This is a genomic window from Saccharothrix isguenensis (assembly GCF_052936305.1).
In genome coordinates, this window is sequence record NZ_CP193626.1 from 1,940,826 (window position 1) to 1,998,496 (window position 57,671).

Sequence of the window (57,671 nt, forward strand, 5' to 3'; positions counted from 1 at the left end):
CCAGGATGCGCTTGACATCCTGCATCAGCCCACCGTTGGTGCTGTGGTGAGCGCTATCATGGATTTCGGCCACGAAGTAACGCCCGAACTGGTCAAACAACAAGCTGGACCACAGAGCGCGGGCATATCCGATGAGGACATGCGCGAGGCGTTGCGTGCAATGGCCGCGGAGAAGGCGGGTGAAAGTCACGTGGACGGCGCGGATGTCGGCGAGCAGGAGTTCCGGCGTCCAGAATACGAGATGCTGCGTAAGCCAAGCTCGAACGAGTCGCTGCGCATCACCGCCGTCGACCGCGACGCATATGATGACGATCTTGACGAGTGGCTCGATCGGGTCACTCTCGTGGACCGCCTCCGTGAGACCCGTGCGCTTTGGGGATTCTCCCGGGTCTATCCGCAGCCACCTTCGCGGGAAGCTGGCAAGGCCATGCTGCGAGCCACAGCTGTCGACTATTCGGAGCAGTGGCTTCCTGCATACGAGGTGTACGGGGAGGGTATATATCTGGAGTTCGACGCGGAAAGGCTTGCCGAGTGGGAGTCGCGGCTCAGTGTCGCGGACCGGATCGCGCGGCTGGTTCAACTGAGTGAGACCGCTGTGCGTGGTGATACCCGAACCGGACCGCTGACCGCCAGAATGGTCCTGATTCACACATTTGCACACCTGCTTATCAACCAGCTGGTGTTCGAATGCGGGTACAGCTCTGCGGCACTCCGTGAACGGCTGTTCGTCTCGGAGGCACCCGATGCCATGTCGGGCCTGCTCGTCTACACAGCGTCGGGAGACTCCGAAGGGACGATGGGCGGCCTTGTCCGTATGGGCAGACCGGGCCGCCTGGAACCTGTGTTGCGCTCGGCCCGTGAGAACGCGGCCTGGTGCGCCTCTGATCCGGTCTGCATGGACGTTGGTGAGTCAGGGCAGGGTCCGGAGTCGTGCAACCTCGCGGCATGTCATAGTTGTGCCTTGCTGCCTGAGACAGCTTGTGAGGAATTCAACCGGTTCCTGGACAGAGCAATGCTTGTGGGTACGATAAATGATCCAACGGTCGGGTTTTTTAACAGCTAGTCCGTACTGTCGTTAGTGAGGGAATTGTCTCGGTCATAGGGCGGCTACTGGCCCGATAGTAGCCATCGGTGTCGATGGGAAGGCGACCAATTGGTTGATGCTGTAACTGGAACAACGTCGCTGTCCGGTGAGTGAACTCGACTGCGGCGGTGGCCTCACGTCAGGCGGGGCCTCGATGTAGGCCAGCCAGGGCAGTCGGTTCGCCGTTGGACACCTCTGGCCGTTGTTATAACTCAGTGCCGGTCTGATGCCTCCAACCCACCGTGATGGTTCCGACGGTGGTGCGGGGCGTGGTGTCGACGGGCGATGCAGACACCACGCCGGCGAAGTATGCGATCACGCACGCGGCGGCGGCCAGGGCGAGCCAGCGGCCGGGCCGGAACTCGCGGGACGTGTTGATCGTGAGCATCGGTTTCCTCACTGGTGTGCCGACTTCAACTGTGTGCCGATGCGGGTCGGAACGAAGCCCGTTTCTAGGCTTGAGAATCCCTGTGACAGGCAAGCCACGGTGACCTTGAGGGGTGGAACATCGCCTGTCCGTGCAGCTCACGGGCCTCTGGGCGGTCAGATGGAGTGGGAACAGGGGCGTGTCGGGGTCGGAACGGGTGTTCCGACCCCGTGCCGAGCTCTCAGCCGTCGATCGCGGCACGGACGGCGTCCACGTCGACCACGCTGACCGGGTTTGGGCGGCCCTCCACGCGGCGCTTGCCCGCCGAGGGCACTCCGGCTGCGCGCAGTGCCTCGCCGAGCGTCTTCACGTCCCAACCGATGCGCGCGGCCAGCGCGCCTGTGGGCACCAGGCCGTGCTCGTCGTCGCCGATCAAGCCGTCCAGCAGCGCCAGGACCTCAGGCAGTTCGTGCACCAGTTCGGCGTCCACCGGCTTCCGGTCGGTAGCGGTGGCGGTCACCTCGTCGGCCAGACGCGCGGCCACCGTCGGGTCCAGTACCATCAGGTCGCGCTTCCCGATGGCGTCCCCGGTCAGCGTCCCGGCCTGCTCACGCAATACCCGACCGCGCTCACACGCGGCACGAATGGCGGCGATGTGCAGCAGGTGGGTTCGTACGGTCACCGCGTCACCGGCGGACAGTTCGGTCTCCCCGTCCGCGCCCAGTAGTAGGCCGACACCCTTGTGGCTGGTCAGCAGTTTGGAGGCGTCCATGCCGGCCTTGTAGGTACCCGCACCGAGGATGGTCTCCGACGCCTGCCAGGTCATTGTCTTCAGTGCGAAGCGGGTGCCGAGCTGCCCGCGCAGCCCGTCTGGGATGACCTGGGCGTCCGGCTTTTGGGTGGCCAGGATCAGCGAGTAGCCGGCGGCCGGGCCGGTCTTGGCGATGTAGGTCAGCAACTCGCAGATTCGGCCGCCGATCTTCTTGCCCTTCGGGTTGTCCTCGTCCAACGGCACGTCCAGGGCGAGGAAGTTCTGCACCTCGTCGATGCCGATCACGGTCAGCGGCATCCTGTGGGCTGGGTCGCGGGTAATTTCTGGAGTGACCTTGGACTCTGGGCACAGCTCGTCGTCCATGTCTGCGAGCCGGTCGAACCGGTCGGCGACGTCGGCGGCGCACTCCTCCAGCACGTGGATTAGGCGGCGGGCGTCGGCCTCGCGCGAGCCTCGGATGAACCGGTGCGCCACCTGCTCGAACGGCCGGAAGTCCTTACCTCCCTTGCCGTCGGCGATGACCAGCCGCACGTGCGGGTCGAGCGCAGCGGCGGTGAGCGGCAGACGGGCGACGAAGGTCTTGCCCTGGCGTGGGATCGCGCCGATCAGCAGCGACGTCCACACCACGGGCAGGTTCACCGCCGCGCCGCGGGCGGTGGTGCCGAACGGCACCGGCCGCCACAAGTCCCAGGATGTCACCGAGGCGAGCGGGCTGGGGACCGGTTCGGCGGCGTAGGGGTCGGCGTCGCCCACCCACAGCGCCAGCCTGCCCGCGTGGCCGTCGTCGCCGCGCACCCGCTCCACGATCAGCCGCACCTCGTCAACCGCCAGCGCAGAAGCCAGCGCCTCCCGCTTGCCGATCACGTCAGACGCCTTGCGGCTGGGCGGCAGGTCGATGGTCAGCGCCCACCCGGCACCGTCGTGGCGCGGCGGCTTGACCAGCATCAACGATTCATCACGGCCGATCAGCTTGGCGTCGCGGAACGCGATTACCAGGTGGTCGCCATTCATCAGCCACGCCAGCGACCGGGAGCCCAGACGGGTGCTCCGCCCGCCTGCGCCGTCCTTGCGCTGCCCGGTGACCGCCAAGACCACCGACACCGCGCCACCCGCGACCACCAGCGGCAGCGAACCAGCGGTCAATTTGGCGATGAGCCCGCTCAACCCCGTCACGCCGACGGCCATCACAGAGATCGCGCCTCGGCGGCGGCGCACGACGGCGATCTCCTGCCACTTGTCGGCCAACCGGTCGGCGGCCTTGGACGCCTCGTAGAAATCGGCCACCCGCACCCATGCCCACCAGGCCCGTGCCGATACCGCCAAGCCGCGTCCGACGGCCGCCGAGTAGCGCACCGGCATCATCACCGCCCGGCCCGCCAGCTCAGCCCCGGCCTGGCGGGCGGACTCGGCGGTCTGCCACTGGGCGGGCAGCCGCGACGCCGCCGACTCGGCCAGCTGGCGGACACGGGAACGCTGGTACTCGGCATCGATGATCAGCTCGCCGTCCAGCACCGGCGTGGCGGCCTCGACCGTGTCCGCCGCGCCCGGCTTCTCGGCACCCGCCCCGACGGTCGACACCGAGGCCGCCTCGTGCCCAGTGGTGTCCGGGAACGGGATCAGCTCGCCGGCCACGTCGTCCTTCTGCCGCGTCAGGCTCATGCGGCACCTCCGCGCAGGGCGTCGCGGACCTCGCGGGCCGTGTCGGTGCCGCACCCCAGCGCCTCCCGGAGGCGGGTCGCGGACGGGTCGGCGGGCAACCGACCGGTGGCGATCAACCGCCGGGCACGGTCCACCAGTAGGGCTACTCGGTCGTCGGTAGCCCTGTGCTGTGCCGCCGTCGTGTCAGGAGCGTTGTCCCTGTACTCCGGGCCGGTAGTGGCGGCGGTAGGGCCTACTGGGAGGCCGTGGTCCAGGTCCGCGAACGCCGACCAGATCACCGGAAGCACCATTACCGCGCCGACCGCGACCAACGGTCCGATGGCGTGCGCGAGGAGCTGCATCGCGTCGAACCGCGCCCACGGCACCGACACCCACGGCAGGTACGGCCACACGTTCAGCGTGAGCGTCACCGCGAGCGCCCCGTATTCGACTGCGGTCAGGTGCCGGTGCCGCAGCACTCGGCCCCGAGTCGCCAGGAACGCCCGCGCCCCGACGACCACCAACAGCACCGCCGAGATCACCGGCTCCACCGCCCACGCGCCCCACCACGCGGCGGTCCTCTCGACCATGCCGCGCGTGAGCGTGAAGTGGACACCTGTGGTGGACCAGCCCAGCGCACCGACCAGCGCCACCAAAGCCACGACGGTGAGCACCAGGCGCACCCGCGCCGCCTGCCCCGCCCGTGCCGCCGGGTCCTGGGCCAGCGCGTGCAGCCGGGCGGCCTCGGCGGCGCGTTTGCGGCTGCGGCGGACCCGGTCGGTGTCGAGCAGCAGTGGCGCGGCGTCGGCCTGCAACTCCAGCAGCGCGTGCGCCTCGTCCACCTCAGCGCGCAACTCCCGGACCCGCCTGGTGGCTGGCGGTACGACGACCGGGATCGGGTTGGACACGGCCGGAGCCTGTCCGGCCACGTACTTCACGACTTCGGCCACGGCGCGCTGTACGTCCTCGTCGCTCGGTTCGGGAAACGGGATGAGGACGGTCATCGCCGCACCCCGCAGTTGTCGCCGGGGCAGTCGGTGATGCGCCAGGTGCGGCGTGCGGCGGCGTTGCGGCCGGACAGCAGGTTGGTCGCGTCGCGCAGCCGTTCGGCGGCCTCCCGGTTCTCCAAGCAGTGCGCCGGAGAAATCCAGCCGCCGGGGTGCGCAAGGGTGGCGGACTCGATGTAGGCGACGTGCACGCGGTTCATCGGGCACCTCCGCCCCGCTGCGGTGCGCAGCGCGGACACGGCACCGACCGCGTGCGGTCCTCGTCCAGCCACACCACGCGAGCGGAGACCGGGTCGGAATCGCGAGCATCGCAGTGGCCGCACACCGGCCGCACCGCCGAGCGCCCATCGGGCGCGCTCGGCGTAGGACGGTTACCTGGACGGTTAAAGGACGGTTTGGGCGTCGTGCTGACGCCCCCACCGGTCGCTGTTGACGCCCCCAGGCGCTTCTGCTGACGCCCCCGGCTGGTCGGAGGGGCGTCGTCCTGACGCCTCTCGTTCGAGGCTGTGGACAACTCGGGGGCCAGGAGGTCGTAGACGTGGGGTCGTGCGTTGGCCTCCGGGATCTTGGCGTCGCGCACTCGCGTGTTGCCCGCACAGATCAGGCCCAGCTCTACCAGCGACCGCAGGGAACGCTGGATGGTCCGCCGGGACAGACGGGTGTAGCGCACCATCCGCTCGACCGACGGGAACGCGTCCCGACCGTCGGGGCCGGCGTGGTTGGCGAGCGCGATCAGCGTGATCGCCAGCGTCGAGGCGTCCTTGCGGTCGGTGGGGATGGGGGCGCGGTTGAGCGCCCAGTCGATGGCCTCGATGCTCACCGGGCACCGTCCACGGCGCGGGCGCGGTAGAGGAGGCTGGCAACGGTGCCGACGACCGAGGTGTCCTGGTCGGCCAGCCACTCGATGACGTGCCGGTCGTGCTCACCCAGTTCGATGCCGTCCAGTGGCTCCAGGATGGCGGCGGCATGGTCGGCGTGGCGGCGAGCGCGCCACTGGTCGGTGGTCTCGTCCGGCTGCTGGCTGTCGAGGGTTTCGGCGCCGCTCATGTCGAAGGGCGGGCGAACGCGCCGCGGTGGCCGTCGGAGCGGCGTAGTGGGGGTGGGGAAGTGGGTGGTGCTCATCGTGAACAGGACCTCTGGTGCTCGGGTCCCGTCTCACAGGCGTCTCACGAACCTGTTGGACAGGGCCGGAATGGAGGCCCTGACCTGGATTGCCGCCGGACTCGACCAGCCACAACGGACCAGAGAAGACCACTGTGGACACCCCTTGTCCCGCTGGGGGTCAAGGGGTCGCAGGTTCAAATCCTGTCGTCCCGACGGCCGAAAGAGCCCGCTGATTCAGGTAAAAGACCTGGTCAGCGGGCTTTTTTGCTTCCGGCTGTGGACCTTGCTTCCGGCCTTGCGGTCGTCTCACACGGCGGTGAGTGACTAACTGAGTGACTACGGCTTCGCTGCCGAGCTGCACGCACTCGCCGTCCCCGTGTTCAGAGTTGCTTCTCTTCGTCAAGGCGGACCCTGCGGGGCCGCTCGCCGCACTCTGCTAATCCTGTCCGGCAGGGTCTTCACAGCCCCGTCTATGTGTCGCTCGGGCAAGCGGGCGGGGCCCGGCCTTCGGCCACCCACCCGCGTCCGGCGACGGGAGGTAGGGCGTTAACCCGGCCGGACACGACAGCGGCCGAGCGACCCCGCAGGGTCCGCAAACAAGATCAGGGACTGCGCTCGCCGCGCGGCAGGTCTCCGAAATGGTCGAAGAACGTGGGCAGCTCGCGTTCGGCGGTGGGACCGGGTCTCGCGCCATCCCGTCGACCTCCACGAGGGCAACCACACGCGTCAAGGGTGCAGACCCAGTGCAGTGTCCAGTGTGGATGGATGAGCCCCCTTGACACGCGCGGTTGGGGCGGGGGCAGGTCGACGAGATGGCGCGAGGCCCTCTTCATAGGGATGCGCCGTGGTTCTGATCGCGAGGGAACGTCAGGAACGCGGGATGCTGAGGACCCAATCGCGAACCGCTGTCGTCGTGTCTTGGCAAGCCAGTCCTGTGTTGTCGAAGACCGTCAACGTGTGCGGCGGTGCAACCTCCCCCTGCTGGAGGTGCGCGTTGATGGACAGATGCTTTGCGATGTTACGGACAGCGGACTCCGCGCCAACACGGGCGCGAATCCGCCGTTCCAGCTCGTCTGGGGCGCATGTCAGTGCGAAGAAGTGCACACCGGCAAAGCCCTTGCATTCCTCGCTGTTAGTGAGCACCTGATGCGGCAAGCAGACGCCGCAGATCACTGGGACGAGTCCATTGTCCGCGATACCGTTCGAGATACTCATCGCATAACGCCAGAAGGCTGGATAGTCGATGCGGCCGTAGGCGACGGCGGCGGCACCGGCGGCGAGCACATCGCCGTCCAATGCCAGTACGGCCGGTTCCCGTGACAGTGCTCGGCAAGCAGTTGATTTCCCGGCGGCCGCAGCACCTGTGACGATCAGCAGTGGAAGAGACACCATTCCATCTAAGCGGTCGATGTCGATCACGCAAGTATCGGTCTGTGACTTGGGATGTTCATCATGAATGGTCCCGAGCACTACGCGGCAGCCGAGAAGTTCCTCGCAGCGGCCAAGGCCGACGACATTGAGCCGGGCGAGCCCAGCGAAACCTCGAACCTGACCGTCGCACAGGTTCACGCGACGCTTGCGTTGGCGGCAGCCACGGCTATGGCGTGCTCCATCACCACCGCACGTGGCTCGGTGCTGACGGCGCTGCCGTCTGCTGACATGAAGGAGTGAAACGCGGTGGCCAGCGTATCGTCCAAGGTCCCCCGACGAGGCGAAGTGTTCCGTACCGGGTTTGATGGAGACCTCCAAGCCTGGATGATGAGGACTGATGGCCCCACCGAAGAAGTACCCCGATGAGCTGCGTGAGCGGGCGACCCGGATGGTCGTGGAGGACCGGCGGGACCCGGCCGCGGCGACTGGTGCGATCAAGCGGATCGCCGATCAGCTCGGGATCCACCCCGAGGCGCTGCGGACCTGGGTCAAGCGCGCGGAGATCGACGCCGGGGACCGGCCGGGCACCACGAGCGGTGATGCGGAGCTGCTCGCTGAGCTGGAGCGGGAGAACCGTGAGCTGCGGCGGGCGAACCGAACGATCTTGGTCGAAAGCTCTGCTACCAGGGGCTTCGCCATGTCGGGGCACCGACACGCCGACCACCACCGGCTTGTGATCGACATCCTTGCGCACCAACACATCCAGATCAGGGTGAAAAAGGCTCACTGGAGAAAACCCAGCGAGGTATTCACCGAACTCCTCGAAGCGGATGCTTCCACCGCCTGAACTCGCCGGGTGCTGGTGAGGAGGGTGCGGATGACAGTCCTCAAGACTGGTTGCCCATTAGTGGACGCGTCACGGGAAAACCTGCAAGAGTGAAATTATCATTACGTGGTCATGCCTGATCAGTCGGTGCATACCTTCCACGGAAGTGTCTGGGAGGTGGCGCCCGGTGTGGGCCACACAAGTCTTTTCCGAGTGAATACAGTGATTGCGGCGGGCACGTTTGACGTTGCGTCGAGCGGGGCCGTCTCGCGATTCGACAACTACTCGGGTCACTATCGACTGCATCATTCAATTTAGGGCACCGTACGAGCAGCCTTGGGGAGGAATGGATTCGACGTGAGTGGAGCACAGTGGGATCCGTTCGAGTTCCAGTGATGGGCTGAAGTCCGAATTGATCAGCCTCGACGTGGACTGACTGTGGCATGCCCTGCGCATGCGATCGGTTTGCAAGCGCGGGGCGTCTCACAAACCGGAGACGTCCAGCCTTTCCGTGCGCCCATGCGCAACGTGCGAATTGTGGCCGGTAGGCGCTGGGGTCATTAAATCCGTCCGTCAGGGTTCTGCTCTCTTAGGATCTGGGCACGCTCGACCAGTTGCTGTACCTGTTCCGGGCGGAGGAAGCTGGCCGAGGCGATAAGTTGACCGACTTCCTGTCCGGCCGGGTGCCGCTGGCCTCGCGCTGGTTCCGGCTCCTCCGGCAGGCCGGCGATAACGAGTAGATCCGCCACCGGCATCTGCAAGACCGGGGCGATGTCCTTGAGGATCTCGGGATTTGGTGGAAGGTTACCGTTTAGTAGTTGGTTCAATGTGGATTCGGATCGCCCTGCCGTTCGGCTGACAATTCTAGGCGTCAGGTTGCGGTTTTCAATCAGGCCGCGCTAAATTTTAGCGAATGTGGAATTCATCTTTGACATGCTACAGCAGGCGCGTCGGTGGTCCCTCTGCGGCACGGCCGGATCGATCGATCGCCGGTGAAGTCGAGAGGTACCCCGGTATTCGATTCCAGGTCTCGAGTAGGTCATGTTCGAGTCCACAGCCCTGTGCCTGCCGAAAATGCTGTCCATACAGGTCACGCGCGTGTCGATCATCTCGAGGATGCCGTTCAGCCGCCGCCGGTCAACGTCGAGCCGGGTGACGGGCTACTTGATCACAAGTGGTGTCGACAGCGCAGATGTTGAACTACAGCCGTGTTGCTTTCGGTAAGGACGCTGGTTGCTTGATTTGCGCTCAAGCGGCGCAGGGTGTCGGACTGTTCAGCCGGTTTTCCAGCAGTCGATGATCTCTTGCGGTCCCCATACGAGGTCGGCGTCGTCGGTGTCGATGTCCGTGCCGGACAGGGACACGACGGCCAGTCCGGAGCGGCCTGTCTCGTAGCCGGGGATGTGGTTGGCGGAGTGGCGGAGCGTTTGGAGGTCGTGGCGGTCGAATGCGCTGCCGATCCATTTGATCGACCCGGCGAAGTCGATGCGGTCGGCGACGGGGGAGCGGTCGGCTCCGATGAGGTCGAGTTCGGGGTTGTGCTGGCGGTTCCACCAGCCGCCTACCGCGGCGGTGTCGGGCCAGGGCAGTTCGCCGGCCTGGCCGGCGAGTTCCAGTGCTTCGCGAATGAGTGGTTCGACGGCGCGTCCGCGCCAGCTGGTCCATTGGCGTTGCAGGACGCGTGCGCCGATGTGGGGGCGTCCGCGGCGGGCTTGTTCCTGGATGGCGCGTCCGATGGGCAGGTAGAAGCGCAGGTTGCTGTCGGCGATCCGGTAGAGGGCCGGTTTGCCGGGCTTGGTAGAGAGCGGGTGGTCCACTGCCAGGACCCGTTTCACCTCGGTGAGTCGGCGTAGCAGCGGCGACAGCGTTCCGGAGGGGATGTGTCCCTGGTTGCTTCCGGCGGTGGCGGCGATGTTGGCGTGGGTGCGTTTGGTCCCGCCGATCGATTCCACGACGCGGTGGGCCTGATCGGGTGAGGGGAACTCGGCCAGCAGGGAGGACTCGGGCACGCCGAACAGGGGCGCGGCCGGGTCGTCGCATTCCCTGCGCAGGAAGTCGGCGGCCGGCATGGCGTGGGGCCAGCTGCGGATGATGCCGGGCAGACCGCCGGTGACGAGGTGGGCGTCGATGGCATCCGGCGCGTCCAGGCCGAGGGCCTGTCCGGTCTCGGCGGGGTTGAGCGGTCCGAGCACGAGGTTGTCCGCACGTCCGTAGAAGGGGCGGTCGTAGGCGGTGAGGCGTTCCATCATGTGCAGGTCGCTGCCCAGCAGCACCAGCAACACCGGGCGCCGTGACCACAGCCGGTCCCACGCGGTCTGCAACGCGCCGTCGAAGATTTCGTCCTGTTCGGCCAACCACGGCAACTCGTCGAGCACCACGACCGTCGGGGTGTCCGGCAGCGTCGCGCCCAGGACGCGGAACGCGTCGGGCCATCCGCCGGTGACCCCGGTGGGCGGATCGACCTGTCCGGCGGCCAGGGACGAGTCGGCGAGTTCGGCGAGGAAGGCGGTGGTCGACTCGATCGAGGACGCGCCCTTGGTGGCGGCGAAGTAGAAGTAGGGGACGTCGGCCCGGTCACAGAACTCCTGGACCAGCCGGGACTTGCCCACCTGTCGTCGTCCGCGGATGGCGATCGCGGCCCCTTCCCGTGAGGTGATCACCCGGTCAAGGCGCTTGCGCAAGAGGCGCAGCTCGGCCTGTCTGCCCACGAAACCCGACATGGGAATCAGTGTAGACGCGATCTACATAGATTGCATCTACACGTATCGGGAGCGGTGGGGTCCGATACTGCTTCGCTTCGCTTCTCGTGGATTGCCGACTGTCTTCAGGGATCAGGAGTCAACGCCGCGGTCCGGCTCTGCGTGTCGACCGGGTGTGGCCCAGACTTCGCTGGCCAGTCGTCTGCACGGTGTGGACGGCGGGGCGAGTACCTCATTGCTTACAGACAAGCATTTCGGCCACTTGATTTATGCACAGGCGTTCGACGCCCGCTGGGGGTCAAGGGGTCGCAGGTTCAAATCCTGTCGTCCCGATGGCCATTGACCAGCGGGTTTGCCTTTCGAGGCAAGCCCGCTGGTGTCGTTTTCGGCTGTTGTGGTCGCAATGTGGTCGCGCCCTGCGGGTCAGACGACGTCGGCCTCGTCCACAGGGTCATTGCGTTGTGGGGTAACTGCTGGTCATGGCGGTGATCAGGTCGTGTGATCGGCGGTTGGCGCGTCGGAGGGCGCGGGCGATGTTGGTGTCGCCGTTGGTGCGGTGCCAGCCGATCGCGGTGTTGCGCAGGGTCGCGATGACGGCGGGGCCGGTGCCGGTCCGGGCTTGATGTGAGTCTGCACGGAACGTCACGTCCCGGACGTGATGGACCTGGTTCTCGATGAGCCATTCGCGGCGGATCCAGTCCTGCAGGTCGGCCGGCAGGGCGTCGCCGGCGGGCAGGACACGGTGAGGTAGACCGTTTCGCGGCTGGTCTTTGCGCTGGTGGTGCGGCTGCGGGTGACCCGGACGGCCTGCTCGGCGTGCGGGAACGCGATGCCGCCGGGGGTGCGCGGTGTGACGGCTTTGACGGTGCGGGTCTCGCGGCGTCCGTGACCTCGGTCGTGGGTGCGGTCCCCAACCGGAATTTCGGACCAGGCGGGGATTTGAGCTCGGCGAGCAATGTCGGCTGGTTGCCTTTGACGGCGGTCATCAGATGGGCTCCGTGGGCGACCTGCCGGGCGTGGCCGGCTGGATGTGCAGGGCGTCGGCGACGAACACCACGCCCGTCAAGGAGCCCACGACCTTGTGGACGGCGTCGAGAAGCGGTGTGAACGCGGGGATCTCGTTCGATTTCGCGTCCACGGTGACCTGGGCCAGGACGATGCCGGTGTCGGTGTCCAGCGCGGAGAGCAGATGGACCTGGCGGCCGTCGTCGAGGCGGGTGCCACGCAGGGTCTTGCCGTCCACGGCGATGACGTGGCGGTGTCGGCGTGGACGGACCGGTGACGATCGCCGGGTGCGGGTGGTGAGTCAGCCGCCGAGGACGGTGGCCAACAGGTCGGCGTCGAGGCGGGTCAGCAGCCGCCATATCGTTGTGCCGGAAGGGATGCGGTCGAAGCCGAGCCGGTCGCGGGCATGGCCGTCGAGATCCCCGCAGCCAGTCGCCGATCGCCGCGAATGACGACGCCCCGGCCAGGATCGCGCAGACCGCCACCGCGAGCAGCGCGGACAACGGGTAACGGATCCCACGCGGGTCACGCGGATCAGCACCTTCGCCAGGGCGTCCAGCAGACCACCGTGCTCGCCATCGGTGACAGGCGCCGGTGGGCCGTCGACGGAGGGTGTCGTGACGGTCAGTGCGGTGAGAGATGATGCCATCGGCGGGTGGGATCTTCCTCGGAGTCGTGAAGCGTCGCAACTCCATGATCACCGATGCGATCCCCACCCGCCGCCATCGCCTCCACGAAGGCCCTTCACGTTTAAACTCCCAGCTCAGCGCATTGCTGTCTGACTACGCAATCGCCCTGGCCTCGTCCAGGGCTTGGGCGATGACGTCGACGGCGTCGTGGCGTAGCAGGTGTCCATAGACCTCGGTGGTGGTGGACAGGGTCGAGTGGCGCATCGCGCGGGAGATCACGGCGAGTGGCACTCGTGAGTTGAGCATGGTGGTGGCGGCGAAGTGCCGTAGGTGTGCACACGAATCTTGGGCAGTCCGGCGGCGTGGGCGTGTTGGTGGAAGTGCCGGAGCACGTACTCGGGGCGCAGTGGCCTGCCGTCGCGGCGATGGAACACGAGGTCGTCGCCGGGTTGGTGGAGCTGCTGGTGGCGCAAGGCGGTGACAACCCGGTCGGACAGGCCGGTCCAGGTGCGGCTGCTCGTGGTCTTGGGTGCGGTGAGGACCGGTGTGGTGTTGTTGATGTTGGACAGGGTGTAGCGGATGAACGCCACCTGGCCGCCGAGGCTGATGTCGTCCCAGTGCAGGGCCAGAGCCTCGCCTTTGCGCAGTCCGGTGCCGATGATGACCTCGAACAGGTCGGTGAGCGGGTCGTCGTGGTCGTGGCAGTAGCCCAGGAACCGTGCTGCCTCGCTCGGTGACCAGCAGGTGGGTTCGTACTTCGGTGGCCGCGGCACCAGGACGTAGCGGGCGGGGTTGTGGGCCAGCCGTCGTTGTCGGACGGCGTAGGTCAGGGCGCTGGACAGGGTGGCGACGCAGCGCCGCGGGGTGACCGGGCCGGGGCGGGCGGTCAGCTGGTGGTGGATGAACAGTGCGATGTGCTGGTGGCTGAGTGCGTCCAGCCGTACCGCGCCCAGGGCGGGAACGAGGTCCTTGTAGACGTAGTCGTGGTAGCGGGCCGTGGTCGTCGGCTTGATCGCCGATGCCTTGTCGTGCAGCCAGGTGGTGAGGTAGTCGGCGACGGTCTGCTTGTCGTCGGTGATGATGCCGGTACGCTCGTACTCCAGTACCTTGCCCAACGCCGCCTGAGCCTCTGTCCTGGTGGCGAAGCCGCTGCGGCGCATGGTCCGCCGACGCCCGTCCAACGACGGCAGGTCGACCGCGAAGGACCACCGCCCGTGCCTACCGCCCGCGAGTTCGGGGCACCGGGCGCCGAGCTGCCTGCCGGCGGCATCCCGACGGCCGCACCGCCGGTACACGCGCCACGTTGAGGGTTGCTCATCATGACCTTCATTCGTGTTCCACGGTCGAACCCCGTTTCGGGGTGTTGTGGTTCGCCGCGCGGGTGCGTCCTACCGGTGAGGTGGTGTCGGCCGCGTCGTGTGCGCAGGGAGGTGTCCGCTGGTCGATGTCGCCTTGAGATGCGCGTCACGTGGATTGACGGCCGATCGGTGGCTGTGACGTGTGATTGCTGCGAACGGCCTACATCTCGGGGGCGACTTGTGCGTCATAGTTCTCGGCGGTTGGGGATCAGTCGTCGCGGGGGATCGGTGGTGTCACCGGTTCAGGGGGGCACCACAAGATGCGTTTGCGCGCGCCGGCGCGGGGCTTTGCCCTGCGCGGCTTCAGCATGGGGATGGCACTGTCGGTTGTCCTCGCCGGGGTAGTAGTCGCCCCCTCGCCGCCGGCGCTCGCGGCGTCGGTGGTTCCCGATTCCGCGCCGGACGAGGCGACGGCTCTGCGCTACGCCCGTGAAGGCGGTAAGCAGGTGGTGGTCGACAGCGCGACCACGGAGACCGACGAGTTGCGTGCCGACCCGGACGGCACGATGACGTTGATCCAGTACGTCCAACCGGTGCGGATCAGGCGCGGTGACGCGTGGGTGGCTGTGGATCTGACCTTGGAGCGCAAGCCCGATGGCACGCTGGGCCCGAAGGCCGGGCCGGTGGAGATGGCTTTCTCCGGCGGCGGGCCGAACGACGCGCCGATCGCCAAGGTCGCCCGGGACGGCAACGAGGTTGGTTTGAAGTGGTCCGGTGACCTGCCTGAACCGGTGCTCGACGGGCCGCGGGCCACGTACCCGGATGTGCTTCCGGGCGTGGACTTGGAGGTCGAGGCCGGGCTCAAGGGCTTCAGCGAGGTCCTGGTGGTCAAGACGCCGGAGGCGGCGCGCACTCCCGAGGTGCGCATGATCGCCTTCGGCACGCACGTCGCCGACGTCCAGGTCGAGGACGGCCCGAAGATCGACGACGGCTTGATCGTGAGGAACAGCGCCGGGATGCCGGTGTTCTCCGGCCAGGCCTCGCGGATGTGGGACTCCTCCGGAGACTCCGACGACAACCGCACGAACGGACCGAGCCTGGGCGACCGCCGGGCGACGATGGCCGTCGAAGTCACTCCGGGCACCGTGGCGATCAGCCCGGACCAGTCCTTCCTGGACGATCCGTCGACGACCTATCCGGTGCTGCTGGACCCGGACTACTCCTGCACGAACTGCGGCAAGAACCACCATGCCGTGGTGCAGGACCAGTGGCCGGACGCGCGCACCTACGATGTGACCAGCGGTGACCTGGGTGATCTCAAGGCCGGCTACCTGGGGGCCGAGTACCTTGGCACCGCCAACAACGGCCGGGCGCGGTCGTTCCTGGAGATGAACACCTCGGCCGTAGCGGGCAAGTTCATCCACGGTGCGACTCTGCGGACGAAGGTGGTCCACACCTTCTCGTGCTCGCCGTCGGCGACCGAGGTGTGGTGGGTCGGGGCTATCAACGTCGACACGACGTGGCACAGCCAGCCCGGGTGGATCAGGCTGCTGTCCGAGAACGCCCGTGCCAACAACGCGAGGTACTGCCCGACCGATGGTGGCGCGGACTTCGACGTCTTGTCCGCGGTCCGGGAAGCGGCTGGGGTGCGAGCGGCGGGCGTGACGTTCATGTTGAAGGCGAAGAACGAGAACGACCTGAACACCTCGTGGCGGCGATTCGACCTCAACCCGTACCTCGAGGTGAAGTACAACAGCTACCCGAACCCGCCGACGGACCTCGGTATGGAGGGGTGGGGCCCGAACGCCGGGGACGCGCTGCCGTGTGTGACGGGCGTCGGTCGTACGCACGTCGCGACGAAGACGCCGAGGTTGCGTGCACGTGTGTCGGACGCGGACGGCGGAATGCTGGCCGATGTCGGCTTCGCGGTGGACCGCGGTCCGGTGGGCAACAGCACGTTCGTCACCGAGCCGGTCGCGAATTGGGTGCCGTCCGGCTCGTTCGCCGAGGTGGGTGTTCCGGCGGGGGCGTTGGTGGAGAACGGGATCTACAACTGGTCGGCGTACGCGGGTGACGGGGGTTTGCGAGGCGGCCGGTCGCGCCACTGCGAGTTCCTGGTGGACACGGTCGCTCCGAGCACGCCCGCCGTGTCGTCCACCGACTATCCGACGGCCGGAGTGAACGGCAGCGTCGGCCGGACCGGCATTTTCACGTTCAGGGCCAACGGCAACACGGGGTCCGGCGGTGCGATGGACGTCGTCCGCTACGGCTGGTCCCTCAACGACAACACGGCGATCGAGAGTTTCGTCGACGTCACGTCGAACGACGGCACCGTCTCGGTGCCGATCACTCCTCGCACGGCGGGTACGAACGTGTTGCACGTGACCGCGTTCGACAAAGCGAAGAACCGGGCCGCGACGAATGCCGTGTACGCGTTCGACGTCGCAGCCCCGGTGCCGGCTCTCGCGGCGTGGACCTTCAACGCATCGACCGGGACCACCGTGCCCGACGGCCGGGGCAACCACCCGATGACGCTCTCGGGCGGCGCCTCGTTGGCCACGGGTTATGCCGGCAACGCGCTGACGCTGAACGGCAGCACCGCGTACGCCGCCAGCGCCGCCGCCGTGCTCGACACATCGCGAGCGTTCTCGGTGAGCACGTGGGTGAAGCTCGACAGCAAGGCAGACTTCGTGACCGTCGTCTGCCAGGACGGCGCCTGGGTGAGCCCGTTCTACCTCCAGTACGCCAAGAACGTCGACCGGTGGTCGATGACCACCACCTCGTCGGATTCGAGCGCGCCCGCGGCCTATGCGCAAGCACTGTCCACATCCGCGCCGAAGTTGGGTGTGTGGACGCACTTGGTCGGCACCTACGACCCGGATCTGCGGCGCATCTCGCTCTACGTGGACGGCGTGCTTCAGAGCACTGCGACGGCAACCACTTGGAAGAGCTCCGGAAAGCTGGTCGTCGGCGCCAACAACGCGAGCGCGCCAGGCAACTTCTTCCCGGGAGCGATCGACTACACCGAGGTGTGGGACCGGGTGTTGCGCCCAGGGGACGCAGTGGACAGTTCCAACCTCCTGGTCCCGCGTTCGCAGCTGCGCCTGGACGAGCGCACCGGCACGCAGGCGCTCGACGAGGTGACGACGCTCAACGCATCGCTGTCCGGTGGCACGTCGTGGGCGGGAACCCCGGTGGATCCCGACGACCCGAACCAGGCGTTGACCAGTGAGGACAAGTGGCTGAAGTTCGACGGGACCGGTGAGGTCGTTGCCCAGCGGCATCCGTTGTTCCGCACTGACCGGTCGTTCACGGTGTCGGCGTGGGTGCGGCACGACGGGCTCGACGCCGGCAACCGCGTCGCGGTGAGCATGGGCGAGGATGCCAATCAGTCGCCGTTCATGCTGGGCTACTTCACCGAGCAGCGGAGGTGGGGCTGGCGCATGTCGACCGGCCCGACCGGGGCCGATGCGTGGGTGGTCTTCTCCGATGAGCTGGCGCAGGCGAACACGTGGGTGCACCTGGTCGGTCGGTACGACTACGCGCGTGGACGGCTCGACCTGTTCGTCAACGGCGTGCAGCAGGCCCGCGCCGTGGTGAACCCGCCCGCCGGTGCGAAGGTCGTCGGTTGGAGCGCGCCGGGTCCGTTGCGCATCGGCCGCGCCGCGTGGAACGGCGTTCCGGACTTCCGCTGGAAGGGTGACATCGACGACGTGAGGGTCTACGTCGGTGCTGCCGTGCCCGCCACGATCAAACAGGTCCACGACACCACCATCCATCTCTGAGCCGGTCCATTCCCCTCCTTCAGGAAAGGCGTTGTGGTGAGCGCTGTCGCGCGGAGGGTGGCCAGACGGGCCATCGCCTTCGGTCTCGTGTTGGTGTTGGCGACCTCGACCGCGCAAGCGGTGGCGGCACCAGCCGATGAGAACGGGTGGGAGGTGACCGAACTCCAGAAGGAGAAGTCGGTTGCGACGGCGTCCGTGTCCGTCCGCCCACAGCCGCCGGACCCGGCTTCCGCCGCGGTGGTGAAGGAGGCGGCGAAGGCGACGTGGCCGGCCGCGAGGAAGTCCGAGGTGGACTTCGCGGGCAAGGGCGGGACGCCCGCGCAGGCCGCGGCACGTGCGGCGGGAACGCCCATCCGCGCCGAGGGCACGCCGATCGCCGTAGGTCCGAACCGGGCCGCACGTGCGGGAGCTCGTGTGGCTGCCACTGGCAAGGTCCAGGTCGAGGTGCACGACCGGAAGTCCGCGGTGGTGTTCAGCCTCGCCGACGCAGGCGGGGCAGTCGGGACACCGCTGGACGTGACCGTGGACTACCGGTCGTTCGCGTCAGGGTTCGGCGGCGACTACGGGGCACGGCTGAAGCTGGTGTCGTTGCCGGCCTGTGCCCTGTCCACACCGGACAAGCAGGAGTGCCGGGTCGAGACGCCGGTGGAGGGCGCGGCGAACAACATCAAGGCCGGCGCGTTGTCCGGCACCACGACGTTGGCGTCGTCGGAGCCGATGGTGTTCGCCGCGGTGGCGTCGGCTTCCGGCAGCGCCGGTTCGTACGCGGCGACGTCGCTGGCCCCGGCGGGGTCGTGGAGCGCGGGCGGCTCGTCGGGTGACTTCACCTACGGCTACCCGATGCGGGTGCCGCCGTCGATCGGTGGTGGGACGCCGTCGGTGTCGTTGGGGTACTCGGCGCAGAGCCTGGACGGGCGCACGTCGTCGACGAACAACCAGGCCTCCTGGGCGGGTGACGGCTGGGACATCTCGCCCGGTGGGTTCATCGAGCGGCAGTACAAGCCGTGCGGCCTGGACCTGGGTGGCAACAACGGGCAGACCAAGACCGGTGACCAGTGCTGGGCGACCGACAACGCGACGATCAGCCTCGTCGGCGTGTCCGGGAAGCTCGTCAACATCCCGGGCACGAACACCTGGCGCGCGCAGAACGACGACGGCGCACGGGTCGAGCGGATGTACGGCGCCGCCAACGGCGACAACAACGGTGAGCACTGGAAGGTCACCACCACCGACGGCACCGAGTACTTCCTCGGCTTGAACCGCCTGCCGGGCTGGACCACGGGCAACCCCGAGACGCAGTCGACGTGGACCGTGCCGGTGTTCGGCAACAACGCCGGTGAACCGTGCCATCAGGCGACGTTCGACGCGTCGTGGTGCCAGCAGGCGTACCGGTGGAACCTGGACTACTCGGTCGATCCGCACGGCAACGTCATCACGTACTCCTACGGCCGGGAGCTCAACCACTACGGCCGCAACAGCGACCCGGCCAAGGGCACGCCCTACATCCGCGGCGGTTGGCTGCACCAGGTCAAGTACGGCCTGCGCGTCGACATTGCGTTCGCCCACCCCGGGGCGCACGTCACCTTCGAGACCGGTGAGCGGTGTGTCCCCGGTGGTGCGGTGACGTGTGCTCCGTCGCAGCTGAACGCGTCGACGGCGTCGTCCTGGCCGGACGTGCCGTTCGACCAGATCTGCGACGCGGGGCAGCAGTGCACGAACAGGCTGACGCCATCGTTTTTCACCCGCAAGAAGCTGACCAAGGTCGTCACCCGGGTGGCCAACGGCGCATCGACATTCCAGAACGTCGATGTGTGGTCGCTGCAGCACGAGTTCCTGAAGACCGGTGACGGCCTCGCCCCGGCGATGAACCTGAAGTCCATCGTCCACACCGGACTGGTGGGCGGCACTGTCGCGCTGCCGCCGAAGGTGTTCACGCACAAGGCGATGGACAACCGGGTCGACAACAGCAGCGACAACTACCCCCCGATCACCCGCTACCGGATCGACGCGATCACCGGCGAGGCCGGCGGCCACACCCAGGTCGAGTACAGCGCTCAGGACTGCGTGCGCGGCAGCAGGATGCCCTCGGCGCCGGAGTCGAACGTACTGCGCTGCTACCCGACGTGGTGGACGCCCGAAGGCGCGCACGAACCGATCCTCGACTGGTTCCACAAGTACGTCGTGGTCGCCGTCACCGAGGACGACCGGACCGGTGCCTCCAGCCTGGTCAAGACCAAGTACGAGTACGTCGGCGACCCGGCCTGGCACTTCGACGAGGCCGAGTTCGCCGAACCGACGCGGCGGACGTGGTCGCAGTGGCGCGGCTACGGCACGGTCCGCACGATCAAGGGCGACGCCTCGGAGACGCAGAGCGTCACCGAGGAGGTCTACGGACGCGGCATGGACGGCGACAAGCTGCCGTCCGGCGTCCGTGAGGCGTGGGTTTCCACGAGCGAGGGCGAACCGGTCCGCGACGTGGACCGCCTCCGAGGGTTCCTCCGCGAGACCCGGCAGTACAACGCCGGGGACCTGGCGTCGGCGTCGGTCAACGACCCCTGGATGCCCGATACCCCCTCGGCCACGGACACGTTGGGCAACAAGGCTTTCGTCAACGGTATCGTCTCCGTGCGCGGACGGACCAAGCTGTCGGACGGCACGTGGCGGCGTACGCGCGTGGACAAGGCGTTCAACGCCGAGGGCATCGCCGTCCGCACCGAAGACCACGGCGACCTGGCGGTCACCGGCGACGAGTCCTGCACCCGCAGCACGTACGCGCGCAACGAGGCGGCGTGGATCCTGTCGTTCGCGCAGCAGGTGGAGACCGTCAGCGGCACCTGTGCCGTCACCGCCTCCGCCGCGACGATCCAGTCGCTGACCCGGTCGTACTACGACGACCAGGCGCTGGGCGTCCCGCCGACCCGCGGTCTGATCACCAAAGTCGAGGCGCTGGACAAGTGGGACGCGTCGGGCCAGTCGTGGGTGGTCGCTTCGACCGCCTCCTACGACCCGTACGGCCGGCCGCTGGACGTTTATGACTCCAACGGCCAGAAGACGTCCACCGCCTACACCCCGCCCGACGGCCCGGTGCGGGAGATCACCAGCACCAACGCGCTGGGCCACGTCACCAAGGCGTTGGTGGACCCGGCGTGGGGCACGTCCGTGGCCACGATCGACGCCAACAACCGGCGTGCCGACCTCCAGCACGACGCGCTCGGTCGGCTCGTCGCGGCGTGGACGCCGGGCCACGACAAAGCCACGCGCAAGGCCGACGCCGTGTTCGAGTACCAGTACAACAACGACAAGCCGAGCGTCGTGGTGTCCAAGCAACTGCAGGACAACTACGAGTACCTCGCTGCCTACACGCTCTACGACGGCATGCTCCGCGAACGGCAGACGCAGGTGCCCGCGCCCAACGGCGGTCGCCAGATGTCCGACACGTTCTACGACTCGCGCGGCCTGCCGTACAAGAAGAACGGCGTCTACTGGAACGACAGCGCACCGGGCGGAACCCTCGGCAGCGTCTACGACAACGAAGTGCCCGGCCAGACCCTCACCAAGTACGACGGAATGGGGCGGCCCACCACCGCGACCTTCCGCAAGCTGGCGATCGCCCAGTGGAGCACCACCACGGTCTACGGCGGCGACCGCGTGGTCACCACCCCGCCGAAGGGCGGCACCACCACGACGCTGATCAACGACGCGCAAGGCCGGACGCTCGAAAAGCGGCAGCACACCGCGGGGCCCGACAGCTCCTACGACGCCACGAAGTACGCCTACACCGCGGCCGGCCAGCTCTCGACGGTGACCGACCCCGTGGGCAACGTGTGGCGGTACACCTACGACCTGCGTGGTCGGGTCGTCGCGACCGACGACCCCGACGCGGGCCGCAGCACCATGGTTTACAACGCGGCCGGCCAAGTGCTGAGCAGCACCGACTCGCACGGCCGCACGATCACCAACACCTACGACGTCCTCGGACGCCCGAAGGCCCGCTACGAGGGATCGACCACCGGAACGAAGCTCGCCGAGTGGGAGTACGACACCATCCTCGGCGGTGTAGGGATGCCCGCGGCGTCGCGCCGGTTCGTCGACGGCGCCACCTACCTTCGCAAACCGACCGGGTACGACGCGGCGGGGCGTGCGACGGGAGAGAAGGTGATCATCCCGGCGTCCAAGGAAGGCGTGCTGGGCACCACCTACGAGGTGGCGCAGACCTACACCTCCACCGGCAAGCCGGCCTCGTTCGTCCGCAAGGCGGTCAACTCCGGCGGTCGCCAGATCGTGGCCGGCGAGACCGTGACGTCTTACTACAACACGGCGAACGGGCTGCTCGACAACACAAGCGGTGCGGAGGCCTACGTCTCCTCCACCAGCTACTCCAGCTTCGGCGAGGTGCTCCAGGAGAACTACGGCAGCGGGGCGCTCGGCGTCAAGAACGTGCAGGTCACCAACACCTACACGCTCGGATCACGCCGCTTGGAGCGGACGATCATCGGCCGCGAGACGACCACCGGGAACCGCGTCGCCGACTACAACTACACCTACGACGCCGCGGGCAACATCACCAAGGTCGCCAACACGCCGGAAGGCGGCACTGCGGATACGCAGTGCTACGGCTACGACCACCTGCGCAGGCTGACCCAGGCGTGGACCCCGTCGTCGGGCGACTGCGCCACGGCCCGGTCCGCGACGTCGTTGGGCGGTCCGGCGCCGTACTGGCACTCGTGGACCTTCGACAAGACCGGCAACCGTCTGACGGAGACCACGCACGCCTCGGCCGGCAACACCGTCCGCACCACCACCTACCCGGCTGCGGGCGCGGCACAGCCCCACACCGCGCGGACTGTCACCACCACTGGGCCGAACGGCACCTCGGTGGACACCTTCGCCTACGACACGTCCGGGCGCACCACGTCGCGCAAGATCGGCGGCGACACCCAGACGCTGGAGTACAACGCCGAGGGCCAACTGTCACGGGTCGTCAACGCGGACGGCAAGGCATCCACGTACCTCTACGACGCCGACGGGTCACGGTTGATCAGCCGTGAGCCGTCCGCGACGACGTTGTACGTGTTCGGCCAGGAGATCCGGCTGGACACGGGTACGTCGACTCCGTCGTGGACCCGGTGGTACACCCACAACGGCCATGTCGTGGCGGTGCGCAACAGCGTGACCGGCTTGAAGTGGATCACGCCCGATCACCAGGGCACGAACCAGGTGTCGATCACGCCGGTGTCGATGGAGGTGTCGCAGCGGCGGCAGACCCCGTATGGGGCTCTGCGCGGGGCGGCGCCGTCGTCGTGGCCGGACCGGCTGGGTTTCGTCGGCGGGCGCAACGATGATTCGGGTCTTGTCACGGTCGGTGCGCGTCAGTACGACCCGGCTGCCGGGAGGTTCCTGTCGGCCGATCCGATCATCGACAACAACGATCCGCAGCAGCTGAACGGTTATGCGTACGCGAACAACAGTCCGGTGACGTTCAGCGACCCGACGGGTCTGCTGCACGACTGCGGTCCTGACGGTGTGCGTTGTGGTGGCAAGGAAACGAGCATCCGCGGGCCGAACTGGGCCGACGAGGTGGAGGTCTACACCGGTCGTGCGCGGGCGGCTCAGCAGCAGCAGGCGTGGGTGGACTCCAATCGCCGCAGGGCGATGGCGGAGGCGGGGATCAGCGAGGCGGACTACGCCAAGGCCCTGGCCGACGCGCACAAGACGAAGTGGGATGTGATCAAGGAGGTCGCCTGGGAGGCCTTGAAGGAGATCTCCGGGTGGAACGACATCGTCGACTGTTTCACCAAGGGTGACATCTGGGCCTGCGGCGGGATGGTCGCGGGTCTGGTGCCGTGGGGCAAGGTCGGCAAGATCCTCGAAGCGGGCTACAACGCGGTCAAGGCCGTGAGTCGGCTGTCGTCGGTCGTGGACAAGGCCCGTGGTGTGCTGCGCCGGGTCCACTCGATCAACGAGAACCTGCAGAAGGTCGCGGACGACAAGTTCAAGAAGGTCGGCGGCTCCGGCGGTAGTTGCCCGACCACGCACAGCTTCGTCGCCGCGACCCTGGTGTTGATGGCCGACGGATCGACCAAACCGATCTCCGAGGTCGACATCGGGGACAAGGTCAAGGCAACCGACCCGGCCACCGGCGACACCACCGACCGCGACGTCGTCGCCACCATCGTCCACGACGACGAAGGCGACATGACCCGCCTCACCGTCGCCTCGGAAGACGGCTCGACCGGCACCGTGGACGCCACCTCGTGGCACCCGGTCTGGGTCGACGCCGAAGGCCGCTTCGTCAACATCGGCGACCTCAAACCCGGCCAGCACCTCACGTCGACCGACGGCACCTCGCCGAAGGTCACCGACGTCGACCGCTACACCCACTTCGAACCGGTCTACGACCTGACCGTCGACGGGGTGCACACCTACTATGTGGTTGCTGGGAACGCCCCGATCCTTGTCCACAACTCTGGACCCTGCGACGGCGACCTCGGCCCGGATTGGGAGCCGCGCCCTGAATCAGAGATTTGTGGCTCAACTGGATGCGAGGCGGTAGCTCGAAGCATCCAAGAGCAGATTGGCGGCGACATTCGGCGCATCGAGTCTCCAATTCCTGGCGGATTTTTGGGCCGGTACCGTGGTCAGGACAGCATGTGGAGGCATCATGAAGTCGTCGTTCGCGATGGCAGAGTCTATGATGGGTTCACCGTGCGTACCGGTCTACCTATCGATGAGTACAAGGCGTTGTTGCCCGACTTGTTCCCGAACGAGTTTCCATTCTGAGGCGGACGATGAGCTATCGAGAACTCTGTCAATCTGTCTACCGGAGGCCTCTACTTCATGGGCTCGACGGTAGCTATGGGGCGGCAGTTGCCTACGTTTTGGGTTGCGATGCGGGAACCTCGGGCGTCATGCTCACGGGGTTCAGGGAGTGGCTAATCGTCCGGCTCGATGGTGGACATAATCTCGCTTGGCCGGCGTTGGTGTTGCGAGCAGTTGCCGCAGAAGAACGCGTGGCTGACCTGAAATCGGCTGATGGGGAGAGCGACAAATTCCGGCTTGATGGACTCTTTCGCTTGCTGGACGAGTTCTTTGAGCAGAAGGGTGATCGGGATGGGGTAGCGCGCATCTATTTCCGATACGGCGAATGGCTCAAGGGTCAGTCGTGGTACCGGCCGGAGATGCTGGAGTAGTTCTCTATCAGTAGCCGATGGCTGGGTTGTCGGTGATGCAGCCCTTCTGTGGCCCACCGTTGTCTTGCTGGGCTCTACTGGCGATCTCCGGGACATGGTGAACCGCTTGCGCGGAGCCAGCTCCTATCGGGAGGTCCACATTTTGATCGTTTGGATCGCGGCGCGGCCGGTGATCGAGGCCAGGTTTCCTCTATGACGCCGACGGGTCGCGGCTGATCAGCCGTGAGCCGTCCGCGACGACGTTGTACGTGTTCGGCCAGGAGATCCGGCTGGACACGGGTACGTCGACTCCGTCGTGGACCCGGTGGTACACCCACAACGGCCATGTCGTGGCGGTGCGCAACAGCGTGACCGGCTTGAAGTGGATCACGCCCGATCACCAGGGCACGAACCAGGTGTCGATCACGCCGGTGTCGATGGAGGTGTCGCAGCGGCGGCAGACCCCGTATGGGGCTCTGCGCGGGGCGGCGCCGTCGTCGTGGCCGGACCGGCTGGGTTTCGTCGGCGGGCGCAACGATGATTCGGGTCTTGTCACGGTCGGTGCGCGTCAGTACGACCCGGCTGCCGGGAGGTTCCTGTCGGCCGATCCGATCATCGACAACAACGATCCGCAGCAGCTGAACGGTTATGCGTACGCGAACAACAGTCCGGTGACGTTCAGCGACCCGACCGGTCTGCTGCACGACTGCGGTCCTGACGGTGTGCGTTGTGGTGGCAAGGAAACGAGCATCCGCGGGCCGAACTGGGCCGACGAGGTGGAGGTCTACACCGGTCGTGCGCGGGCGGCTCAGCAGCAGCAGGCATGGGTGGACTCCAATCGCCGCAGGGCGATGGCGGAGGCGGGGATCAGCGAGGCGGACTACGCCAAGGCCCTGGCCGACGCGCACAAGACGAAGTGGGATGTGATCAAGGAGGTCGCCTGGGAGGCCTTGAAGGAGATCTCCGGGTGGAACGACATCGTCGACTGTTTCACCAAGGGTGACATCTGGGCCTGCGGCGGGATGGTCGCGGGTCTGGTGCCGTGGGGCAAGGTCGGCAAGATCCTCGAAGCGGGCTACAACGCGGTCAAGGCCGTGAGTCGGCTGTCGTCGGTCGTGGACAAGGCCCGTGGTGTGCTGCGCCGGGTCCACTCGATCAACGAGAACCTGCAGAGAGTCGCGGCCGAGAAGTTCAAGAAGGTCGGCGACTCGGCCGGGGGAAGTTGCTCCCTGCACAGCTTCGTCGCCACGACCCTGGTGCTGATGGCCGACGGATCGACCAAACCGATCTCCGAAGTCGACATCGGCGACAAGGTCAAGGCAACCGACCCGACCACCGGCGACACCACCGACCGCGACGTCGTCGCCACCATCGTCCACAACGACGAAGACGACATGACCCGCCTCACCGTCGCCTCGGAGGACGGCACGACCGGCACCGTGGACGCGACGTCATGGCACCCGGTCTGGGTCGACGCCGAAGGCCGCTTCGTCAACATCGGCGACCTCGAACCCGGCCAAGTGCTGACTTCGACGGACGATACGGCCCCCGTCGTCACGGAAGTCCAGCGGTATGCCCGCTTCGAGCCGGTGTACGACCTCACGGTCGAAGGTGTCCACACTTACTACGTCGCGGTTGGCGGCGAGGACATCCTGGTCCACAACTGCGGCGACGGCACCGTAGAGCGATTGGAGGAGATGGTGGACGACATCTCCGCATCCACACCCCGACGTCAGCGGCCTGGCACCGTCAGCGAAACCGTGGGTGAACGGCCATCCGGGCTGCTGATAGCCGTGCACAGTCGGGCGGGTGCTCCTGGAGTCGTTCCGGTGCAGGTTCAAGCGGCATTGGAAGCTTGTGGTCATGCACATGCAGGATGCAGTGAAGTGAGCGGCGTTGCACGTGTCGTAGAATTAGGGTCCGCTCCGGTATCGGTTACAACGATGGGGATTAAATCGAAGAGGATCGGCGCGGCGCTTCACAAGCAGGTCATGGCGCCGTGTCCGAGCTGCCAGCGGTTCTTGGCTGAATTTGGAATGTGAGAAGGCTCATGGAGTTGCGCGGTTTTGTCCTGGATGACCCCGGAGGCCTGTCGAAGCGGGCCGTCGAATTTCTCGAAGCACATGCTGAAAGGATCTCATACGACGTCGGCTTGACTGGCGACGAGTTGCGGCGTCACCTCGTCGATGTATTCGGGCCAGGGCAGTACGGCGATGTAGTCTCGCTGGTCGAGAGTGTGCAGAGGCGGTGGGGTGGTCTTGCGTACCGAAGTGGCCTGTTCGACGGCCCTGTCGTTTTCTCGCCGATGTGTGATCCGGAAAATGCTGATGAACCTCTCGAAATAGAGTACGCTGTGGCGTCGGGAAGTCCAGCAGGCGCGTCCATCGACCTCCAAGGTGGGGTGTTGATCGGTTTTGATGGCAACTATGTGAAAGAATTCGCCAACCTCGACTCGCTGATCGAATGCGATGCAATGTTTGCCTCCGTAGCGGCATCGATGTCGGTGACCGAGATCGTATATGATTCGAAAACTGATGACGCTGACTTCCTTTCGCGTGTTTCGGAGTCCCTCGCTGGCTCGTTGGATGTGGTCTCTGAGGCTTCCGGAAACCATTTGAGGTGGTTCGCCAACGAGGTCTCTGCGGTTCATGCATGCTCGACTTGGTCGCGGATGCGCCTCGGTCTTTCCGCATACGTGAGGATTTGGGCGAGGAGCAATGAATTCGTCCAGCTCCTGCGCTCTAAGCTGACTGACACGCTCTGAGTGTTGGTCTTGTGCTTGCCGAAATGTCGTCCGTGCTGGTCAGGCTTGCGTGGTAGTATTCGTTGAGGATGCCGCCGAGTCGTTGTCGTCGGCGGATGTCGAGTCGGGTGACCGCTGCTTGATTGGTGACTGGGCTTGACCCAAGGCCTGTGGGGTGCCAAAAGCCAGCTACATGGTTTGACCTGCGGTTAGGCTGCCGTGGGCTCGTACTCGTTGATGAGGCCGCCGAGGACTGGTCGGCGGCGTATCGACGTGTAGCCCGGTTCTGCAATGGGGTGGTCCGGTCGTGCTGGGGTGAGTTGCCAGGGCGATTGCGTAGTCAGACAGCAATGCGCTGAGCTGGGAGTTTGGGGCGTGAAGGGCCTTCGCGGAGGCGATGGCAGCGGGTGGGATCGCATCGGTGATCATGGAGTTGCGACGCTTCACGACTCCGAGGAAGACCCCACCCGCCGATGGCATCATCTCTCATCACCGCACTGACCGTCACGACACCCTCCGTCGACGGCCCGGCAGCGCCTGTCACCGATGGTGAGCACGGTGGTCTGCTGGACGCCTTGGCGAAGGTCCCGGATCCGCGTGATCCGCGTGGGATCCGTTACCCGTTGTCGGCGCTGCTCACGGTCGCGGTCTGCGCGGTCCTGGCCGGGGCGTCGTCATTCGCGGCGATCAACGACTGGCTGCAGGATCTCGACGGCCATGCCCGTGACCGGCTCGGTTTCGATCGCATCCCTTCCGGCACAACGATGTGGCGGCTGTTGACCCGCCTCGACGCCGACCTGTTGGCCACCGTCCTCGCCGGTTGGCTCACCACCCGCGCGCGGCGATCACCACCGGTCCGTCCACGCCGATACCGCCACGTCATCGCCGTGGACGGCAAGACCCTGCGCGGCGCCCGCCTCGACGACGGCCGCCAGGTCCACCTGCTCTCCGCACTGGACACCGACAGCGGCATCGTCCTGGCCCAGGTCACCGTGGACGCGAAATCGAACGAGATCCCCGCGTTCACACCGCTTCTCGACGCCGTCCACAAGGTCGTGGGCACTCTGGAGGGCGTGGTGTTCGTCGCCGACGCCCTGCACACCCAAGCCGGCCACGCCCTGTGCTTGCCGAAAATGTCGTCCGTGCAGGTCAGGCGGCGTGGTGGTACTCGTTGAGGATGCCGCCCAGTCGTTGCTGTCGGCGGACGTCGAGTCTGGTGATCGCTGCTTGATCGGTGACGGCTGGTGGCAGGGCGCGTAGTGGTCGGGCGTTGTCGATGCCTTGGTGGGGGCGGTGGTTGTTGTAGTACTTCTCGTACTCGCGTAGGGCGTGGAGTAGGTGCGGTTGGTTCCAGATGAGGGTGCGGTCGAGGAGTTCGCGTCGGCAGCTGCGGATCCAGCGTTCCATGATCGCGTTCATGCGCGGTATCCGGACACCGGTGAGGACGACCTGGATACCGGCGTCGGCGAGGACGGCGTCGAACAGGGCGGGGAACTTTCCATCCCGGTCGCGGATCAGGAACCGCGCGGAACCACCCGCGTCCTCGAGGTCCATGACGAGGTTCCTGGCGGCTTGGGTGACCCAGGAGGCGGTCGGGTGCGCGGTGGCGCCGAGGACGCGGATCCGGCGGCTGGCGTGCTCTATCACCGCGAGCACGTAAAGGCGGGTGCCGCTCAGGGTGGTGGTCTCGAAGAAGTCGCAGGCCAGGATCGCGTCGGCTTGGGAGCGGAGGAAGGCCGACCAGGTCGTGGAGACGCGTTCTGGTGCCGGGTCGACCCCGGCGTCCTGGAGGATCTGCCAGACGGTGGAGGCGGCGACTGTGATGCCGAGTACGAGTAGTTCGCCGTGGATGCGGCGGTAGCCCCAGGTGGGGTGCTCGCGCGTTAGGCGTAGTACCAGGAGTCGGATCGAGCGGATGGTCCGTGGTCGGCCGGGCCGCTTGGGGCGGGATCGGGCTGCGTGGCGGCGGGCGAAGAGGTCGCGGTGCCACCGCAGGACTGTCTCCGGGCGTACCAGTAGCCGGAGTCGACGAAGCGCTTGCGCCGGGAGTCGGTGCAGCAGTGCCGCGAGGAAGGCCCGGTCGGCGGGGGAGAACCGTGGGCGGGCGTCTCCGAGTTGGCGTTCCAGGACCGTGATCTGGTGGCGCAGCGACAGGATCTCCGTGTCCTTGTCCCGGTCGCTCATGGGCAGCAGGCGCAGCAACGCGAACGTGTTGGTCACGCCGAGGTAGGCCAGTCGGAGCAGCACAGCCGATCATCATGCCGTGCTGGCCGACACCACGGCGGATGGCAACCGTGACCCTGAGCCCCTCGATGCCCTGGGTGCCGCGCGTCCTCTACCTGCATGGATGAGGTTATCGGCAGGCACAACGGCATGTCGGATGGCTGCGCAGGTTCGAATCCCCGGCGGGAGTACCAAAGGATGGGAACAGGACTGACCAGCGGCTTTGCACAGGCAGCTTGGTGGTGGAGTCATCATTCGGCCTGTCTGCGCCTGAGTAGGGGCCTGGGTGACGGGTCGCTCGGACCCGTCATCACCTCGGCCGTTCCGTCTCGAGTCGAGCGGCCCTGGGACTTCCTCAACTGGACCTGAACTTGCTCTCGGTGTTGCGTGTGCTCACTGGTGGAGTCAGGAGGTGGAGGAGTGACGTGCAGTGGTCAGGGGTTGGACGGCTTCGCTGGCGTGGAGGATGCGGTCCAGGTCATGGTCGGTGAGGTCGCAGTGCAGGGAGAGCCGTAGTGCGGTGCGGTTGCGTGGGGTGGCGGGGGGACAGAAGACGGATCCGAACACGTCGTGCTCTTCCATGATGTCGCGTACCTGGATGACGGTTTCGTCCGGACCGGTGGGCAGCGACATGATGTGGGCGCCCGAACCCCGCAGGTTGTACCCGAGGCCGGTGAGGCCTTCTCGCAGGGTGGTGGCGACTTCGTGCAGGCGGGTGCGGCGCCATTCGTCGTGGCGGACGACATCCAGGGTGGCGGCGATCTGTACCAGGTCGGAGGGCACCAGGGTGGAGGCGAACACGGCCGGGTAGGAGGTCATCTTGAAGTACTCGACGAAGTCCTCGTCGGGGCAGGTGATGTAGCCGGCCCGTTTGGCGAACGCCTTCGACAGGCTCGTCGTGCGGAAATGCACCCGTGCTGTCAGCCCGGCCTGCGCGACCATGCCCGCGCCTTCGGGTCCGTGGGTGCCCAGCGAGTGCGCCTCGTCGACGACCAGGACGCAGCCGGTCTGCTCGGCGACATCGCACAGGGCGGCCAGTGGCGCGAGGCTGCCGCACACGCTGTACATCGAGTCGACCGCGATCACTCCGGGCCCGTGCTCCTCGATGCGGCGCAGCAGGTGAGCCGTGTCGTTGTGGAAGAAGGGCCGTACCGGGGCGCCGGCCGCTTTCGCCCCCGCCCACAGCGACATGTGGGCCAGCATGTCCACGTACACCGGCACCTCGGGTCCGGCCAGCGTCTGCATCAGCCCCACGTTGGCGTCGTACCCGGACTGGGTGAAAACACCCGCCTCCGAGCCGAGGTAGCGGGCGAACTTCCGCTCCAGCACGGTCTGCGGGTGCTCCTCGTACAGCAGCACCGCCGAGGCCAGCCTCGCTCCCCGCATCGCGTCGAAAGACTCCACCACGGCGTCCACGATGCGCTTGTCGCCGGCCAGACGCAGGTAGTCGTTGCTGTCGACCACCGTAGAGCCCGGACTGGGCAGGCGCCGGCCCCGCAGGATGTGACGGCCATGCCACCGCCCCCGGATCCCCGCCGCGTGGAAAGCCTCCACGCGCTCCTGGACGAACGGAGGAAGCAGGGAGCCGGCGGCAGAAGAATCGATCATGCCGTGCAATGTAGGGTCCGTAGCTCAGGGCAACGGCGTTGCTGCACAGGCACGTTCGGGTGATTTTGCAGCGGCTGTTGAGGCGCGGCGCACCCTGTTCAGCAAGCCGCCTGGTCCTAAACGCCGTGGTGCTCCCTGACAACCGCATCCAGCCGCCCGGCGCTCACCTGACGTTCGGGCGGCTGGAGAGGTGTCCATGTTTCCCGAGGCCGACCGCCCTGGCGAACGCTCCCGGCCAGCTCGTGGACTTTCTCAGCACATGGTGTGCGTGACCGTGGTGTCCGGGATCTTGGCGGGCTGGTAGTGGGCGTAGCTGCCCGTCAGCTGAGCATGAGCGTCGGTGATGGTGAAAGGTATACGCGCCGTGGGGCGCGCCCGCCGCATCCGAAGCGGAAGGCGGCGCCGGCGCCTTCCTCCACAAGTCCGTGCGAGAACAGGTTGATGTATCCGTTCTTCACCTCACTGCCTTGCGGTCCCGGATGACGAAGTGACCGTTGACCTGGCAGTTCTGGCGGCTCCAGTCGATCGTCTGCCCACGCCAGCACTTGGCCTGGAAGTAGCCGTTCGGGCCGCCGTCGGTGCCCAGGCAGCTGCGCCGGCGCACCGAGGTCCACCGGTCTTCGCTGTAGGAGTCGGTGTGCGGCGTGCAGGTGTCGTCGACGGCCCGGATCGTTGCGTGCCCGGCAGCACTCGTTGCATTCGCAGCGTGTGCAGGCGCTGCCGCAGCAGCGGCGGCGACCACTGCGATTGCCGCCAGAACACGCTCACGTCGATGATCTTCACTTCATACCTCAAGAACCGTACAGCCCGCCAACGGACACGGCCTCGGGGAAGCCTTCGCTCGTTCGAGCTAACCTGACCAGGAGCGTGTGCCGTCGCATTCCCGGATCACTCCTGAAGCAGGAGCGCCATGCTCGTGATCGCTCTGCTTCTGCCGGTCCTGCTCGTGCTCATGCTGTTCGGGCTGGATGACCAGGAAGAGCTACCGCGAGGAGACCCGCACCGTCGACGGGGTGGCGGTGACGACCATCGAGACGGACTTCGGCCGGTTGCCGATCATGCTCAACCTGTACATGCCCACCGGCACGGTCCAGGCGGTCGGGCTCGACCAGTGCCCCCGATGATGCTGGAAAAGCCCACAGGGTTCCTGTTGTCCGAACCGCCGGCCAAGACCGGGAGCTCCGATCGGGCGCAGATCTACGGCGAGATCTGCCTGGAGTACCGGCCGGACATCGCGCACGGGAAGATCACCGGCCTGGCCACCCCCGACCGGCGGGAGTGGTGCGTGAAGTTCACCAGCACCCGCTACAAGCAGCTCGTCATCCCCGACCTGGGCGTGACCTTCGTGGACGGCGAGACCGAGGTCACCGACAAGACTGCCATCGAGGCCCTGCGCGGGCTACCCAGCGTGCTGGGCGTGCGCGCCGTCGGCGGTCGTCCTTCCCGTGCGGGGAAGGACGACCGGACCGAGACAAGCACGGAATGAAGGAGCACACGGTCGAGCCAGGACCGGGTGACTTCAGGCAGCCGCAGACGCCTGACGGCCGATCAGCGCACGAGCTGAGTGATACAGCTCGCGCGAGCTTCCGTATAGGCCAGAATGTTCGTCTGGGGCGCGGATGCCACGCACTGCGTCATGGTGGCGATTTCTTCCGCGGCGGGACTGGGAACAGCGACGCACATGGCCAGGTGTTGCGGGTTCTCCAGCGATCCGCCTTTATCTTTTACGCATCGGGCGAGCTGGTCGACCACGCTCTGTTCCTCGGCTTGAGCGGCGACCGGTACGGCGGTACTCAACACAGCGGCCAACATGACCGCGCCAATAGCCATTCGACGCATCATCAACTATCTACTCTCTACGAACCGACAGAACAGCCACAGTCTGTCACTGTCCAGTTCCGAAGAGTCTTCACATCGCCTGGCAATCACCTGGAGTCTTCTCGCTGAGGCACCCCGCGATGGTGCGGCCCGCCCGTCCGTACACGACGTTGAGGACTGGCGAAGACCTGGTAGGCGATGATCGACAGGGCGGTTCCCGTCCACCCGCGACCCCGCCGAGGCAGTCCGGATCGCACCGCATTACCGCACCGGGCCGTGCGTTGCTGGTCGAGGGTCCAGCGGGTCCGCACGTCCACTGGTCGGGTGGTGGCGAATCGGGGGTGCTGGTCCTCGGTCACCACGACACGGTGTTCCGCTCGGCACCTTGGCGCGTCGCCCGTTCGCGGTCGAGGACGGGCGGGTGACCGGCCCTGGTGTCTGCGACATGCTCGGTGGTCTGGTGCAGGCGATCCACGGCCTGGCCGCGCTGGACGACCTGACCGGCGTCGAGATACTGGTGACCTGTGACGAAGAGAACGGCTCTCACACCTCGCGGACCCTCATCGAGGAGCGCGCACTGGCGTGCGGGGCGGTGCTGGTGTTCGAGGGCGCGGCCGAGGGCGGTGGCCTGAAGGCTGGCCGCAAGGGTTGCGGCACGTTCGAGGTGCTGATCACCGGCCGGGCTTCGCACGCGGGTCTTGAACCCGAAGCCGGGGTCAACGCCTTGGTCGAGGCCGCCCACCAGGTGCTCCGGATCGATGCGTTGAGCCGTCCGGAAGTGGGTACCACGGTCACCCCGACCATCGCGACGGCCGGCACGCAGAGCAATGTCGTGCCCGCGCAGGCCACGATCGTCGTTGACGTTCGGGTCGAGACGGCCGTAGAGACGGATCGGGTCGAAGCCGCGTTCGCGGCCCTGACCACGCACGTCGAGGGCATCGCGATCGAGGTGCGAGGCGGAGTGGGCAGGCCACCGATGCCCGAGTCCGCGGCGGCGGAGCTGTTCGCGATCGCGAAACGGCTGCTGCCCGGCGTAGAGGCTGTGGTGGTCGGAGGCGGCAGTGACGGCAACTTCACGGCCGCGCTTGGCGTGCCGACCTTGGACGGCCTCGGTGCCGTCGGGGGCGGCGCGCACGCCGACCACGAGTACCTGCTGGTGGACACCATGGTCGAACGGGCGAACCTGGTGACCGGCCTGGTGACCGGCCTGGTGACCGGCCTGGTGACCGGCCTGGTGACCGGCCTGGTGACCGCGATCCTGAACACCTGAGCCGTACGTGGTGTTGTGGACATCGGCTTCGGCCTTGCCGCAGCAAATCTTCAGGTCCAGTAGTCGACCATCAGATCGGTGGCCCAGCCGGGTTGGAACACCGGACCGCGAGGACCGTACTCGGCGAGCCACGGCTTGATGTCCAGCACCGGAGTCCCGTCGATGGCATCGCAGTCCTCGACGTGAATCCGGGTGCCGTCAACGGCGGTGAGGCGGCATCGCGTCAGGCCGATCCGGTTGGGGCGAGCGCTGAACCGCTGGGCGAAGATCCCCACCTCCGGCTGATCCGGTCGGGAGGCCGGGCGGCGGGAGGTCACCACCTCGGCCGGGTCCACCCGATCCAACAGGAAGACCAACTCCAGGTGGGAGAACTCGTGCAAGCCGACCAGCGCCTCCGGACCGAAGCGGTCGACGTCCAAGTCGATCCAGGCCCGCTCGCGGCTCCAGCCGTGGGCACGACCGGCGGGTTCGGTGCGGGTGGAGCCCACCCGGCCGACCGGGACGAGATTCATGGCACGGATCATGCCGGACGCCCTGTCCGCCAGTACACCGCGCCCACCACGGCACCCAGCAGCGCCACGCCGCCCCAGTAAAGCGGTCCCCGGTCGTGCGCGACCGCCACCAGGAACACCGCTGTGCTTGCCGAAAATGTCGTCCATGCAGGTCAGGCGGCGTGGTGGTACTCGTTGAGGACTCTTAGCCGCGGTCGTCGGCGGATGTCGAGGTGGGTGATGGTTGCTTGATCGGTGGCCGGTTGTGGCAGCGGCTGCAACGGTCGGGCGTTGGCGATGCCTTGATGGGGCCGGTGGGTGTTGTAGAAGTGCTCGTACTGGCGTAGCGCATGAAGCAGGTGCTGTTGGTTCCAGATGAGGGTGCGGTCGAAAAGCTCGCGGCGGCAGCTGCGGATCCAGCGTTCCATGATCGCGTTCATCCGCGGGATGCGGACTCCGCTGAGAACGACCTGAATGTCCGCGTCGGCGAGGACGGTGTCGAACAGGGCGGGGAACTTGCCGTCGCGGTCGCGGATCAGGAACCGTGCGGGGCTGCCTGCTTCCTCGAGGTCCATGACGAGATTTCTGACGGCTTGGGTGACCCAGGACGCGGTGGGGTGTGCGGTGGCGCCGAGGACGCGGATCCGGCGACTGGCGTGCTCGATCACCGCGAGTACGTACAGTCGGGTGCCGTTCAGGGTGGTGGTCTCGAAGAAGTCGCAGGCCAGGAGTGCGTCGGCCTGGGAGCGGAGGAAGGTCGCCCAGGTTGTCGAGGTGCGTTCGGGTGCTGGGTCGATTCCGGCGTCTTTGAGGATCTGCCAGACGGTGGAGGCTGCGACTGTGATGCCGAGTACGAGGAGTTCGCCGTGGATGCGGCGGTAGCCCCAGGCAGGATTCTCCCGCGCCAGACGCAGAACCAGGAGCCGGATGGAGCGGATGGTCCGTGGTCGGCCGGGACTCTTGGGTCGGGATATGGCTGCGTGGCGGCGTGCGATGAGGTCCCTGTGCCACCGCAGCACCGTTTCCGGCCGGACCAGTAGTCGGAGTCGACGAAGCGTGGCAGCCGGGAGTCTGTGCAGCAGGGCTGCGAGGAATGCCCTGTCGCCGGGGGAGAACCGTGGGCGGGCGTCTCCGAGTTGGCGCTCCAGGACGGTGATCTGGTGCCGCAGCGCCAGGATCTCTGTGTCCTTGTCCCGGTCGCTTATCGGCAGCAAGCACAGCAAGGCGAACGCGTTGGTCACACCGAGGTAGGCCAGTCGGAGCAGCACGATCGGTCATCATGCCGTGCTGGTCGATGCCACAGCGGATGGCAGCCGTGCCGCTGAGCGCCTCGGAACCCCAAGCACTGTGTCTTCTACCTGCATGGATGAGGTTATCGGCAGGCACACGGCTACCGACTGGTCTGGCAGAAGCTGGCCGGAGGACTGGCCGGTCTTCCGGTGGCCGAACCGTCCGCGAAAGCCTTACGGGATCTGCGTCGCGGACTCGGTGGCGTGCCGATGCGCCGGCTGTTCGAGGTGCTGTCCGGGCCGCTGGCCCGACCTCGCACGCCCGGTGTGCGGTTCGGGTCCTACCGCACGGTCTCCTTCGACGGCTGCAGCTCGATCAAGGTCCCCGACACCGCCCGCAACCGGGCCTGGCTCGATTCCCCAGGCAACGGCGGCTACCCCCTGGTGGAGCTGATGACCCTAGTCGAGACCGGCACGAGAGCGCTGATCGGGGCGGTGTTCGGCCCCACCCGCGAGGGCGAGACCGACTACGCCAGGCGCCTGTTACACCTTCTGAATCCGGACATGCTGGTGTTGTGGGACAAGGGTTTCGACAGCAACGCCTTCCTCACCGAGGTGCCGCCACCGGCGCGCGGATCCTGGGCCGGCTGCGCAACAACCGGCGCATCCCCGTCCTGGTCCGTCTCGTCGACGGCTCCTACCTGTCGACGATCGGCGCCCTCAGGTGCGGGTCATCGACGCGCAGATCACCGTGACGGTGGCGGGCGGGACCACCTTCACCGGGACCTACCGGCTGGTCACGATACTGTTCGACGCCCGTCGCCACCCGGCCGCCGCCCTGGTCGCCCTCTACCACCAGCGTTGGGAGCACGAATCGGCGTACTACGCCCTGCGCCACACGATCACCGCCGGACGTGTTCTGCGCTCGGGCGACCAGGGCGGGCTCGACCAGGAGATGCGGTCCCTGCTCACGCTCTACCAACTCCTGCGCACCGTCATGGTCGACGCCGCGGAATCCCGGCCCGGCACCGATCCCGACCGCTGCGGATCACCATCGCCCTGCACACCGCCCGAGACCTGGTCGTCCAGGCAGCCGGAATCATCGTCGACAGCAACGAAAACTCGGGGTCATCGCGCACCGTCTCCTGGCGGCACTCCTTCCGCCCCGACGCCCAAGGGTGAGTACCCGCAAGGTCAGGTCCCCGATCTCCCGCTACAGCGAACGCCGCGACGACGGAAGATCAGACCGAAGCTGCGCCGTCACCGCCCTCGACATCAGCGTCCTGGAACCCCCGGATCCGCAGCCCGCTCTGCCCACCGCTTCCCGGGACGACCGCAATATCACCCCTGCCGAACGTCGCAGGCACCGGATTCTGGTCTTGTTGCAGGAAGATTCCACCCGTCTCTGGAGACCCCGCGACATCGAGGTCCACTTCGGTGACATCACCCTCGACACCATGTACAGACAACTCTTCCGATGGGCCGACAGCGGACTCATCCACAAGATCGGCCCGGGCCTCTGCGCCGCCACGACATGGTCACCGACTTCCTTGCAAGAGCACCGGAATCCTTTACTGGCCGGGAATCCCGCAGTCCAACGCCACCTCCAGCAGCGTCTGGTGCCAGAGGCCAGGCGGTGACGGTGTAGGGCACCGTGAAGGTTCGGTTGTAGGTCAGGGTCTGCTCGGTGTCGGTGTCCGTGCAGCCACACCGGCAGCGGGTGCCCCACCACTCGAGCGATGTCGGCGACGTCGACATGTTCGTTCCACACCGCCTTCGGCCGCGCGGGCCCGCTCCCGGGCAGCGCTCAGGATTCCAGGCGCTCCGCGGTGTCGGCGAGCAGGGCGAGGAGCCAGCGCCAGGTTTCCCGGTCGGTGGTGGACAGCGGCTTGGGGGAGAAGAAGTACAGGCGGTTCTGGACGATTTCGATGTTGACCGGGCGTTCGGCGTACCGGGCCAGGAGGTCGGGGGAGAAGAGGGTGCGGTCCAGCAGGGCCTGGATCTCCCCGGCCCTGCCGAACGGCCCGGAGACTGTGAAAGCTTCGGTGCCGGGGCCGCGCAGGTCGGGGTTCCCGAGGATGGCTTCGCCGGACATGTGCCGAACGCCCGTGCCTTTCGCCCGCGAGGTCAGCAGCAGGTGGGGGAGGTGGGCGTCGAGAGGGGTGGTTGCGTAGCCCAAGTGGTACGTTTCCGCGCCGTGGTAGCCGGCCGTGTAGTGGTACTGGCCTATTTCCATCGGACGTGGCCCTTCGATGTTGACGACGTCGACGGCGCAGCGGTTGTTCCCGATGTCGAAGACCCCGGCGGGCTGCTCGGGGTCCCTGACCTTCATCCGGTAGCCCATGCCGTTGCGGGCGGCGAACTGCATGATGCGGTAGTGGTCGATCCGCACCTGCCCGCTACCTTTGCGGCCCTGGACGACGACCAGGACGATCAGTACGAGACCGATCACCAGCGGCAGCAGTCCGAGGAGCCGGACGCCCATGCCGCCGTCCGGATGGGCGCCGGTGAGGTACATGTTGAGCGGAATGCTCAGGAAACCGGAGAAGGCGGCGACAAGCACGGCGAACACGAGTGCGCCGCACGCCATGTCGCGGCCCGGGGGGTCGCCGTTCGCTTTCGCGTGCGCCAATGCCGCAGCCGGGTCGACCGGGGCGGCGAGCGGGGAGTAGTCGAGGTCGTCGGGCACGGCTCACGCTACCCCGTCGAGCGGGCGGAACCTTCCCGGTTGGGCGGTTTTGGGCGCGGCTGAGGTGCCTGGCAATCCCCATACTCCGGTGACCGCAGGGTTCGCTACTGACGCCCAGGACGGGCGTCAGGCGCGAGCAGCACTTCGACGACCCGCAGCTGGTTGCCTCTGAACGATCGGTCAGGGTTCTGCTCTACTGGTGGTTGGGGTGGTGAAGGACGTCCTGGCCGGTGACGTGTGCGGGCCGTGGCCAGGAGAGCAGGACCCGGCTGTGCAGCTTGCCGAGGACGAAGTCGGCCGTAGGCGCTTCGCCTCGGTGAGCCGTGCGCGGACGTGCTCGCCGAGTGGGCTGTCCGGTGTGACGGTGACCCGCTCGCCACGTTCGGCGGCCGCGAGGGCGTCGGCCATGCCCGGTGTGCCGGTCGGGCCGAGCAGATCCGTCAGCCGCTGCACCTCGGCGAAGGCGTCCACGGGTCCGTCGTGGCCCGGCCTGCCCGCCAACTGCTTGCGCGCGTCGCTGAACCACGGCTCGATGTGCGCGCTGGTCCAAGACCCGGTGAGTGCGTCAAACGAGGGCAGAACACCCGTGATGTGCTCGGCGAGCAGCAGCGAACGCACGATCGGCTCGTTGTACCGGTCCTCGTCCTCGTCGTCCCCCTTCTGATCGACGGTGAAGCCGACGTCGAGCATCTGGGTGAGCAGGTGGTCGGGATCAACGCCGTGGCAGTCGGTCGGGAACATCGGGTCGAAATGGGGATCAGCTCGCCGGCGACGGCGTAGTCGAAGGAAGGCGACGCGTAGTCGTGCCACAGCACGGACGCCGCCGGATCGACGTTGCCCGAGCGAGGACGCTGCCGATTCTCTCGACTGTGCGAGTTCTGGCGTTGCCTGTCCGCGACCAAGAAGGTCAGGTCTACCGGCTCAGGCGTCCCTACCGTTTGGTTGTCCGGGCTCGTAGGGTCCGGATGCCCCGGGAGGGGTGGGTATGGCTTTCAGGCGTCCGCCGTTCGTGTGGCTCACGTCGACTCGCCGCCCGCCTCTCCAGGACGGACTCGGCCTCTGATTAAGAGCTGCGAACCGATCGCCGTGTAGGGACCTGGCGGCGGGGTCGTCTGCGGGCACGATCATGAACCTGCGGGTGAGAGGTGTGAGTTGACCCAACTGTGGGCCGGGGTGGACATCGGCCGGGAACACCACCACGTGGCCGTGGTCGACGCCGACGGTAGGCGGGTGTTCTCCCGCCGGGTCGCCAACGACGAGGGCACGCTGTTGACCGCGATCGGCGACGTGTGCGCCCTGGCGGAGCGGATCAGGTGGGCCATCGACCTGAACAGCACCGAGTCCGCGCTGCTGCTGACCCTGCTGCTTGACCACGGACAGGCGTTCGATGCCCGCTGCGGTCGACACAGGCGCGTAGTGGGAGGAAGATGGGAGGAAATTGGCAGAAATCAAGGTGGGGCAACAGGATCGAGCTGGACTCAGGTGCATTCAACGGCACCGTCGTGACCTGCCACTTCGACGTTCTCGCAGGTCAGGTCATGATCCAATCCACCCTGGGGGTCAAGGGGTCGCAGGTTCAAATCCTGTCGTCCCGACGGTCGAAAGAGCCCGCTGATTCAGGTATAACGCCTGGTCAGTGGGCTCTTTTGCGTTCGGCTGTGGATCTTGTCTTGATCTTGCTGTCGTCTCACACGTCGGTGAGTGACTAACTGAGTGACTACGGCTTCGCTGCCGGGCTGCACGCACTCGCCGTCCCCGTGTTCAAAGTTGCCTCACTTCATCAAGGCGGCCCCCTGCGGGGGCCGCGAAAGATGAAGTTCAACTCCACCGGTCTGTGACCGGCAGGTGATCACTAAACGGTACCTTCTCGATCGACCCCTCCTCGCCACGACGGCCGATCGGCTATGAAGTGGAGGTGATGAGTCGGATTGCGCACTTCGCGGTGACCGTGTCGGCAGTGGTGGTCGCCGTCTGCGTCCTGGTGCTGACGGTACGAGCCATGACCTCTGGCCTGCCTCTCACGGTGCACCAGCAGATGACCTTTGACAGCGAAGAACTAGGCAAGCGGGTGCACGGAGCCCTGGCGGAGAGTGGCGGCCTCGGCGGTAGCAGCGATTCGATGAGCTGCCCCGAGAATGTGGCAATCAAGGAGGGGACTGTTTTCGGTTGCTCGGTCAGGCACAACGGACGGTTCAAGACCGTGCGTGTCGTGGTCGTGGATGCTGAGTCCGGCGCAATTGAAGTTGGGTCGCCCTCAGAGTGAGACCGGCGTGCCAGCGTCGGGACGAGCGCCAGGTGGTCACCGTGAACGAGTTGGCCGCCCGCCCTGAAACCCTGTGCTGCTCGAAAAGTCATCGCTGCTGGTCAGGCGGCCTGTGTGTATTCGTTGATAAGGCCGCCGAGGATGCGGGTGCGGAGCACCCGGCGGGTGTATCGCGGCGGGGTGCTGCTGAGCTTCGGGTGGTAGTTGGTCGCGGGCCTGGTGGGGGCGGTGTCGGTTGTAGTGGTGTTCGTAGGTTCTGAGGACGTGTCGTGCGTGGGCCTCTCCCGTGATGAGGATGTGGTCGAGGAGTTCGCGTCGGATGGTGCCGACGACCCGTTCGCAGTGGGCGTTCATCCGCGGTGCCTGTGGTGCGCTCTTGATGCGTAGGTCGTCGGCGTGGAAGACGGTGTCGAACGTCTGGCTGTACTTGCCGTCGCGGTCGCGGAGCAGGAACCGCAGGGGCTCCGTGCGCGTTCCGAGGTCGGCGGCGAGGTTCCTGGCTTGCTGCGTTGTCCAGGCCTGGGTCGGGTGGGCGGTGACTCCGGTGATGGGGACTGTAAAACGAGTGGCTCTGGCCCGTAGTCGGTGGTGACTTCGGGTATCCGTTCGCAATCATGATCTTGTGATGGATGTCGACTCCCTTGTGGGAACGGTGTTTTCCGGACTGTCGGCGCTGGCCGTCCAGAACGTGGCGGAGGACGGCGGCATGGTGGTGGTCACGGCCAACACTCGGGATGTGGCCGTGCCGTGTCCGGTGTGCGGGACTGTGACGACGAAGGTGCACGGCTATCACCATCGGGCGGTGAAGGATGTGCCGGTCGACGGCCGCCAGGTTGTCGTGCGCCTGCGCGCCCGGCGGCTGGTCTGCCGGGCTCGGAGCTGCCCCCGGCAGACCTTCCGGGAACAGGTTCCGGGTTTGCTGGAGCGCCACCAGCGTCGAACGGTGCGGCTTGTCCGGCAGATATCTCAGGTGGCGCAAGAGTTGTGCGGTCGGGCGGCCGCTCGCCTGGCCGACCTGTTGGCCATGCCCGTGTCCCGCAGTACCGCGTTGCGCCGTCTACGGCGCCTGCCGCTGCCCGAGCTGACGGTCCCGCGGGTGATCGGCGTGGACGACTTCGCCCTGCGCCGCCGCCACCGCTACGCCACGATCGTCATCGACGCCGAGACCGGCCGACGCGTCGCGGTCCTGCCCGGCCGCGACGCCGCCACCCTGGAATCCTGGCTGCGCGAACATCCCGGTGCCGAGGTCGTATGCCGAGACGGCTCAGCCACCTACGCCGAGGCCGTCCGCCGCGCCCTGCCCCACGCGGTGCAGGTCAGCGACCGCTGGCACCTGTGGCGAAATCTCTGCGACAAGGTCTTGGTCGAGGTTCGGGCGCATGCCGGGTGTTGGGCCACGGTCAACCCGCCCCGCCCCGGTGGAGTCCACGAGCAGACCGTCCGCGAACGCTGGAACAAGGTTCACAAGCTGCTCGGCCAGGGCGTCGGCCTGCTCGACTGCTCACGCCGCCTCGGAGTGGCCCTGAACACCGTCAAACGCTACGCCCGCATGCCCGAACCCCAAACCTTGCGCATCGCCCCCACCTACCGCCCGACTCTCGTCGACCCCTATCGCGACCATCTGCGCGCCCGCCGCTTGGCCGATCCCGCGGTCCCCGTCACCCAACTGTTCGCCGAGATCCGGGAGTCGGGCTACACCGGCAGCGCCAACCTGCTGGTCCGCTACCTCAACCAGGGGCGCGCCGAAGGCGACCGTCCCGTCACGACCTCGCGTCACGCCAGCCGACTTCTGCTCACCAAACCCGACAACCCGCGCCCGAAGGAAACGACCTTGCTGGAGAAAATCTCCGCGGCCTGCCCGGAGATGACCGCACTCGCCAGTCTGGTGCGCGGCTTCGCAGCCCTGCTGACACCGGCCGCGGGCAACGACGAGAAACTCACCGAGTGGATCACGGCGGCCCGCGCCGTCGACCTGCCGCATCTACGCAGTCTCACCAACGGTCTCGAGATCGATCGGTCCGCAGTGGACGCTGCCCTTACCTTGCCCTATCACAACGGCCGCACCGAAGGCGTCAACACCCGCACCAAGAGAATCATGAGACAAATGCACGGTCGCGCCAGCTTCGACCTTCTCCGCCAACGCATCCTCCTGCACTGACAAGTACCCGGAGTCACCACCGACTACGGGCCAGAGCCGCTCGTCGTGTTTCAGACCCCAGCAGGGTTCCGGCAAAGTTGTTTGTGCTGATAGTGGGACGGGCACGGCGCTCTGGTCGATCATGTGATTGTCGAAGTCGCATGATCTTGGGAGTGCCGTGCCCGCGTTGTCATCCTGCCCGATGCCCGTGGTTGTGGAGCGCTTGGCCTCGGTGCCGGCCGGGCAGGTCGCCGACCTGCGGGTCCTGCTGGAGCGGGTGCCGGATCCGCGCAGGCGTCGGGGTGTGAGGCATTCGCTGTCGTCGATCCTGCTGGTGGCCGCGTCGGCGGTGGTGGCGGGTGCGCGGTCGTCCGCGGCGATCGCCGAGTGGGCCGCCGACGCGCCGCAGATGGTGTTGCGGCGGCTCGGGGTGCGGTTCGATCCGTGGCGGGAACTGTTCACCGCGCCGGAGGAGTCCACGGTGCGGCGGGTGTTGTCGCTGGTGGACGGGGATCTGCTCGATACCGCGATCGCTGCCTGGTCGGACTCGCGGCTTCCCGACCGCGGCCCGGACGACCCGCCGGCGGCGGTCGCGGTCGACGGGAAGTCGGTGGCCGGCACGTTCGGCACCGGCGGTGGGTCCGGGGTGCACCTGATGGGTGCGTTCCGTCACGAGGACGGGACCGTGGCCGGTCAACGGCAGGTTCCCGCCGGCGGCGAGCCGGCCGGGTTCGCGCCGCTGCTGGACGGGGTCGACCTGGCAGGGGTGGTGGTCACCGCGGACGCGCTGCACACCCAACGGGCGCATGCCCGCTACCTGCACCGGCGCGGCGCGCACTACGTGTTCACCGTCAAGACCGGCTGGCCGAAGGTCTACACCCAGCTGGATTCGCTGCCCTGGGACGACATCCCCGCCGTGGTGACGCGGGACCGCGGCCATGACCGCACCGAATTGCGCACCGTCCGCGTCGCCCCGCTCGGAGACCCCGGTTTCGGCGAGGTCGACTTCCCGCACGCCGCGCACGCGTTCCTCGTCGAGCGCTACCGGACCTGCCACGCCACAGGCAGGCGCGGCGCCTACGCCGCGCTCGGGGTGACCAGCCTGACCGGCGACGACGCCCACCCCGCCCGCATCGCCGACCTGCTGCGGGGCCACTGGCGGATCGAGAACCGGCTGCACTGGGTCCGCGACGTCACCTACGGCGAGGACGCCTCCCGCATTCGCACCCGAAACGGCCCCCGCGTCATGGCCTCCCTGCGCAACCTCGCCATCAACGCACTACGCCACACCGGCCACACCAACATCGCCAAGGGGTTGCGCACCATGGCACGCAACCCCCGACGACCACTCCAACTCCTCGGAATCCCCGACTGAACAGCACAAACGACTTTGCCGGAACCCTGCCCCAAGCAGGACGCGCACCTCCGAGTTTGTCAATTCCGACAGCCCTTCTTCGAACTCGAACTCGAAGCCCTCTCGATTGCCCTAACGAGCTTCCGATAACCCTCACCGACGCCAGGGGGGTGATAACCCTTCTCTCAAGTCGTCCGGTGCACGACCCAGCAACGAAATAGCAAGATTGAAATTGTCCGTTCCCACCGGGTTCCTGAGCCCCCAGGCGAGCAATGGACGCGCGTTGCGAGACTGAAAAAACCGTCTCACCACTTCGTCATCCTCTGAAAATTTTCGCAACTCCTTCCACTCCCTCAGCGCCCGACGCGGATCGTCCAGTTCGCGAACCAACTGGACAGAGGACACCGCCGAGGCAACACGCACTCTTCCATCGTTAGTGTAACCAAGAAACACACATGAGAGCCGACTGCCTGTTGCCGGCCAATCATCAGCCGAGACCGCTCCATCAGCAATATCCGCACCATCAATGAACCCAGGTTCCCCGGCCTCTGTGCGCACCAAGAGACCGTAGCCCTGATGTCCGGTCACAGTACACTCTACAAGGTCGAATCTTTTCAAATTCCCGGTGTTCACGACCGACCTTTCGGCGCCCACGGTGCCCGCGGAAAGCTATTGAACTCACCGAAGAGCTCACGAGGGATTACATACTCCAACATGTCTTCGTCAATTCCCTCCCAAATCTCGATTTGATTTCCATCAATCCAGGAGTTTGGCACGGTGACCTGCCGCGCTCCAGCAGTCCGGGAACCTGTTCCCGGAAGGTCTGTCGTCGACAGCCCAGGGCTGGGCAGACCAGCCGCCGTACGCGCAGCTGGACGACGGCTTGGCGACCGTCGACCGGCACATCCTTTACTGTCCGACGGTGGTAGCCGTGCACCTTCGCCGTGGTGGTTCCGCAGACCGGACACGGCACAGCCACGTCCCGAGTGCGGGCCGTGAGCACCACCATCCCGCCGCTGTCCGCCACGTCCTGGACGACCAGCGCGGACAGACCGGAAAACACTGTTCCCACAAGGGAGTCGACATCCATCACAAGATCGTGATCATGGCTGGCTACTCGACGTCACCACCGACTACGGGCCAGAGCCACTCGTTTGACAGACCCCGTTGCGGCCGCAAGTTGGCCGTGTTTCGGGCGCAAGCCCGCGCTAGTTGTCGGTCTCGTCCCTGTTCGGGACGAGACCGCGGAGCCGTCTGTTCGCCGTGAGTTGTCGAGCAGGTCAGCAGGGCTGCCCGTAGGTCTGGTCGGTCCACTGTCGTGACGACGCCCGGTTGTCAATGAAAGAAAGGGTTGGCGAATTGCACCCTGTCACCATCGAGATTCCGCCGTAGTTCGTGTAGTCGTAGAGCAGAGTCGCCTTGCAGCCGGAGTAGGTCCGCGTGGAGGAAACGACGTTGTCCCAGCCCGCAGGCATGCTGGACGCGCCCCAACTGGGTTGGGTGCCGTTGTAGTAGCAGCCGCCGGGAGCGGTCCAGTTCAGCGAGCTGCCGCCGAAATTGGGGTCGGTGTAGTCGGTGCCGATTAGAGTTGCCTGGATGCCGATACCGGCTCGCTTGTTCTCCTGCGCGATCTCGGCCTGTACCTCTGCGGAGGACGAGAAGCAGCGCATGTCCGACATCGGCGAGTGCCGCTGCCCCTTCTCGGCTGTGCCGAGGTGGACGACGCAGTGGCGTTCGGGTGAAGCGCCCTGCTGGGAAGGCGAAGCGTGCGTCACCGTGATCGAGGCCACCATGCCAAGAAATAAGAGGACTGCGGCCGTACAGCGCAAGAGCATGGTTCTCATATGTTCCGCTTTCGATCGGGAAGGGTTCGGCGAAATGCCGAACATGCAGGAGTAAAGGGTACGTTGGCGGCTACACGGTGGCCAAGGGTTCGCATGGCGGCAAGCGGGTGACCGTCGAGTGGTCCACCACGTGGTGGACCACTCGGTCGAATGTGCGGTCGGATTCCGTTACCGGTAGGAACCGTGCTCCGTCCGTCGGCCTATTCAGCGGCTCTTCGGACCTGAGCGGTCCGGCATCCGCTTTGTACCCCTTCTTGCGGTGTACCGCGTGAGGTCGTCAATTTGGCGGCTTGACGCTGCGTCTGATGTGCTTTCGGTGGTCGATCAGTTCGGCATGGCCTCCAGGAAGCGGCGACGCTGCCAACTTTTCGGGGTACCCGGTTGCATCACGGGGTGTGATCTCTGGATGGGCTGTCGCTGCTCCGACCGCACTGGTCGAGTTTGGCTGTGCCGACGACGGTGGCAACTGACCCCCTGGCGACGCGCGGGTTTCTAGTGCTTGTCGCAACACACCTGATCATGAGGGCGTGTTGATGGCGAGGCGCGGGCGCAAGCGCAGGCTCGATCTCGAGTCGGAGTACTGGTTGCTGTTGGCCGCCGGTGTGGGCACCGTCGAGGCGTGCAGAGAACTCGGGATCGGTCGCAAGACCGGCTATCGGTGGCGGACGGAGAACGGTGGACTGCCGCCGCAACCAGCCCGGTCGAACAGGTTCCTGTCGTTGACGGAGCGACAGCGGATCGCCACGTTGCACCGGGAGGGTCTGGGCGTTCGGGCGATCGCCACGATGATCGGTCGCGCGCCGTCTACTTCTACACGCTGCTGCGCGGCACGAGCCCGATCGCTAGAGAGCGCCTACCTGCTCGTCGCGGTACTGCCAGCCGAGTTGCTGCAGGTCATCCTCCTGAGGACGGCGGGTTTCGCCACGACGTGGGCGGCGTTGATCAGAGCCGGTCAGGTGGTCGCCTTCTGCGTGGGACTGATAGGCCAGTCGAAGCAGCACAGCCGGTCATCATGCCTGTCAGTTGACGAGCCTGTGGATCACCAGCACTCCACAGGCTACCCGACGAACCTGTTGGCCTGCTTCACGCTTCTCACCTGCATGGATGAGGTTATCGGCATACACAGGGGCAGCAGTGCCGCGAGGAACGCCCGGTCGGCGGGGAACCGTGTACGGGCGTCTCCGAGTTGGCGTTCCATGATGATGGTCTGGTGCCGTAGCGCCAAGATCTCCACGTCCTTGTCCCAGTCGCTCATGGGCGGGAGGCGCAGCAGCGCGAACGTGTTGGTCATGCCCAGGTAGGCCAGTCGAAGCAGCACAGCCGGTCATCACGCCGCGCCAGTCGCCGAGCCCGTGGAGCACGAGCACCCTCATGGGCCATTCCGAGCCCTTGTCCCGACCGCGCTCTCACCTGCATGGATGGAGTTATCGGCAGGCACAGCGTCGGGAACTCGCGACCGCCGAGCACCGGCAGCACCGCTTCCGCCCAGGTGCCGAAGTCCGGGTGCGACTCGCCCATTCGATCCAGGTGCCGCACGACGGCGGACACCGCCATCACCTGGTCCGGATCTCCGAGCGCGCGCGTGATGACCGGGAGGTCGTCGGGTGGTGTGGCGTCCGCCAACGCACGCAGGTACACCTCGTGCCGCACGTGTTCGTCGTGCACGCCCGCGTTCACGTCCACGTCCCGCAGGACGGTCGCCGCGACGAACTCCGGGAACCGATCGTGCTCGGTCACGACTGTCGACGACCCTCCTCCCGAGCCCCCGCAGGGTGTAGCGGCGCATGTCCCGGCGGATGGCGTTGCGGATCTCCCGGATGTGGTCGTCCACACCACGGCGAAGGGATCGGACCATCGAGCGGGGCGTGGGCACTGTCCTTTATGCCGGACCACCGCGAACTCGGAGGTGCTCGATGTCCTGGACCCAGAGCAGCGTCCACCGGGCGCGGGCCCGGACAAGGAGGTTGTCGCGCTGCCGGAACTCGGACGACAACCATCTCGCCTCAGCGAATCGCCCGTGTCACTTCACTCGAGCTCAGGATGTCTCGCGGAGAGATGTGACGGTCCATCCCTCGTGGTAGACCGGCTGGAGTTGGTCTGCCACGCCGAACGCGTCGGCCACCGCGAGGGCCGCCGCCGCCCGCACGGCGGACGTTTCGATGTCGGTCAGGTCAAGTTGGGCGTGCACGACCTCGACTGCGACGCCTCTGGTGTCTGCGCCGCAGCTGGTCACCAGGTCGAGGCCGTCCGTCGCGCCCGCCAGTGCCGCGTCCACGAACTCGCGGTCCGGACCCGGCTGGAGCGATGACGTGTCGTCGGGGTCGACCACCCAGGTGACCGGCGATCGGTCCTCGTCCGCTGTCGTCAACCGGACTCGGACCTGGCCGAAGTAGCCGACTCCTGCGTGCTGGCGCCTGAGTCGGTATTCACCGGTGCGATCGTCGGGCATGCTCAACTCCTGGTGTTCACGAACAGGTGGTAGATCGTATTCCGGAAGTAGTGCTCGTTGCCGAATCGCCCGGTCGTGCGTTGGATGTGGTCGTAGTCGTGTCGTCCGCCGGCGTTCCACAGGTCCGTCGCGGCGTCGTCGTCCATGGCGGACATGTCCGCGTGCCGCAGGTTGTCGAAGTCCTCGCCGCGGATGCGGTGCTCGATGATGCTCAAGTCGGTCGGACCGCCCGGTCTGCTGCTCACCGCATCCATGTACCGCTCGGCTTGCTCCCGCGTTTCCCAGGCGTAGAGCCCGTCTCCGAGTTCGGAACGCGGCCTGCCGTTGCTGTCCACGCCGGACGGCCACGGCTCGCCGCCGTTGTTGACCAGGCGGTCCGCGTCGGCGGGTCCCTGCACGCTGTAGTACGTCCGGCAAGGTGACAGCCCGAGCGGGTCGATCGCCGCGGTCGGGTTCGGCACGTACGCTTGCGGGTTGGGACCCGGTGCCAGACCCAAGGGGTCGACGGACGTGTAGCGGGCGCTCTCGGGATCGTAGTAGCGGGCGTTGTTGTAGTGCAGGCCGGATTCGGCGTCGTAGTACTGGCCCGGGAAGCGCAACGGCGTGTCGGCGCCTTGCGGCACCCCGATGGTGACGCCCCAGATATTCGCCTGCCGACGCCACGCGACCGCGCCGTCCGCGTCCACCAGTTCCGACACCGCACCCACCAAGTCGGTGACGATCGAGTGGAATTCGCGGTCGATCCAGCCTTGGTCGTCGTGGACTCGTTCCACCTGGCACAGGGGAGTGAAAGTGCCGGGTTCGAAGTCCCAGGTCGTCGCGGTGCCGCCGGAGGTGATCTGCTCGGCGAGCACGAGCCCGTCCCAGCAGAAGTCCATCCTTTCGGCGACCGCGCCGGACCTGTCGAGCCGCAGCTTCGCGATGCGTCGACCGAGCGGGTCGTACAAGTACTGCCAGCGGACCGAGTCCGGGGTGACGACCTCGACCAGGCGGTCGTCCGCGTCCCAGCGGTAGTGCCACGTGTCCGGCTTGGCCGACAACCGCTTCCGCGACCGCTGGACGACCCGACCGTGACTGTCGTAGCGGTATCTGATGTTGCCTGCGGACACCACCGCCGCGCCCGCGTATTCCCGAGGTCCCCGCGCCTCGCCACGCGGCCAGTCCGCGTGCGTGATGTTGCCTGCCGCGTCGTAGGTGTACCGCTCGTGCCACCCGTCGCCTACGACCTCGGTCACGCGGGCGCCCGCGTCGAGCACCAGCCTGCGGTTGCCGCCGAGCAGGTCTTCGACGCCGATCAGCGTTCCGGCCCGGTCGTACCGATAGTCACGGCGCTGTACGAGGTGTTCCCGGTCGGCGTGGCGCGTCGACACTGATTGGGCGCTGAGCCGGTGCGCCTCGTCCCACATGTGGGTGATCGTCGTCGGGCCTGTGGTCCGCTGGGTGACCCTGCCGGCGGTGTCGTAGCCGAACGACACCGCGTGACCTCCGGTCAGCAACTCCTCGACATGACTGGAGTCGCCGTACCTCCAGCGCGACACCGCTCCGATCGGGGTCGTCCGCGTCACGCGCCTGCCGATCGCGTCGTAGGACGACGCCACGATCTTGCCGTTGACGCCTTCCTCGATGACCCTGCCCAGCAAGTCCCGGCGGAGCACGAGGTCGGCGTCGCGGTTGCGAGCTCGCACCAGGCGTCCGACCGGGTCGTACTCGAACAGTTCCACGACATCGCCGAAGCGACGTTCCCGCACGCGACCGGCCGCGTCCCGGAGGAAGCTCACTTCGTCACCCAGGTCGCTGGCACGGCCGACCAGCTGCCCGGCCGCGTCGCGCCGGTAGCGGACGGTGCGGCCGTTGAAATCGCGTTCGGCGACCACCCTGCCTGCGGCGTCGTACTCGTAACGCCAGACCTGGTTGTGGGCGTCGGTCACGGACACGAGTCGGAGCAACCGGTCGTAGTCGAACACCAGCCGTCCACCGTCAGGGAAGGACCGCACCTTGGGCAGGTCGAAGTGCGTGGTGGTCTCGGTGGTGGCACGGCCGCTCGCGTCGCGGTACTCGACCTGGTTGCCCTCGTCGTCGTACCTCCACCGTTCGATGGAGCCGTCCGGCCCGGTGCGGCTGAGCAATCGTCCTTCGACGGTCCACTCGAGACTCGTCACCGCGCCGGACGGGTCGGTGATGGTGACGACCCGGCCGAAGTGGTCGCGCCGGTAGCGGGTGGTGCGGCCGTCCGCGTCGGTCTCGGCGACCGGCAGGCCGGCCGCGTCGCTGACGACCCGGCGTTCCCTGCCCACCGCATCGGCGACGGACGCGAGTTGGCCCCGTTCGTCGTAGGCGCACCGCGTCACACCGCCCGTCGGGTCGGTGATGGAAGTGACCCGCCCTGCCTCGTCGTAGGTGCGCCGCCAGACGGCGCCGTCCGGGTCGACCGTGACCAGCGGTCGCCCGCCCGCGTCGTGCTCGGCGAGCAGCCGAGTGCCGTCGGGCCTGGTCCATGCGGCCAGGTTGCCGTGGTCGTCGTACTCGTAGCGGTCCACGCGGCCGAGCGGGTCGACGCGGGTCAGAAGCAGGTCGACCTCGTCCCACTCCTGAGTGGTGGTGGCGCCCAGCGGGTCGGTAGTGGCGACGACTTGGCCGCGATCGCTGATCACGTACCGCGTGCTGTTCCCGAGCGCGTCGGTGAACACGGTGACCCGTTGTCCGTTGACCCGTTCGTAGGCGAACCTGCCGTCCAGGACCCCGTCCGCGCCCTCGTTCCCGATGCACCGGCCCTCGGCGTCGTAGCGGTAGCGGTACCACCACCCGTTGCGGTCGAGCCAGCGGATGAGCCGGCCCGCGTGGTCGTAGTCGAACGACAGGGCACGACCGGACGAATTGAACACGGCGGCCAAGTCGCCGGCGTCGTCGTAGCGGTAGCGGGCCAACGTAGTCGATGCTCCGCCGAGCGGGTCACGCAGCCGGAGTTCGGTGACGCGGCCGCCCTCGGTGGTGATGTCGACGTGGTAACCGCCGCTGTGGCGGATCGCGACCAGGTCTCCTGTTGCGTCCCGATCCAGGTCGATCCGGTTGGCGCCGCGGTCGGTGACGGTAGTGAGGGGAAGCACCGGGCCGGGGCCGTGGCCCTGGAAGTGAAGGGAGTGGCCGTTGTCCCGTCTGCGGATCACGTACCCGGTGTCATTGCGCGTGAGTGGCCAACGCGGGCCGACCTCGGGCAACACCTCGCCCGACTCGGGTGGTTGGGGGTAGACCAGGACCATGCCGTCTTCGGCGACGAACACCACGCCGTGGGCATCGATTTCCAGTCGCTGGCCGAGGGTGCTCGCCCACGTTCGGCCAAACGCTGTGCCCGCCCGGTAGGACGAGATGTGCGTGCGGCGTAGCACGAGCGGCAGGACACCTGCCAGTTCCACGTCGGTCTGGCCGAGCACGACGTCGCCGCTCGCGACGTCGACCGGGTCGTTCTCGCAGACTCGGTTCGACTCGGGCGTCTTGGTGGTGTCCGGATTCGCCGGCCGGCTCGGGCTTTCCGGCCGCGGGGTACTGGACGGCTTACCGGGGCCGGTCGGAGTGGTGCTGCCGGGGGAAGTCGTGCCCGACGGAGAAGTGCCCTCGGGGGAGGGGGTGGCGGATGGCGACATCGTGCCGGACGGGCTCGTGGTCCCGGACGGTGAGGTCGTGCCGGACGGTGACGTGGAGCCGTCGGGAGTGCTCGACGGGCTGGTGGTGCCGTCGGGGCCTTTGACGTTGGGTGCGTCGGGCGCGCTGGGGGTGCTGGACGGGCTGGTGGTTCCGGGGCTGCTGGGTGTGTCGGCGCGGCGGCCGAGTTTGCCCAGCTCTTCGATGATTTCGCCGAGTTTGTCGAGGACTTTGCGGATGCGGGGGGTGACGTTGCCGATGGTCTTGACGAGTTTGCGGACGAGGTCGGCGATGCGGTTGCAGACGCGGGCGATGGTGGAGGTGGCCTGGGCGACGATGAGCGGTGTGGCCAGGCCGAGGGTGGCGACGGCTTCCAGTGCCCAGGTGATGAGTTTGCCGACGACTTCGGCGACGAGGTCGCGGATGATCTCGCGGACGGCGGCGACGACCTCGCCCATGATCATCACGCCGGCTCCGACGCCTTCGGCCAGCGATCCCGCGCCGGCGATGGCGTCGGCGGTCTGGGCGGCGTGCCCGCGGTAGCCGTCCGCGGCCGCGCCTTGCCAGCCGGGTGCGTCCTGCGTGCCGAGTTCCTCGGCGATGCGGGTGACTTCGGCGGCGACGTTGGACCAGGTCTCGCTGAATGAGCGGATGACCGGCGGGTCGCCCGCGAACCAGTCCAGCGCTTCCTTGAGCGGTTGGACGTGCTCGATGAGCCAGGACACGCCGTAGGAGGCGACGGTGCCGATGGGGTCGATGACCATCGACAGCACTTCCAGGCCGACGCCGACGCCGCCGAGCCCGGCGGCGACCCAGCTGCCGTCGGAGATGCCCTGCGCCAGGTCGTTGGCGGATTCGGCGATGCCGATGCCGGTAACCGCGGTCGTATCGCTCTGCGCCGTCGCGACCAGGGGGTTGTTCACGTGTTCATCCGTCGAACCGCGCCGACTCACCGGACTCCTGGTCGTCGTAGGCTCGGGAGGTCTCACGCAGGTTCGCCGCGTTGTCCGACACCGTCTCCGCCGCCTTGACCAGAGCCTCCACGCCCATGTCTTCGAACGGTTGCAGCAGCATCGCGAACGGCTGGCACACCACGCCGTAGGCGGAGTCGTTCATCGCCACCGTCCGCGCCCCGTCCGCCGCCGTGCGCAACCGGTCCGCCAAGCCCTCCACCCGCCCGGCCAACGCGTCGATCTCCCCGGTGACCGCCTCGTACCCGGTCATCGCGTCACCTCAGGTGGCTCTCGTCGGTGAAGTCATCGTCGTCACCGGGCCGACGCGGCGGCGTCGACGGTCGCGCGTCCGGCTCGGGCTGGGGGAAGTTCCGCTCGGCGACGGCGACGATGTGCTGCCCGGAGGAGGTCGGGCCCACCGTCTCCCCGACGATCCGCGCCAGCTCGGCCGGGTAGCCGGCTTGGGCCTTGCCCATCGCCTCCATCACGGCCGCGGCGATCTGCTCCGGCCGCAACCGCGACACCCCCTCGGTCATCGTCACCGCGCTCGGGATGCCGTTAGGGCCGACGGTCACGCTCACCGCCCCATTCGCGGCCGAGGCGGTGATGGAGATCCGCTCGACCTCCTGCCGCATCGACTCGTACCGGGCGGCCTTCTCCTCGGCGTCGCGCTCCCAGTCGTCCACCAAGCGCTGCACGTTGGCCAACGGGTCGGTCATCGGCTCCCCCTCCGGTGACGCAGAGATCGGGCCAAGCTACTGCGCCTGAGACGACGCACCGGGCCGATTCGCTCCCAAGATGACCGGATCGGCCCAACCAGTTGGCCCAGATCGGTGTACCAGCCGCCACGTCCGTCTCTTGCGGTGAGCAGGAGCGGGCGCGCTTGCGGGCTCTGGTCACTTGATTCGCGCACATGTGTTCGACGTATACAGCGGTCGCCACAGGCCGTTCATAGGAGGAGGTGAAATACCTGATCAGCGGGGCTTCTTCGTGTCCGGATGTGGATCATGCCCAAGATCGTCGCAGTCTGGTTCTGTGGACCATTTGTGGACCGGGAGCCGTGGGACGTGGTTAGACGGCGCGCAGCTGCGGGGTCTGCGTGGCGTTCTTCTGGAGGCGCTGGGAGAGCAGCGCGCCCGCGTCGGTGACTGATCGGCGGTCCGGGTGCAGGTAGCGCTGCGTGGTCGTCAGCGAGCGTGTCCGGCGATCCGTTGCAGGCGGTGGACCGGCACGCCGGCGTCGGCCATCCACGTCAAGCCGGTGTGCCGCAGGTCGTGGCGGCGTAGGTGTTCGTAGCCGAGCTTGTTGACCACCTCGTCCCAGTGCGTGGCGTCACGGGCGACGCATGTGACGATCCGGCCACTCGTGGACCGGTGAACAGCCGCGCGTCTCCGGTCCCGTCCGTTTCGGCGATCCGTCGTTCAACGAGTTCGCGGATCTCTTTGATGATGGGGACGCGGCGTGCGCGTTTGCCTTTGGTGCCCTTGTCGATCAACCCGCCCGGCCCGTTCGTCGTCTGGCGCCGCACAGTCCAGGTCCACTCGGTGGTGTCGAGGTCTTTCACGCCGCAACCGGAGGGGAACCTCACAGCGCCAGGATCTCCGTGTCCTTGTCCCGGTCGCTCATGGGCAGCAGGCGCAGCAGCGCGAAGCGTTGGTCACGCCCAGGTAGGCCAGTCGGAGCAGCACAGTCGGTCATCATGCCTGTCAGTTGACGGTTATCGGCATACACAACCTTACGTGTGGCGAATTTCCGGCTGGCTGCCGTCCTGGATTGCACGCGCTTCGATCAGCCGAGCCCTGAGGTCGTGGCGGCTGATGTAGCGCCGATGGCGTCCGTGTTCGTCGATCACGGGCTGGCACCGGAGCTGCGGAGAGAGGTACAGCCTGCGCTACCAGTATTCACCTGCTGCCTGGATCGCTGCGGCAGGCGAACCGACGCTACCGTTCGGCCTGAAACGACGAGTAGGGCTTCCGGAGGGCGTGTCCGCAATGCGAGGACGCTCTTCGGCTGTGGTCATCAAGCATCAAGGCCGCAGAGCACGTTGACGCTGCTCGGCTCGACTGCCGGCGTATCGCCGTTTATCTTCTAGGGGTATTGCGCATGTACATGCTCGCTGGCGTGCTGGGAAGCGCTCGATCGCGGCACCGAGGAATGGCCGGATCGAGTCGTGTACCGGTTTCTGCACACAGGAGACGTGGACGGGCCGACGACGAAGTGGGCTTACGGCCGGTTGCGCGCCGAGGCCGATGCTGTGGCCTGTCGGCTCCGCTCAGCTGCTGACCGGCTCCCGATGCCTGCTGCTGTTCCCGCCAGGGTCGGGGCTTCGTCGCAGGTCTCCTGGGATGTCTTCGTGCAGGTTGGGTGCCTGTCCCAGCGTATTCGCCTGCCGCGCAGCAGCGTTGGCCTGGTGTGCGGTGGTCGCTCGGTGTGATGCGGGAACTGCGGTGCGGCAGCTGCGTTCACCGGCCCGGACGCAGACAGCGGTCCCGGGGCGGGCGAGTTCGACCGTGGTCGCCCGGAGTACACCGACGTGGCGTCTGGGAGAAAAAGGTGTCGGAATGTCCTTTCGTCGAAGTGGTTGCGGACCGGGTCATCGACCGGATCGAACTGGATGAAACGTACTGCCTGCGACCGGGCGACCGTGATCCGTGCGCCGCGCCTGCGGGGTTTGCCTGCCTGCCAGGAACGATCCGGTTCGATCCTTCGGCTGCTGCCGGACAGATCATCGCGTCCGCGTAATGAAATCACTTCTCGTACAGAGCTTGCTCCTTCTCGTGGCGGCCCGGTGGTCAAAGGGTCGTGAAATGTGAAAATCAGAGGGGATGGTCGTCGTGAGCATTGTATCCGTCAACAATAAATGGTCCGAAAACCCGTTCACATTCTGGGCGGAGCAGGCCCGCCGACTGACCTGGGACCGCAAATGGGACGAGGTTTTGGACGATACCCGATATCCGCTGTGCCAATGGTTCGCCGGTGGCACGCTCAACGCGGCGTACAACTGCCTGGACGTGCACATCGAGGCGGGTCGAGGTGGCAGTCCAGCGCTGATCTTCGACAGTCCGCAGACCGAGGTGAAGGAAACTTACAGCTACCGTCGGCTCCACGAGGAAGTGGTCTCCTTCGCGGGCGCGCTCGTTGACTTGGGGCTGCGGAGAGGCGACACCGTCCTGCTCTTCCTACCTGCAGCGCCACAGACGGTGATCGCCATGTTGGCCTGCGCTCGGCTAGGACTTGTTCACTCCGTAGTGGTCACGTCGGTGCCGGCGTCGGTGCTTCGTGATCGCATCGACGATGCACGACCGGCCGTTGTCCTCACAGCGTCGGGCGGGTTCGACGGAGCTCACGCTGTCAGCTATCAGCCCGTGATCGAGGCTGCGCTCGATCAATCGCTCCACGTACCGTCGGCGTGCGTAGTGCTTCAGCGTCCCGACGCCGGGCAGTGGCATCTGCGCGAGGGTCGCGATTTGGATTGGGACGAGCTGGTCGAGACCAGCACCTCGCGTCCGCGGGCTCTGCCCGTCCCCGCCGAACATCCGTTGTACATCCTCTACACCTCCGGCTCCACCGCGAAACCCAAGGCAGTCACCCGTGACACGGGTGGCTACCTCACTGCCTTGCGGTGGGCGGTGGAGAACGTGTTCGGGATAGGCCGGGACGACGTGTTCTGGACCGACTCCCACCCCGGCTGGGTAATGGGACACTCCTTCGGCGTCTACGGTGCGCTGGTCGCCGGATGCACCACGGTGTTGTACGAGGGCTCACCCGTCGACACACCTGACTCCGAGGCGTTCTCCAGGGTGATCGCCGAGCACGGTGTGAACGTCCTGTTCACCACTCCCATGACCCTGCGTCGCATCCGCCGCGAGGCCCGTGCGGGAACGACCTTGCGCAACGGACACCACCTCAGGGCAGTGTTCCTGGCGAGTGAACGTGTCGAACCCGATCTCATGCATTGGACACAGGGGTACTTCGGTTGCCCGGTTATCGACAACTGGTGGCAGACCGAAACCGGCTGGCCGATTGCATCCAACTGCCTGGGCCTCGGGCTGCTGGCCGTCAAATCCGGATCGGTCGCCACTCCGCTGCCGGGATATCGCGTGGAAATCCTCGATGATGACGGCCACTCCTTGCCACCGTGCACTCCTGGGCACATCGTCATCCGGCTCCCGTTGCCCCCAGGCTGTCTGAGCACCATCTGGGGTGACGA

General features: G+C 66.9%; 48 protein-coding genes and 4 pseudogenes (2 of these 52 cut by a window edge). 19 read left to right on the forward strand and 33 right to left on the reverse strand.

Features of this window, described 5'->3' with window-relative positions; translation table 11 throughout:
* Window positions 1-1,063: the 3' portion of a DrmB family protein gene (gene drmB / locus ACRAKI_RS09425; RefSeq protein ID WP_447006672.1), read on the forward strand. It extends 803 nt beyond the left edge of the window; only the last 1,063 of its 1,866 coding nucleotides appear in the window; the start codon falls outside the window, past its left edge; its stop codon occupies window positions 1,061-1,063.
* Between the two features lie 226 nt (window positions 1,064-1,289).
* Here drmB and ACRAKI_RS09430 read toward each other — a convergent pair whose 3' ends face one another.
* From ACRAKI_RS09430 to ACRAKI_RS09460, 7 genes are all read right to left on the reverse strand, one after another.
* Complete coding sequence (locus tag ACRAKI_RS09430) at window positions 1,290-1,472, reverse strand: hypothetical protein (protein WP_447006673.1); 183 nt, start codon at window positions 1,470-1,472, stop codon at window positions 1,290-1,292.
* A 220-nt stretch (window positions 1,473-1,692) separates the two neighbouring features.
* Window positions 1,693-3,882, reverse strand: a complete 2,190-nt coding sequence (locus tag ACRAKI_RS09435; protein WP_447006674.1) for a cell division protein FtsK — start codon at window positions 3,880-3,882, stop codon at window positions 1,693-1,695.
* Complete coding sequence (locus ACRAKI_RS09440) at window positions 3,879-4,865, reverse strand: hypothetical protein (RefSeq protein ID WP_447006675.1); 987 nt, start codon at window positions 4,863-4,865, stop codon at window positions 3,879-3,881. Before ACRAKI_RS09440 ends, ACRAKI_RS09435 begins: the two co-directional genes overlap by 4 nt.
* Window positions 4,862-5,068 carry a hypothetical protein gene (locus ACRAKI_RS09445; RefSeq protein WP_447006676.1) on the reverse strand — a complete coding sequence of 69 codons (207 nt, stop codon included), beginning with the start codon at window positions 5,066-5,068 and terminating at the stop codon, window positions 4,862-4,864. The genes ACRAKI_RS09440 and ACRAKI_RS09445 overlap by 4 nt, the downstream gene beginning before the upstream one ends.
* Window positions 5,065-5,688 (reverse strand): helix-turn-helix domain-containing protein, encoded by a 624-nt coding sequence (locus ACRAKI_RS09450; protein WP_447006677.1) that lies wholly within the window; start codon window positions 5,686-5,688, stop codon window positions 5,065-5,067. Before ACRAKI_RS09450 ends, ACRAKI_RS09445 begins: the two co-directional genes overlap by 4 nt.
* A complete protein-coding gene (locus ACRAKI_RS09455) occupies window positions 5,685-5,915 on the reverse strand; it encodes a hypothetical protein (RefSeq protein WP_447006678.1) in 231 nt (76 codons plus the stop codon). The genes ACRAKI_RS09450 and ACRAKI_RS09455 overlap by 4 nt, the downstream gene beginning before the upstream one ends.
* Before the next feature lie 924 nt (window positions 5,916-6,839).
* A complete protein-coding gene (locus tag ACRAKI_RS09460) occupies window positions 6,840-7,391 on the reverse strand; it encodes a hypothetical protein (protein WP_447006679.1) in 552 nt (183 codons plus the stop codon).
* A gap of 33 nt (window positions 7,392-7,424) precedes the next feature.
* Here ACRAKI_RS09460 and ACRAKI_RS09465 point away from each other — a divergent pair, with 33 nt between their 5' ends.
* The 3 genes from ACRAKI_RS09465 (at window position 7,425) to ACRAKI_RS09475 (ending at window position 8,909) form a co-directional block, all read left to right on the forward strand.
* A complete protein-coding gene (locus tag ACRAKI_RS09465; RefSeq protein ID WP_447006680.1) occupies window positions 7,425-7,643 on the forward strand; it encodes a hypothetical protein in 219 nt (72 codons plus the stop codon).
* A 97-nt stretch (window positions 7,644-7,740) separates the two neighbouring features.
* Complete coding sequence (locus tag ACRAKI_RS09470; RefSeq protein ID WP_447006681.1) at window positions 7,741-8,190, forward strand: transposase; 450 nt, start codon at window positions 7,741-7,743, stop codon at window positions 8,188-8,190.
* A gap of 593 nt (window positions 8,191-8,783) precedes the next feature.
* Complete coding sequence (locus ACRAKI_RS09475; RefSeq protein ID WP_447006682.1) at window positions 8,784-8,909, forward strand: hypothetical protein; 126 nt, start codon at window positions 8,784-8,786, stop codon at window positions 8,907-8,909.
* Window positions 8,910-8,960: 51 nt separating this feature from the next.
* Here the strand turns inward: ACRAKI_RS09475 and ACRAKI_RS09480 are convergent.
* From ACRAKI_RS09480 to ACRAKI_RS09510, 7 genes and pseudogenes are all read right to left on the reverse strand, one after another.
* Window positions 8,961-9,062 (reverse strand): annotated as a pseudogene (locus tag ACRAKI_RS09480) (hypothetical protein); the annotation flags it as partial.
* 381 nt (window positions 9,063-9,443) lie between these two features.
* Window positions 9,444-10,889, reverse strand: a complete 1,446-nt coding sequence (locus ACRAKI_RS09485; protein ID WP_447006683.1) for an ATP-binding protein — start codon at window positions 10,887-10,889, stop codon at window positions 9,444-9,446.
* A gap of 430 nt (window positions 10,890-11,319) precedes the next feature.
* The gene (locus ACRAKI_RS09490; protein WP_447006684.1) at window positions 11,320-11,514 is read right to left on the reverse strand and encodes a hypothetical protein; all 195 of its coding nucleotides are present in this window, start codon (window positions 11,512-11,514) and stop codon (window positions 11,320-11,322) included.
* 339 nt (window positions 11,515-11,853) lie between these two features.
* Complete coding sequence (locus ACRAKI_RS09495) at window positions 11,854-12,117, reverse strand: transposase (protein WP_447008370.1); 264 nt, start codon at window positions 12,115-12,117, stop codon at window positions 11,854-11,856.
* 229 nt (window positions 12,118-12,346) lie between these two features.
* Window positions 12,347-12,568, reverse strand: a pseudogene (locus tag ACRAKI_RS09500) (hypothetical protein); the annotation flags it as partial.
* A gap of 87 nt (window positions 12,569-12,655) precedes the next feature.
* Window positions 12,656-12,793 carry a hypothetical protein gene (locus ACRAKI_RS09505; RefSeq protein ID WP_447006685.1) on the reverse strand — a complete coding sequence of 46 codons (138 nt, stop codon included), beginning with the start codon at window positions 12,791-12,793 and terminating at the stop codon, window positions 12,656-12,658.
* The gene (locus ACRAKI_RS09510) at window positions 12,778-13,797 is read right to left on the reverse strand and encodes a tyrosine-type recombinase/integrase (RefSeq protein WP_447006686.1); all 1,020 of its coding nucleotides are present in this window, start codon (window positions 13,795-13,797) and stop codon (window positions 12,778-12,780) included. Before ACRAKI_RS09510 ends, ACRAKI_RS09505 begins: the two co-directional genes overlap by 16 nt.
* Before the next feature lie 377 nt (window positions 13,798-14,174).
* Here ACRAKI_RS09510 and ACRAKI_RS09515 point away from each other — a divergent pair, with 377 nt between their 5' ends.
* From ACRAKI_RS09515 to ACRAKI_RS09540, 6 genes are all read left to right on the forward strand, one after another.
* Window positions 14,175-17,585 (forward strand): LamG-like jellyroll fold domain-containing protein, encoded by a 3,411-nt coding sequence (locus tag ACRAKI_RS09515; RefSeq protein ID WP_447006687.1) that lies wholly within the window; start codon window positions 14,175-14,177, stop codon window positions 17,583-17,585.
* A 153-nt stretch (window positions 17,586-17,738) separates the two neighbouring features.
* A complete protein-coding gene (locus tag ACRAKI_RS09520; RefSeq protein ID WP_447006688.1) occupies window positions 17,739-24,365 on the forward strand; it encodes an RHS repeat-associated core domain-containing protein in 6,627 nt (2,208 codons plus the stop codon).
* A 128-nt stretch (window positions 24,366-24,493) separates the two neighbouring features.
* Window positions 24,494-24,775, forward strand: a complete 282-nt coding sequence (locus ACRAKI_RS09525; protein ID WP_447006689.1) for a hypothetical protein — start codon at window positions 24,494-24,496, stop codon at window positions 24,773-24,775.
* A gap of 248 nt (window positions 24,776-25,023) precedes the next feature.
* Window positions 25,024-26,796, forward strand: a complete 1,773-nt coding sequence (locus tag ACRAKI_RS09530) for an RHS repeat-associated core domain-containing protein (RefSeq protein WP_447006690.1) — start codon at window positions 25,024-25,026, stop codon at window positions 26,794-26,796.
* 8 nt (window positions 26,797-26,804) lie between these two features.
* Window positions 26,805-27,518, forward strand: a complete 714-nt coding sequence (locus ACRAKI_RS09535; protein WP_447006691.1) for a hypothetical protein — start codon at window positions 26,805-26,807, stop codon at window positions 27,516-27,518.
* A gap of 554 nt (window positions 27,519-28,072) precedes the next feature.
* The gene (locus ACRAKI_RS09540; protein ID WP_447006692.1) at window positions 28,073-28,672 is read left to right on the forward strand and encodes an ISAs1 family transposase; all 600 of its coding nucleotides are present in this window, start codon (window positions 28,073-28,075) and stop codon (window positions 28,670-28,672) included.
* Here the strand turns inward: ACRAKI_RS09540 and ACRAKI_RS09545 are convergent.
* From ACRAKI_RS09545 to ACRAKI_RS09555, 3 genes are all read right to left on the reverse strand, one after another.
* Window positions 28,647-29,744 (reverse strand): integrase core domain-containing protein, encoded by a 1,098-nt coding sequence (locus ACRAKI_RS09545; RefSeq protein ID WP_447006693.1) that lies wholly within the window; start codon window positions 29,742-29,744, stop codon window positions 28,647-28,649. The two genes, ACRAKI_RS09540 and ACRAKI_RS09545, sit on opposite strands and share 26 nt — an antisense overlap.
* A 381-nt stretch (window positions 29,745-30,125) precedes the next feature.
* Window positions 30,126-31,328: an alpha-hydroxyketone-type quorum-sensing autoinducer synthase gene (gene cqsA, locus ACRAKI_RS09550; RefSeq protein ID WP_447006694.1), complete on the reverse strand. Its 1,203-nt coding sequence runs from the start codon at window positions 31,326-31,328 to the stop codon at window positions 30,126-30,128.
* A gap of 454 nt (window positions 31,329-31,782) precedes the next feature.
* On the reverse strand, window positions 31,783-31,932 hold the full coding sequence (locus ACRAKI_RS09555) for a hypothetical protein (RefSeq protein WP_447006695.1): 150 nt from the start codon (window positions 31,930-31,932) through the stop codon (window positions 31,783-31,785).
* Between the two features lie 364 nt (window positions 31,933-32,296).
* Here ACRAKI_RS09555 and ACRAKI_RS09560 point away from each other — a divergent pair, with 364 nt between their 5' ends.
* Both ACRAKI_RS09560 and ACRAKI_RS09565 read left to right on the forward strand, forming a co-directional pair.
* On the forward strand, window positions 32,297-32,452 hold the full coding sequence (locus ACRAKI_RS09560) for an SU10 major capsid protein (RefSeq protein ID WP_447006696.1): 156 nt from the start codon (window positions 32,297-32,299) through the stop codon (window positions 32,450-32,452).
* 26 nt (window positions 32,453-32,478) lie between these two features.
* Complete coding sequence (locus ACRAKI_RS09565; protein WP_447006697.1) at window positions 32,479-32,814, forward strand: SU10 major capsid protein; 336 nt, start codon at window positions 32,479-32,481, stop codon at window positions 32,812-32,814.
* 62 nt (window positions 32,815-32,876) lie between these two features.
* Here the strand turns inward: ACRAKI_RS09565 and ACRAKI_RS09570 are convergent, their stop codons facing one another.
* Window positions 32,877-33,158: a hypothetical protein gene (locus tag ACRAKI_RS09570; RefSeq protein ID WP_447006698.1), complete on the reverse strand. Its 282-nt coding sequence runs from the start codon at window positions 33,156-33,158 to the stop codon at window positions 32,877-32,879.
* 373 nt (window positions 33,159-33,531) lie between these two features.
* Between ACRAKI_RS09570 and ACRAKI_RS09575 the strand changes: the two genes are divergently transcribed.
* The gene (locus ACRAKI_RS09575) at window positions 33,532-34,416 is read left to right on the forward strand and encodes a M20/M25/M40 family metallo-hydrolase (RefSeq protein WP_447006699.1); all 885 of its coding nucleotides are present in this window, start codon (window positions 33,532-33,534) and stop codon (window positions 34,414-34,416) included.
* Window positions 34,417-34,466: 50 nt separating this feature from the next.
* Here the strand turns inward: ACRAKI_RS09575 and ACRAKI_RS09580 are convergent, their stop codons facing one another.
* The 4 genes from ACRAKI_RS09580 to ACRAKI_RS09595 form a co-directional block, all read right to left on the reverse strand.
* Entirely contained in the window at window positions 34,467-34,928 is a 462-nt protein-coding gene (locus ACRAKI_RS09580; RefSeq protein ID WP_447006700.1) for an SAM-dependent methyltransferase, read from the reverse strand.
* 152 nt (window positions 34,929-35,080) lie between these two features.
* On the reverse strand, window positions 35,081-36,175 hold the full coding sequence (locus tag ACRAKI_RS09585) for an integrase core domain-containing protein (RefSeq protein WP_447006701.1): 1,095 nt from the start codon (window positions 36,173-36,175) through the stop codon (window positions 35,081-35,083).
* A gap of 1,768 nt (window positions 36,176-37,943) precedes the next feature.
* Window positions 37,944-38,825, reverse strand: coding sequence for a hypothetical protein (locus ACRAKI_RS09590; RefSeq protein ID WP_447006702.1), 882 nt, complete (start codon window positions 38,823-38,825; stop codon window positions 37,944-37,946).
* A gap of 180 nt (window positions 38,826-39,005) precedes the next feature.
* Complete coding sequence (locus ACRAKI_RS09595; protein ID WP_447006703.1) at window positions 39,006-39,566, reverse strand: DUF6461 domain-containing protein; 561 nt, start codon at window positions 39,564-39,566, stop codon at window positions 39,006-39,008.
* 411 nt (window positions 39,567-39,977) lie between these two features.
* Here ACRAKI_RS09595 and ACRAKI_RS09600 point away from each other — a divergent pair, with 411 nt between their 5' ends.
* Together ACRAKI_RS09600 and ACRAKI_RS09605 are read left to right on the forward strand one after the other, a co-directional pair.
* Window positions 39,978-40,331, forward strand: coding sequence for an IS110 family transposase (locus ACRAKI_RS09600; RefSeq protein ID WP_447006704.1), 354 nt, complete (start codon window positions 39,978-39,980; stop codon window positions 40,329-40,331).
* Between the two features lie 412 nt (window positions 40,332-40,743).
* Window positions 40,744-41,088: a DUF4333 domain-containing protein gene (locus tag ACRAKI_RS09605; RefSeq protein ID WP_447006705.1), complete on the forward strand. Its 345-nt coding sequence runs from the start codon at window positions 40,744-40,746 to the stop codon at window positions 41,086-41,088.
* Window positions 41,089-41,124: 36 nt separating this feature from the next.
* On the opposite strand, the gene ACRAKI_RS09610 is transcribed toward ACRAKI_RS09605, so the two are convergent.
* Window positions 41,125-41,442, reverse strand: coding sequence for an integrase core domain-containing protein (locus tag ACRAKI_RS09610; RefSeq protein WP_447008371.1), 318 nt, complete (start codon window positions 41,440-41,442; stop codon window positions 41,125-41,127).
* 268 nt (window positions 41,443-41,710) lie between these two features.
* Between ACRAKI_RS09610 and ACRAKI_RS09615 the strand changes: the two genes are divergently transcribed.
* Window positions 41,711-43,246 (forward strand): ISL3 family transposase, encoded by a 1,536-nt coding sequence (locus tag ACRAKI_RS09615; protein WP_447006706.1) that lies wholly within the window; start codon window positions 41,711-41,713, stop codon window positions 43,244-43,246.
* Between the two features lie 181 nt (window positions 43,247-43,427).
* Window positions 43,428-44,600: an ISAs1 family transposase gene (locus tag ACRAKI_RS09620; RefSeq protein ID WP_447006707.1), complete on the forward strand. Its 1,173-nt coding sequence runs from the start codon at window positions 43,428-43,430 to the stop codon at window positions 44,598-44,600.
* A 766-nt stretch (window positions 44,601-45,366) separates the two neighbouring features.
* Here ACRAKI_RS09620 and ACRAKI_RS09625 read toward each other — a convergent pair.
* Together ACRAKI_RS09625 and ACRAKI_RS09630 are read right to left on the reverse strand one after the other, a co-directional pair.
* Window positions 45,367-45,669, reverse strand: a pseudogene (locus ACRAKI_RS09625) (transposase family protein); the annotation flags it as partial.
* Window positions 45,670-45,859: 190 nt separating this feature from the next.
* Window positions 45,860-46,468, reverse strand: coding sequence for a hypothetical protein (locus tag ACRAKI_RS09630; RefSeq protein ID WP_447006708.1), 609 nt, complete (start codon window positions 46,466-46,468; stop codon window positions 45,860-45,862).
* Between the two features lie 488 nt (window positions 46,469-46,956).
* Here ACRAKI_RS09630 and ACRAKI_RS09635 point away from each other — a divergent pair.
* Window positions 46,957-47,220, forward strand: a pseudogene (locus tag ACRAKI_RS09635) (helix-turn-helix domain-containing protein); the annotation flags it as partial.
* 260 nt (window positions 47,221-47,480) lie between these two features.
* Here the strand turns inward: ACRAKI_RS09635 and ACRAKI_RS09640 are convergent.
* From ACRAKI_RS09640 to ACRAKI_RS09675, 8 genes are all read right to left on the reverse strand, one after another.
* Entirely contained in the window at window positions 47,481-47,714 is a 234-nt protein-coding gene (locus ACRAKI_RS09640; protein ID WP_447008626.1) for a hypothetical protein, read from the reverse strand.
* Window positions 47,711-48,160, reverse strand: a complete 450-nt coding sequence (locus ACRAKI_RS09645; protein ID WP_447006709.1) for a hypothetical protein — start codon at window positions 48,158-48,160, stop codon at window positions 47,711-47,713. Before ACRAKI_RS09645 ends, ACRAKI_RS09640 begins: the two co-directional genes overlap by 4 nt.
* Window positions 48,161-48,458: 298 nt before the next feature.
* A complete protein-coding gene (locus ACRAKI_RS09650) occupies window positions 48,459-48,872 on the reverse strand; it encodes a hypothetical protein (protein WP_447006710.1) in 414 nt (137 codons plus the stop codon).
* 2 nt (window positions 48,873-48,874) lie between these two features.
* Entirely contained in the window at window positions 48,875-53,431 is a 4,557-nt protein-coding gene (locus ACRAKI_RS09655; protein WP_447006711.1) for an RHS repeat-associated core domain-containing protein, read from the reverse strand.
* A 4-nt stretch (window positions 53,432-53,435) separates the two neighbouring features.
* Entirely contained in the window at window positions 53,436-53,732 is a 297-nt protein-coding gene (locus ACRAKI_RS09660; RefSeq protein ID WP_447006712.1) for a type VII secretion target, read from the reverse strand.
* 4 nt (window positions 53,733-53,736) lie between these two features.
* The gene (locus ACRAKI_RS09665; RefSeq protein WP_447006713.1) at window positions 53,737-54,180 is read right to left on the reverse strand and encodes a YbaB/EbfC family nucleoid-associated protein; all 444 of its coding nucleotides are present in this window, start codon (window positions 54,178-54,180) and stop codon (window positions 53,737-53,739) included.
* A gap of 468 nt (window positions 54,181-54,648) precedes the next feature.
* Window positions 54,649-54,732 (reverse strand): hypothetical protein, encoded by an 84-nt coding sequence (locus ACRAKI_RS09670; RefSeq protein ID WP_447008372.1) that lies wholly within the window; start codon window positions 54,730-54,732, stop codon window positions 54,649-54,651.
* The gene (locus ACRAKI_RS09675) at window positions 54,714-55,025 is read right to left on the reverse strand and encodes a hypothetical protein (protein ID WP_447008627.1); all 312 of its coding nucleotides are present in this window, start codon (window positions 55,023-55,025) and stop codon (window positions 54,714-54,716) included. The genes ACRAKI_RS09670 and ACRAKI_RS09675 overlap by 19 nt, the downstream gene beginning before the upstream one ends.
* A 1,270-nt stretch (window positions 55,026-56,295) precedes the next feature.
* Between ACRAKI_RS09675 and ACRAKI_RS09680 the strand changes: the two genes are divergently transcribed.
* Window positions 56,296-57,671: the 5' portion of an AMP-binding protein gene (locus ACRAKI_RS09680; protein ID WP_447006714.1), read on the forward strand. It continues 505 nt past the right edge of the window; 1,376 of the gene's 1,881 nt are visible here — the first part of the coding sequence; its start codon is at window positions 56,296-56,298; its stop codon lies off the right edge, out of view.

Coding starts and splice junctions, on each gene's coding strand:
- ACRAKI_RS09650 (WP_447006710.1), bottom strand. CDS start 48,872: ATGCCCGACGATCGCACCGGTGAATACCGACTCAGGCGCCAGCACGCA.
- ACRAKI_RS09580 (WP_447006700.1), bottom strand. CDS start 34,928: ATGAATCTCGTCCCGGTCGGCCGGGTGGGCTCCACCCGCACCGAACCC.
- ACRAKI_RS09660 (WP_447006712.1), bottom strand. CDS start 53,732: ATGACCGGGTACGAGGCGGTCACCGGGGAGATCGACGCGTTGGCCGGG.
- ACRAKI_RS09485 (WP_447006683.1), bottom strand. CDS start 10,889: ATGTCGGGTTTCGTGGGCAGACAGGCCGAGCTGCGCCTCTTGCGCAAG.
- ACRAKI_RS09465 (WP_447006680.1), top strand. CDS start 7,425: ATGAATGGTCCCGAGCACTACGCGGCAGCCGAGAAGTTCCTCGCAGCG.
- ACRAKI_RS09445 (WP_447006676.1), bottom strand. CDS start 5,068: ATGAACCGCGTGCACGTCGCCTACATCGAGTCCGCCACCCTTGCGCAC.
- ACRAKI_RS09470 (WP_447006681.1), top strand. CDS start 7,741: ATGGCCCCACCGAAGAAGTACCCCGATGAGCTGCGTGAGCGGGCGACC.
- ACRAKI_RS09525 (WP_447006689.1), top strand. CDS start 24,494: ATGCTCACGGGGTTCAGGGAGTGGCTAATCGTCCGGCTCGATGGTGGA.
- ACRAKI_RS09455 (WP_447006678.1), bottom strand. CDS start 5,915: ATGAGCGGCGCCGAAACCCTCGACAGCCAGCAGCCGGACGAGACCACC.
- ACRAKI_RS09595 (WP_447006703.1), bottom strand. CDS start 39,566: ATGTTCCCGACCGACTGCCACGGCGTTGATCCCGACCACCTGCTCACC.
- ACRAKI_RS09570 (WP_447006698.1), bottom strand. CDS start 33,158: ATGGCTATTGGCGCGGTCATGTTGGCCGCTGTGTTGAGTACCGCCGTA.
- ACRAKI_RS09430 (WP_447006673.1), bottom strand. CDS start 1,472: ATGCTCACGATCAACACGTCCCGCGAGTTCCGGCCCGGCCGCTGGCTC.
- ACRAKI_RS09435 (WP_447006674.1), bottom strand. CDS start 3,882: ATGAGCCTGACGCGGCAGAAGGACGACGTGGCCGGCGAGCTGATCCCG.
- ACRAKI_RS09515 (WP_447006687.1), top strand. CDS start 14,175: ATGGCACTGTCGGTTGTCCTCGCCGGGGTAGTAGTCGCCCCCTCGCCG.
- ACRAKI_RS09640 (WP_447008626.1), bottom strand. CDS start 47,714: ATGACCAACACGTTCGCGCTGCTGCGCCTCCCGCCCATGAGCGACTGG.
- ACRAKI_RS09440 (WP_447006675.1), bottom strand. CDS start 4,865: ATGACCGTCCTCATCCCGTTTCCCGAACCGAGCGACGAGGACGTACAG.
- ACRAKI_RS09535 (WP_447006691.1), top strand. CDS start 26,805: ATGGAGTTGCGCGGTTTTGTCCTGGATGACCCCGGAGGCCTGTCGAAG.
- ACRAKI_RS09665 (WP_447006713.1), bottom strand. CDS start 54,180: ATGACCGACCCGTTGGCCAACGTGCAGCGCTTGGTGGACGACTGGGAG.
- ACRAKI_RS09620 (WP_447006707.1), top strand. CDS start 43,428: ATGCCCGTGGTTGTGGAGCGCTTGGCCTCGGTGCCGGCCGGGCAGGTC.
- ACRAKI_RS09610 (WP_447008371.1), bottom strand. CDS start 41,442: ATGAACGCCCACTGCGAACGGGTCGTCGGCACCATCCGACGCGAACTC.
- cqsA (WP_447006694.1), bottom strand. CDS start 31,328: ATGATCGATTCTTCTGCCGCCGGCTCCCTGCTTCCTCCGTTCGTCCAG.
- ACRAKI_RS09560 (WP_447006696.1), top strand. CDS start 32,297: ATGACCAGGAAGAGCTACCGCGAGGAGACCCGCACCGTCGACGGGGTG.
- ACRAKI_RS09630 (WP_447006708.1), bottom strand. CDS start 46,468: ATGTTCGGCATTTCGCCGAACCCTTCCCGATCGAAAGCGGAACATATG.
- ACRAKI_RS09605 (WP_447006705.1), top strand. CDS start 40,744: ATGAGTCGGATTGCGCACTTCGCGGTGACCGTGTCGGCAGTGGTGGTC.